The 57,459-nt window shown below is 61.4% G+C and carries 47 protein-coding genes (1 of these 47 only partly in view); 19 read left to right on the top strand and 28 right to left on the bottom strand.

What is annotated here, in order from left to right; all coding sequences use genetic code 11:
• Nucleotides 1–329 precede the first annotated feature (329 nt).
• Entirely contained in the window at nt 330–818 is a 489-nt protein-coding gene (locus ACXJKE_RS18630; protein ID WP_457282094.1) for a cyanophycin metabolism-associated DUF1854 family protein, read from the bottom strand.
• Nucleotides 819–832: 14 nt separating this feature from the next.
• Nucleotides 833–3,175 carry a cyanophycin metabolism-associated ABC transporter gene (locus ACXJKE_RS18635; protein ID WP_457282267.1) on the bottom strand — a complete coding sequence of 781 codons (2,343 nt, stop codon included), beginning with the start codon at nt 3,173–3,175 and terminating at the stop codon, nt 833–835.
• Between the two features lie 321 nt (nt 3,176–3,496).
• Here ACXJKE_RS18635 and ACXJKE_RS18640 point away from each other — a divergent pair, with 321 nt between their 5' ends.
• The 5 genes from ACXJKE_RS18640 to ACXJKE_RS18660 all read left to right on the top strand — a co-directional run bounded on the left by ACXJKE_RS18640 (nt 3,497) and on the right by ACXJKE_RS18660 (nt 10,754).
• Nucleotides 3,497–5,704, top strand: coding sequence for a cyanophycin synthetase (locus tag ACXJKE_RS18640; protein WP_457282095.1), 2,208 nt, complete (start codon nt 3,497–3,499; stop codon nt 5,702–5,704).
• Complete coding sequence (gene cphA / locus ACXJKE_RS18645; RefSeq protein WP_457282096.1) at nt 5,704–8,298, top strand: cyanophycin synthetase; 2,595 nt, start codon at nt 5,704–5,706, stop codon at nt 8,296–8,298. The genes ACXJKE_RS18640 and cphA overlap by 1 nt, the downstream gene beginning before the upstream one ends.
• Nucleotides 8,299–8,530: 232 nt before the next feature.
• Nucleotides 8,531–9,361: an urease accessory protein UreD gene (locus tag ACXJKE_RS18650; protein WP_457282097.1), complete on the top strand. Its 831-nt coding sequence runs from the start codon at nt 8,531–8,533 to the stop codon at nt 9,359–9,361.
• Nucleotides 9,362–9,618: 257 nt separating this feature from the next.
• Nucleotides 9,619–10,104 (top strand): hypothetical protein, encoded by a 486-nt coding sequence (locus tag ACXJKE_RS18655; protein ID WP_457282098.1) that lies wholly within the window; start codon nt 9,619–9,621, stop codon nt 10,102–10,104.
• Nucleotides 10,105–10,406: 302 nt separating this feature from the next.
• Complete coding sequence (locus ACXJKE_RS18660; protein WP_457282099.1) at nt 10,407–10,754, top strand: hypothetical protein; 348 nt, start codon at nt 10,407–10,409, stop codon at nt 10,752–10,754.
• A gap of 73 nt (nt 10,755–10,827) precedes the next feature.
• Here ACXJKE_RS18660 and alaC read toward each other — a convergent pair whose 3' ends face one another.
• On the bottom strand, nt 10,828–12,063 hold the full coding sequence (gene alaC, locus ACXJKE_RS18665; protein ID WP_457282100.1) for an alanine transaminase: 1,236 nt from the start codon (nt 12,061–12,063) through the stop codon (nt 10,828–10,830).
• 187 nt (nt 12,064–12,250) lie between these two features.
• Here alaC and ACXJKE_RS18670 point away from each other — a divergent pair, with 187 nt between their 5' ends.
• Nucleotides 12,251–13,450 (top strand): cation:proton antiporter, encoded by a 1,200-nt coding sequence (locus tag ACXJKE_RS18670; RefSeq protein WP_457282101.1) that lies wholly within the window; start codon nt 12,251–12,253, stop codon nt 13,448–13,450.
• Here the strand turns inward: ACXJKE_RS18670 and ACXJKE_RS18675 are convergent.
• The 7 genes from ACXJKE_RS18675 to urtA all read right to left on the bottom strand — a co-directional run bounded on the left by ACXJKE_RS18675 (nt 13,431) and on the right by urtA (nt 21,407).
• Nucleotides 13,431–13,880, bottom strand: a complete 450-nt coding sequence (locus ACXJKE_RS18675; protein ID WP_457282102.1) for a ribosomal maturation YjgA family protein — start codon at nt 13,878–13,880, stop codon at nt 13,431–13,433. The genes ACXJKE_RS18670 and ACXJKE_RS18675 overlap by 20 nt on opposite strands.
• Entirely contained in the window at nt 13,867–14,712 is an 846-nt protein-coding gene (locus ACXJKE_RS18680) for a DUF817 domain-containing protein (protein ID WP_457282268.1), read from the bottom strand. The genes ACXJKE_RS18675 and ACXJKE_RS18680 overlap by 14 nt, the downstream gene beginning before the upstream one ends.
• 156 nt (nt 14,713–14,868) lie before the next feature.
• Entirely contained in the window at nt 14,869–15,561 is a 693-nt protein-coding gene (gene urtE, locus ACXJKE_RS18685) for an urea ABC transporter ATP-binding subunit UrtE (RefSeq protein WP_457282103.1), read from the bottom strand.
• 705 nt (nt 15,562–16,266) lie between these two features.
• Nucleotides 16,267–17,151 carry an urea ABC transporter ATP-binding protein UrtD gene (gene urtD, locus ACXJKE_RS18690; RefSeq protein WP_457282104.1) on the bottom strand — a complete coding sequence of 295 codons (885 nt, stop codon included), beginning with the start codon at nt 17,149–17,151 and terminating at the stop codon, nt 16,267–16,269.
• Nucleotides 17,148–18,266: an urea ABC transporter permease subunit UrtC gene (gene urtC / locus ACXJKE_RS18695; RefSeq protein ID WP_457282105.1), complete on the bottom strand. Its 1,119-nt coding sequence runs from the start codon at nt 18,264–18,266 to the stop codon at nt 17,148–17,150. Before urtC ends, urtD begins: the two co-directional genes overlap by 4 nt.
• Before the next feature lie 13 nt (nt 18,267–18,279).
• Nucleotides 18,280–19,863, bottom strand: a complete 1,584-nt coding sequence (urtB, locus tag ACXJKE_RS18700; RefSeq protein ID WP_457282106.1) for an urea ABC transporter permease subunit UrtB — start codon at nt 19,861–19,863, stop codon at nt 18,280–18,282.
• A gap of 272 nt (nt 19,864–20,135) precedes the next feature.
• The gene (gene urtA, locus ACXJKE_RS18705; RefSeq protein WP_457282107.1) at nt 20,136–21,407 is read right to left on the bottom strand and encodes an urea ABC transporter substrate-binding protein; all 1,272 of its coding nucleotides are present in this window, start codon (nt 21,405–21,407) and stop codon (nt 20,136–20,138) included.
• A gap of 248 nt (nt 21,408–21,655) precedes the next feature.
• Here urtA and ACXJKE_RS18710 point away from each other — a divergent pair, with 248 nt between their 5' ends.
• Nucleotides 21,656–22,159, top strand: coding sequence for a hypothetical protein (locus ACXJKE_RS18710; protein WP_457282108.1), 504 nt, complete (start codon nt 21,656–21,658; stop codon nt 22,157–22,159).
• A gap of 87 nt (nt 22,160–22,246) precedes the next feature.
• Here the strand turns inward: ACXJKE_RS18710 and ACXJKE_RS18715 are convergent, their stop codons facing one another.
• Together ACXJKE_RS18715 and ACXJKE_RS18720 are read right to left on the bottom strand one after the other, a co-directional pair.
• A complete protein-coding gene (locus tag ACXJKE_RS18715; protein WP_457282109.1) occupies nt 22,247–27,436 on the bottom strand; it encodes a phosphorylase family protein in 5,190 nt (1,729 codons plus the stop codon).
• Nucleotides 27,437–27,724: 288 nt separating this feature from the next.
• Entirely contained in the window at nt 27,725–27,955 is a 231-nt protein-coding gene (locus tag ACXJKE_RS18720; RefSeq protein ID WP_457282269.1) for a hypothetical protein, read from the bottom strand.
• A gap of 462 nt (nt 27,956–28,417) precedes the next feature.
• Between ACXJKE_RS18720 and ACXJKE_RS18725 the strand changes: the two genes are divergently transcribed.
• Complete coding sequence (locus ACXJKE_RS18725; protein WP_457282110.1) at nt 28,418–29,866, top strand: sensor histidine kinase; 1,449 nt, start codon at nt 28,418–28,420, stop codon at nt 29,864–29,866.
• Here ACXJKE_RS18725 and ACXJKE_RS18730 read toward each other — a convergent pair.
• Nucleotides 29,790–30,938: a GlxA family transcriptional regulator gene (locus ACXJKE_RS18730; RefSeq protein ID WP_457282111.1), complete on the bottom strand. Its 1,149-nt coding sequence runs from the start codon at nt 30,936–30,938 to the stop codon at nt 29,790–29,792. The genes ACXJKE_RS18725 and ACXJKE_RS18730 overlap by 77 nt on opposite strands.
• A gap of 102 nt (nt 30,939–31,040) precedes the next feature.
• Between ACXJKE_RS18730 and ACXJKE_RS18735 the strand changes: the two genes are divergently transcribed.
• The 6 genes from ACXJKE_RS18735 to ACXJKE_RS18760 all read left to right on the top strand — a co-directional run bounded on the left by ACXJKE_RS18735 (nt 31,041) and on the right by ACXJKE_RS18760 (nt 36,630).
• Nucleotides 31,041–31,907: a substrate-binding periplasmic protein gene (locus ACXJKE_RS18735; protein ID WP_457282112.1), complete on the top strand. Its 867-nt coding sequence runs from the start codon at nt 31,041–31,043 to the stop codon at nt 31,905–31,907.
• 73 nt (nt 31,908–31,980) lie between these two features.
• On the top strand, nt 31,981–32,769 hold the full coding sequence (locus ACXJKE_RS18740) for an amino acid ABC transporter ATP-binding protein (RefSeq protein ID WP_457282113.1): 789 nt from the start codon (nt 31,981–31,983) through the stop codon (nt 32,767–32,769).
• Complete coding sequence (locus ACXJKE_RS18745) at nt 32,769–33,425, top strand: amino acid ABC transporter permease (RefSeq protein WP_457282114.1); 657 nt, start codon at nt 32,769–32,771, stop codon at nt 33,423–33,425. The genes ACXJKE_RS18740 and ACXJKE_RS18745 overlap by 1 nt, the downstream gene beginning before the upstream one ends.
• On the top strand, nt 33,422–34,108 hold the full coding sequence (locus ACXJKE_RS18750; protein WP_457282115.1) for an amino acid ABC transporter permease: 687 nt from the start codon (nt 33,422–33,424) through the stop codon (nt 34,106–34,108). Before ACXJKE_RS18745 ends, ACXJKE_RS18750 begins: the two co-directional genes overlap by 4 nt.
• Nucleotides 34,105–35,538: an amidase gene (locus ACXJKE_RS18755; protein ID WP_457282116.1), complete on the top strand. Its 1,434-nt coding sequence runs from the start codon at nt 34,105–34,107 to the stop codon at nt 35,536–35,538. Before ACXJKE_RS18750 ends, ACXJKE_RS18755 begins: the two co-directional genes overlap by 4 nt.
• A gap of 105 nt (nt 35,539–35,643) precedes the next feature.
• Entirely contained in the window at nt 35,644–36,630 is a 987-nt protein-coding gene (locus ACXJKE_RS18760; protein WP_457282117.1) for a lysylphosphatidylglycerol synthase domain-containing protein, read from the top strand.
• A gap of 116 nt (nt 36,631–36,746) precedes the next feature.
• Here the strand turns inward: ACXJKE_RS18760 and ACXJKE_RS18765 are convergent, their stop codons facing one another.
• Complete coding sequence (locus ACXJKE_RS18765) at nt 36,747–39,494, bottom strand: hypothetical protein (protein WP_457282118.1); 2,748 nt, start codon at nt 39,492–39,494, stop codon at nt 36,747–36,749.
• Between the two features lie 362 nt (nt 39,495–39,856).
• On the opposite strand from ACXJKE_RS18765, the gene ACXJKE_RS18770 reads away from it, so the two are divergent.
• Complete coding sequence (locus ACXJKE_RS18770; RefSeq protein WP_457282270.1) at nt 39,857–40,087, top strand: SlyX family protein; 231 nt, start codon at nt 39,857–39,859, stop codon at nt 40,085–40,087.
• A 12-nt stretch (nt 40,088–40,099) separates the two neighbouring features.
• Here ACXJKE_RS18770 and ACXJKE_RS18775 read toward each other — a convergent pair whose 3' ends face one another.
• The 5 genes from ACXJKE_RS18775 to ACXJKE_RS18795 form a co-directional block, all read right to left on the bottom strand.
• On the bottom strand, nt 40,100–40,612 hold the full coding sequence (locus ACXJKE_RS18775) for an SRPBCC family protein (protein ID WP_457282119.1): 513 nt from the start codon (nt 40,610–40,612) through the stop codon (nt 40,100–40,102).
• Nucleotides 40,599–40,982, bottom strand: a complete 384-nt coding sequence (locus tag ACXJKE_RS18780; RefSeq protein WP_457282120.1) for an ArsR/SmtB family transcription factor — start codon at nt 40,980–40,982, stop codon at nt 40,599–40,601. The genes ACXJKE_RS18775 and ACXJKE_RS18780 overlap by 14 nt, the downstream gene beginning before the upstream one ends.
• A gap of 82 nt (nt 40,983–41,064) precedes the next feature.
• A complete protein-coding gene (locus ACXJKE_RS18785) occupies nt 41,065–41,439 on the bottom strand; it encodes a GFA family protein (RefSeq protein WP_457282121.1) in 375 nt (124 codons plus the stop codon).
• A complete protein-coding gene (locus ACXJKE_RS18790) occupies nt 41,436–41,882 on the bottom strand; it encodes a hypothetical protein (protein ID WP_457282122.1) in 447 nt (148 codons plus the stop codon). The genes ACXJKE_RS18785 and ACXJKE_RS18790 overlap by 4 nt, the downstream gene beginning before the upstream one ends.
• An 86-nt stretch (nt 41,883–41,968) precedes the next feature.
• Nucleotides 41,969–42,145: a DUF3606 domain-containing protein gene (locus tag ACXJKE_RS18795; RefSeq protein ID WP_457282123.1), complete on the bottom strand. Its 177-nt coding sequence runs from the start codon at nt 42,143–42,145 to the stop codon at nt 41,969–41,971.
• Nucleotides 42,146–42,272: 127 nt separating this feature from the next.
• Here ACXJKE_RS18795 and ACXJKE_RS18800 point away from each other — a divergent pair, with 127 nt between their 5' ends.
• Nucleotides 42,273–42,515, top strand: coding sequence for a hypothetical protein (locus ACXJKE_RS18800; RefSeq protein WP_457282124.1), 243 nt, complete (start codon nt 42,273–42,275; stop codon nt 42,513–42,515).
• Between the two features lie 139 nt (nt 42,516–42,654).
• Here the strand turns inward: ACXJKE_RS18800 and ACXJKE_RS18805 are convergent, their stop codons facing one another.
• Nucleotides 42,655–44,100 carry a DHA2 family efflux MFS transporter permease subunit gene (locus ACXJKE_RS18805; protein WP_457282125.1) on the bottom strand — a complete coding sequence of 482 codons (1,446 nt, stop codon included), beginning with the start codon at nt 44,098–44,100 and terminating at the stop codon, nt 42,655–42,657.
• Nucleotides 44,101–44,422: 322 nt separating this feature from the next.
• Here ACXJKE_RS18805 and ACXJKE_RS18810 point away from each other — a divergent pair, with 322 nt between their 5' ends.
• On the top strand, nt 44,423–45,250 hold the full coding sequence (locus ACXJKE_RS18810) for a hypothetical protein (protein ID WP_457282126.1): 828 nt from the start codon (nt 44,423–44,425) through the stop codon (nt 45,248–45,250).
• Nucleotides 45,251–45,281: 31 nt separating this feature from the next.
• On the opposite strand, the gene ACXJKE_RS18815 is transcribed toward ACXJKE_RS18810, so the two are convergent.
• The 5 genes from ACXJKE_RS18815 to ACXJKE_RS18835 are packed head-to-tail and all read right to left on the bottom strand — an operon-like array spanning nt 45,282 to nt 48,933.
• The gene (locus ACXJKE_RS18815; protein ID WP_457282271.1) at nt 45,282–46,802 is read right to left on the bottom strand and encodes an MFS transporter; all 1,521 of its coding nucleotides are present in this window, start codon (nt 46,800–46,802) and stop codon (nt 45,282–45,284) included.
• Nucleotides 46,799–47,617 (bottom strand): DUF899 domain-containing protein, encoded by an 819-nt coding sequence (locus ACXJKE_RS18820; RefSeq protein WP_457282127.1) that lies wholly within the window; start codon nt 47,615–47,617, stop codon nt 46,799–46,801. The genes ACXJKE_RS18815 and ACXJKE_RS18820 overlap by 4 nt, the downstream gene beginning before the upstream one ends.
• A gap of 57 nt (nt 47,618–47,674) precedes the next feature.
• Entirely contained in the window at nt 47,675–48,052 is a 378-nt protein-coding gene (locus ACXJKE_RS18825; protein WP_457282128.1) for a VOC family protein, read from the bottom strand.
• Between the two features lie 54 nt (nt 48,053–48,106).
• On the bottom strand, nt 48,107–48,580 hold the full coding sequence (locus ACXJKE_RS18830; RefSeq protein WP_457282129.1) for an SRPBCC family protein: 474 nt from the start codon (nt 48,578–48,580) through the stop codon (nt 48,107–48,109).
• Complete coding sequence (locus ACXJKE_RS18835) at nt 48,463–48,933, bottom strand: ArsR/SmtB family transcription factor (RefSeq protein ID WP_457282130.1); 471 nt, start codon at nt 48,931–48,933, stop codon at nt 48,463–48,465. The genes ACXJKE_RS18830 and ACXJKE_RS18835 overlap by 118 nt, the downstream gene beginning before the upstream one ends.
• Nucleotides 48,934–49,198: 265 nt before the next feature.
• Between ACXJKE_RS18835 and ACXJKE_RS18840 the strand changes: the two genes are divergently transcribed.
• Nucleotides 49,199–49,600 carry an EF-hand domain-containing protein gene (locus ACXJKE_RS18840; protein ID WP_457282131.1) on the top strand — a complete coding sequence of 134 codons (402 nt, stop codon included), beginning with the start codon at nt 49,199–49,201 and terminating at the stop codon, nt 49,598–49,600.
• 50 nt (nt 49,601–49,650) lie between these two features.
• Here ACXJKE_RS18840 and ACXJKE_RS18845 read toward each other — a convergent pair whose 3' ends face one another.
• Entirely contained in the window at nt 49,651–50,652 is a 1,002-nt protein-coding gene (locus tag ACXJKE_RS18845) for a transporter (protein WP_457282132.1), read from the bottom strand.
• A gap of 287 nt (nt 50,653–50,939) precedes the next feature.
• Between ACXJKE_RS18845 and ACXJKE_RS18850 the strand changes: the two genes are divergently transcribed.
• Nucleotides 50,940–51,389 (top strand): VOC family protein, encoded by a 450-nt coding sequence (locus tag ACXJKE_RS18850; protein ID WP_457282133.1) that lies wholly within the window; start codon nt 50,940–50,942, stop codon nt 51,387–51,389.
• Nucleotides 51,390–51,498: 109 nt separating this feature from the next.
• Here ACXJKE_RS18850 and ACXJKE_RS18855 read toward each other — a convergent pair whose 3' ends face one another.
• Complete coding sequence (locus ACXJKE_RS18855) at nt 51,499–57,054, bottom strand: PAS domain S-box protein (RefSeq protein ID WP_457282134.1); 5,556 nt, start codon at nt 57,052–57,054, stop codon at nt 51,499–51,501.
• Nucleotides 57,055–57,420: 366 nt separating this feature from the next.
• Nucleotides 57,421–57,459: the final stretch of a DedA family protein/thiosulfate sulfurtransferase GlpE gene (locus tag ACXJKE_RS18860; protein ID WP_457282135.1), read on the bottom strand. 900 nt of this gene lie beyond the right edge of the window; the window shows 39 of its 939 coding nt (coding positions 901–939); its start codon lies beyond the right edge, outside the window — the gene reads right to left on this strand; the stop codon is at nt 57,421–57,423.

The following is a 57,459-nucleotide window of genomic DNA, read 5'->3' on the forward strand; positions in this document are numbered from 1 at the left end:
GGCGAGTCCTGGTTTCTTCTGGTATTCCGGGTTTTGTCTTCGGTTGTTTGGTATTCCTGCCTCCACCCCCTTCTGTCTGCGCCGAGGAGCGCAGGTTCAGGCGGATCAGGGATCGCGATTGTCTGAGCCGAAGGCGAGTTCGAGCGAGACCCCGCCTGGACCGAGCACCACAGGTTGCCCGTAGCGAAGCGCAGGGACGCAGACAGCAGGGTCGCCTTTTCTTTTGCTTACTTTTCTTTTGGCGAAGCAAAAGAAAAGTGAGTAGCTGCCGGGCTACCCCCGGCCAACAGCCCTCAGCAAAACGCACAAAGGCCGGAGCAAGACCCGGCCTAAAGAAACCGCTCCAACAACCGCCGCGACCCCCGGTCCAGCGCCGTCATATCCCGCACGCTGTACTGCACCCCCTGGCTGCCTGCAATCAGCAGCCCCGTGCGCCCCAAACGGCGAATATCTTCTTCGCCCTTGAGCACAAAAGACGTCTCACCCCGGTCGGTCTCCACCGTCCACACACTGGGGGTGGCAAAGGTCGAAACGCTTTTCAGCCGCGTCACCTCGGGCACAAAGTCGCGCAGCGCCAGCTCTTCTTCCAGCAAGGTGCGTGCATCCGCCGGCAATGCCTGCAGGTTTTCCACCCAGGCAACCTCGTGCCCTTCGGTGTTGACCAGTGAAATGCCTTCATCGGGCGCGGCCAGGGGAAAGGCCCGCACCGGCACGACGCCAGCATGCTGCTGGCCACCGGCATCGACGAACACCAGCCGGCCCGACGCCGTGCGTTCCAGGGAAAATGAAGTGGAAGAGAAATGAGAAGAAGTTGTCATGTGCAATCCTTGGCTCACCGGTTGCCGGTGTGCTGCGCGGTGTGGGCCAGTTGCGAGGTGGCCAGTGCGATGCGGCTTTGCTCGACTTCCTCGCCGCCCTCTTCGCTGTCGACCTGCCGCGCCTGGGCTTCGTACAGCCGCCAGTAAGCACCCTGCTTCGCCATCAATTCGTCGTGCGGCCCCACTTCCACCACCTGGCCGCGGTCCATCACCACCAGGCGGTCGGCCTTGCGCAGCGTTGAAAGGCGGTGGGCAATGGCAATCGTGGTGCGGCCCTGCACCAGGTTGTCGAGGGCACGCTGGATTTCTTTTTCCGTTTCGGTGTCTACCGACGAGGTCGCTTCGTCGAGGATCAGAATGCGTGGGTTGATCAGCAAGGCACGCGCAATCGAGATGCGCTGGCGCTCACCGCCCGACAGCCCCTGGCCGCGCTCACCCACCAGCGAGTCGTAGCCCTGGGCCAGCCGCAAAATGAATTCATGCGCATGGGCGGCACGCGCGGCCGCGACGATTTCAGCGCGCGTGGCGCCCGGCTTGCCGTAGGCAATGTTTTCGGCAATCGTGCCGAAGAAAAGAAACGGTTCCTGCAGCACCAGGCCGATGTTGCGGCGGTAGTCGGCCACACCGAAGCGGCGGATGTCGGTGCCGTCCACGCTGATGGAGCCGTCGCTCACGTCGTAAAACCGGCAGATCAGGTTGACCAGCGTGCTTTTGCCCGAACCGCTGTGGCCCACCAGGCCGATCATTTCGCCGGGACGGATCTGCAGGTCCAGCCCGCGAATGACCGAGCGGTTGCCGTAACGGAACCCGAGGTTCTTCATGTCGATGCGGCCTTCGAGCGCGCCAATCTTCACCGGGCTGGCCGTTTCGGGCACGTTGGAGACATGATCGAGGATGTCGAAAATGCGCTTGGCGCCGGCGGCGGCCTTTTGCGTGACGGAAACGATGCGGCTCATCGAATCGAGCCGGCCGTAAAAGCGGCCGATGTAGGCGATAAAAGCCGTCAGCACGCCGACCGTGATCTGCTGGCGCGACACCAGCCAGATGCCAAAAGCCCAGACCACCAGCAGGCCGACTTCTGTGAGCAATGAGACGGTGGGCGTGAACAGCGACCAGGTCTTGTTGAGCTTGTCGTTGACCGCCAGGTTGTGCTGGTTGACCTCACGAAAACGCTGGGCCTCACGCTTTTCCTGGGCAAAGGCCTTGACCACGCGGATGCCCGGAATCGTATCGGCCAGCACGTTGGTCACGTCCGACCAGACGCGGTCGATTTTTTCAAAACCGGTGCGCAGCTTGTCGCGCACCACATGGATCATCCAGCCGATAAACGGCAGCGGCAGCAGGGTCACCACGGCCAGCCAGGGGTTGATGGAAATGAGGATCACCGCGGTCATCACGATCATGAGCACATCGGTCGCGAAATCCAGCGCATGCAGCGACAAAAATACGCAGATGCGGTCGGTTTCCGAGCCGATGCGGGACATCAGGTCGCCGGTGCGCTTGCCGCCAAAGTAGTCCAGCGAGAGCTCCAGCAAGTGGTCGAAGGTGGCGGTGCGCAGGTCAGCGCCTATGCGCTCGGACACCAGTGCCAGCAAATAGGTACGCGCCCAGTTCAGCGCCCAGCCCAGCACGGCCGCGCCCAGCAGGCCACCCAGCAGCAATCCCACCTTCCAGGGCTCAATCTTCTGGCCGTTCTGGAACGGTATCAGGATGTCGTCCATCAACGGAATCGTGAGGTAAGGCGGCACCAGCGTGGCGGCGGTGGAGGCCAAAGTCAGCAAAAAACCGGCCAGTAGCTGGTAGCGGTACGGATCGGCAAACCGCCACAGGCGCAGCAGCACCCAGGTGGAAGGCGGCGTGTGCAACTCGCGTGCGCAGGCCGGGCACTCTTCGCTGTCAGGCGGCAGCGGCAGGTCGCACTCGGGGCACAGGGCTGTGTCCTCGGCCAGTGCCGTGGCATCGCCCGCCGCCGGGGCCTGCTGCTGGGCAAACAGGCGCACCAGGCGCAGGGCCTGCACATTGGCACCCAGGGTAAACCGCCAGCTGGCCAGCCGCCGGCCCGCTTCATGCAGCTCCAGCGTACCCACGCCGGCATGGTCGAAATGGCGCAGTGAAAGCCCTTGCAATACGGTGCCGGCGGCGTCCGCCGTGGGCCAGCTGGCCCATACGCCTTCGGGGTTGCAGGCCAGCAGCCGGCGGTCCGTCAGGGCCAGCAGGCCCCGGGCGAAATGAAGTTGGTTATCCAGGTCAACCACCAGCGTGCACAAAACGTTCTCTTGGGTTGCAAGTTGTGAGCGAAGCCCTGCCAGAACAGGGTCGGTAGGGCTGGAGTCGTCTGCCGGGTGGTTGTGTTGCATTGTGTTGTGGAAAATCTTGGCGTCCCGCATCTGGCGCGGCAGGGTATTCGCAGGTTCTTCGTAGTTGTGCGAATAGGCCCGAAACAGGGATTTTCGCCGAATGCGGCCTGAAGCGACCGGTTTGACCATATCAACCCCCTGAAAATGACGGAACCATCAAAATCGACCCCTGGCGGCCATCGCCGCGACAAAAACAACAACATAACGAGACACAGGGACCCACCGAGACCTTGACAGGCCTCACACTGAAATCCATCGGCCAGGGCCGAGGCTTGCCCCCGGGGGTACCAAGGCCTAACCCTGCCGACAATTTTGCGAAAAATGAGCCCACAGGACGACATCAAGCTGCTGCGCATCAATTACCTGCGCGGCCCCAACATCTGGACCTATCGGCCCGTGCTGGAAGTCTGGCTGGACCTCGGCAGCCTCGAAGACTTCCCCTCCAACCTGTTGCCGGGCTTCAATGACCGCCTGGTCGCCCTGCTGCCGGCCCTCGTCGAACACCACTGCGGCGTGGGCGAGCGCGGCGGCTTCATCCAGCGCCTGCTGGAAGGCACCTGGTCCGGCCATGTGCTGGAGCATGTGGTCATCGAGCTGCTGAACCTTTCCGACATGCCGACCGGCTTCGGCCAGACGCGCAGCACCTCCCAGCGCGGCGTTTACCGCATGGTGTTCCGTGCCCGCGACGAGCAGGTGGCCCGCACCGCGCTGGCCGAAGGCCACCGCCTGCTGATGGCCGCCATCAACGGCACAGACTACGGCCAGGCCGGCGTGCAGTCCGCCGTCGAGAAAATCCGGACCAAGGTGGACGACTGCTACCTCGGCCCCAGCACGGCCTCCATCGTGGCCGCGGCCACCGACCGCCGCATTCCCCATATCCGGCTGAACGACGGCAACCTGGTGCAACTGGGTTACGGCGCCAGCCAGCGCCGCATCTGGACGGCCGAAACCGACCTCACCAGCGCGATCGCCGAAGGCATCGCCCACGACAAGGACCTCACCAAAAGCCTGCTGGCTACCTGCGGCGTGCCGGTGCCTGAAGGCCAGATCGTCGGCACAGCCGAAGAAGCCTGGGAAGCCGCCGAAGACATCGGCCTGCCGGTGGTCGTCAAGCCGTCCGACGGCAACCATGGCCGTGGCGTGTCGCTGGACCTCAAAACGCGGGCCGAAGTGGAAGGTGCGTTCGAGGTTGCGGCGCGCCATGGCAGCGAAGTCATGGTCGAGCGTTTTGTGCGCGGCAACGAACACCGCCTTCTGGTGGTGGGCGGCCGTGTGGTCGCCGCCGCGCGCGGCGAGGCGGCCTGGGTCACCGGCGACGGCACCTCGACCGTCTCACAGTTGGTGGACGCACAGCTCAACACCGACCCGCGCCGCGGCGTCGGTGAAGACTTCCCGCTGGGCCGTATCAACACGGCCAGCGACGGCGCCATCATTCTTGATCTGCAGCGCCAGGGCCTGAGCCCCGAAGCCATACCCGCCGTTGGCCGCGAGGTGCTGATCCAGCGCAACGGCAATGTGGCCATCGACTGCACCGACCAGGTTCACCCTGACGTTGATCACATCGTGTCGCTGGCCGCCCGCGTGGTGGGCCTGGACATCGCCGGGGTCGATGTGGTGGCGCAAGACATCTCGCGCCCGCTGCACGAGCAAGGCGGCGCAATCGTTGAAGTGAACGCCGGCCCAGGCCTCCTCATGCACCTCAAGCCGGCCGAAGGCGCGCCGCGCCCGGTGGGCCGTGCCATCTGCGACCACCTTTTCCCTGCCACCGACTCCGACAGCCCTGACGGCCGCATTCCCATCGTCGGCATTGCCGGCTCCAGCGACAACCAGCGCGTGGCGCGTCTGGTGGCCTGGCTGCTGCACCTGTCGGGCCGGCACACCGGCCTGGCCTGCCAGGGTGGGTTGTTCCTGGACCAGCGCTGTGTGGACGCATCCAACTGCGCCAACTGGGAAGCCGGCCAGCGCCTGCTGATCAACCGCGCCGTGCAGGCGGCTGTGTTTGAAAACGGCGCCGACACCATCTTGCGCACCGGCCTGCCCTATGACAAATGCCAGGTGGGTGTTGTTACCGACCTGGGCGGCGCCGAAGGCCTGGCCGAATTCGACATCACCGAAGCCGACCAGATGTACAAGGTCATGCGCTCGCAGGTCGATGTGGTGCTGCCCGGCGGCGCCGCCGTGCTCAATGCCGCAGATCCCCGCATCGCCGAAATGCAGGAGCTCTGCGACGGCGAAGTCATTTTCTACAGCACCGACCCCAAGGCCGAGGCCATTGCGGCGCATTGCGCCAAAGGCGGCCGTGCGCTCTACCTGCGCCAGGACCAGGTCGTGCTGGCCACCGGTGCCAGCGAGGCTTTTTTGCCGGGCCTCGGCAAGCTTGCCGCCTGGCGCGAACGCCGCGGACTGTCCGAGGGTGGACTGCTGGCCGCCGTGGGCGCCGCCTGGGCGCTGGGCATCCCCCTCAATTTGATAGGCGCCGGCATGGAAGCCTTTGAAACCACCCCTAAAACCGCCGGGAGTGCCGAGTAATGGAAGTGTCCCGTATCCGGGCCCTGCGCGGGCCCAACCTCTGGAGCCGCCACACGGCGCTCGAAGCCATCGTTGCCTGCACTGCGGTGGAGTGCAATATCACCGGTCTGCCAGGCTTTGAGCCGCGCGTGCGCTCGCTGTTCCCCGAGATGGGCGCCTTCCGGCAGACCGGCCACGCAGGCCCCGTCTCACTGGCCCATGTGCTTGAAGCCGCCGCGCTGGCGCTGCAGACGGCTGCCGGTTGCCCCCTCACTTTCAGCCACACCGCCTCTACTGTTGAAGCGGGCACCTACCAGGTCGTGGTCGAGTACAGCGAAGAAACCGTCGGCCGGCTGGCCTTCGAGCTGGCGCAAGCATTGATCCACGCCGCCCTGCGCGACACCGCCTTCGACCTGGACGTCGCGATTGCCCAACTGCGCGAACTCGACGAAGACGAGCGCCTCGGCCCCAGCACCGGCGCGATTGTCGACGCCGCCGTGGCACGCGGCATTCCCTACCGGCGCCTCACCAAAGGCAGCATGGTGCAGTTCGGCTGGGGCTCCAAACAGCGGCGCATCCAGGCCGCGGAAATCGACGCCACCAGCGCCGTGGCCGAATCCATCGCGCAAGACAAAGACCTCACAAAAAAACTGCTGCGCGCGGCCGGCGTTCCCGTGCCGCTGGGCCGCCCGGTCACCGATACGGACGATGCCTGGGCCGCGGCCCTGGAAGTGGGTTTGCCGGCAGTCGTGAAACCGCTGGACGGCAACCAGGGCAAGGGCGTCACCGTCAACATCACCACGCGCGAACACCTGGACACCGCCTGGAAGGCAGCCGCCGAATATGGCGAAGTGATGGTCGAAAAATTCCTGCCCGGCAGCGACTTCCGCCTGCTGGTGGTGGGCAACAAGCTGGTGGCCGCCTCGCGGCGTGAGCCGCCACAGGTCGTGGGCGACGGCCTGCACACCGTGCGTGAGCTGGTCGACATCGTCAACCAGGACCCCAAACGCGGCGAAGGCCATTCCACCTCGCTCACCAAAATCCGCTTCGACGACATCGCCGTGGCCCGCCTGGAAGCACAGGAGCTCACGCCCGAATCCATTCCCGCCAAGGGCCGGCGCGTCATCCTGCGCAACAACGCCAACCTGAGCACCGGCGGCACGGCGACCGACGTAACCGATGACGTACACCCGGCTGTGGCCGCGCGCGCCGTGGCTGCGGCGCAAATGGTCGGCCTGCACATCTGCGGCGTCGACGTGGTGTGCGAAAGCATGCTGCGCCCGCTGGAGACACAAAACGGCGGCGTCGTGGAAGTCAATGCCGCGCCAGGCCTGCGCATGCATCTGTCGCCCTCGTACGGCAAGGGCCGCGCCGTGGGCGTCGCCATGATCGACGAGTTGTTTGCCCCCGGTGACAACGGCCGCGTGCCGGTGATTGCCGTCACGGGCACCAACGGCAAGACCACCACGACCCGCCTGATTGCCCACCTGCTGGCCGCCGACGGCCTGCGCACCGGCATGACGAATACCGACGGCGTCTACATCAACGGCCGGCAAACCGACAGCGGCGATTGCAGCGGCCCCAAGAGCGCGCGCAACGTGTTGATGCACCCTGACGTCGATGCGGCCGTGTTCGAAATCGCCCGCGGCGGCGTGCTGCGCGAAGGCCTGGGCTTTGACCGCTGCGAAGTCGCCGTTGTCACCAACATCGGCAGCGGCGACCACCTGGGCCTGAACTACATCACCACGGTGGAAGACCTGGCCGTGCTCAAGCGCGTGATCGTGCAGAATGTCTCGACCACCGGCTACGCGGTGCTCAATGCCGCCGACCCCATCGTCGCCGACATGGCGGCCACCTGCCCCGGCAAGGTGATCTTTTTCGCCGCCGACCGGCACCACCCGCTCATGGCCACGCACCGCGCACAAGGCAAGCGCACCGTGTATGTCGACGGCGCCACACTGGTGGCCGCCGAAGGCGCCTGGGTCGAACGCATCGCGCTGCAGGGCGTTCCCGTCACACGCGGCGGCACCATCAGCTTCCAGGTCGAAAATGTCATGGCCGCCGTCGCGGCCGCCTGGGGTGCCGGCATCAACTGGGACACCATCAAGCGCGGGCTTTCCAGCTTTGTGAACGACGCGCACAACGCGCCCGGCCGTTTCAACGTCATGGACTACAAAGGCGCCACGGTGATCGCCGACTACGGCCACAACCCCGACGCCATGCGCGCCCTGGTGGCCGCGGTCGACGCCATGCCGGCCACGCCAGGCCAGCGCCGCAGTGTGGTGATCAGCGGCGCAGGCGACCGCCGCGACAGCGACATCCGCGACCAGACCATCATCCTGGGCAGCGCGTTCGACGACGTCATCCTCTACCAGGACGCCGCTCAGCGCGGCCGCGCAGACGGTGAAGTTATGGGTCTGCTGCGCCAAGGCCTCGACAAAGCCCGCCGCACCAAACAGATTGACGAGATACGCGGCGAGTTTCTGGCCATCGACACCGCACTTTCGCGCCTGTCACCCGGTGACCTCTGCCTGATCCTGGTCGACCAGGTGCAGGAAGCGCTGGACCACCTGGCCGCGCGGGTGAAGGAAGCTAAAGAGAAAGTCACAAGCTGATCCCCCAGGCCAGCAGTCGGCAAAAGAGGAGCGAAAGGCGCAAGGGGCATCACCCTGCTGCCTTTCGCCGACTCCGAAGCCTTCCAAGCCTCCGAGAAGCCTGATAAACGAAAAAAACGCTTCTCGAGCCCAAAATTTAAGCAAAAAGAGGCTGCGGCGCATACAGAACCTGCGCGAGCAGCTCCTGAATTGATAGCAAAGCCAGGCTGCCTGCCCGCGTTAAACTTGCCCCATGACCTGGAACGCGACCCTCGCACTCGACTACACCCACCAGGCCGGCAAGACCCTTGCCCACTTTCGCCATAGCGGCCCCCTGCGCATCCTGCAAAGTCTTTATCCCGAAGGCGACGCGATTTGCCACAACGTCATCGTGCACCCGCCCGGCGGCCTGGTCGGCGGCGACACGCTGGACCTGGCCTTCAGCGCAGCACCCGGCACACACGGCCTCATCACCACGCCCGGCGCCACGCGCTTTTACCGCTCCGCCGGCGAGCCCGCCCTGCAGCGCACCCGCCTTGACCTGCAGGCCGGCGCCCGCATGGAATGGCTGCCGCTGGAGGCCATTTGCTACAACGGCTGCCTTGCCGAAAACCACCTGACCATGACGCTGGCGCCCGGCGCCGAACTGATCGGCTGGGACGTCACCGCCCTGGGCCTGCCCGCCGCCAGCCTGCCGTTCGAGAGCGGCAGCTTTCGCCAGCACATCGAAATGCCCGGCGTCTGGCTCGAGCGCGCGCGCATGGATGCCGCAGACACCTTGCTGATGAACAGCCCGCTCGGCATGGCCGGCAACCGCTGCCTCGCCTCACTTTTTTTTGTGGCCGGCAGCAAGCTCGAGCGCCATCGCCGCCAGCTGGCGCTGGACTGCGCACGTGAGGTGATGCAGGCCCACGCACTGAGCGCCAGCGCCGGTGCAACCAGCCCCGACGGGCAGGTCGTCGTCGTCCGTGTGCTGTCGCCAGTGGTTGAACCTGCCATGGCCTTGCTCAAGCAGGTCTGGCAAGCCTGGCGCACACAGCTCTGGCAGCTGGCGCCCTCCACCCCGCGCATCTGGTCGATGTAGTTCTGCAGCTGCTCACGCAGGCTGTACAAAAAAACATCTTCAGAAAATTCGTTACGCCGGCCCCGCAGCTCAACGGGTTTTGTAGTCTTTAGTTAGCCGCGCGAGCCCCGGCCTCAACAGCCGCTGAAAGACCTGTCCTACAGGCGAATGGGCTTAGGGCACGGCTTACCCGGACCTTTTCCTTTCATGGCCGTTTCAGGTAGCGGCCCAGACTCCATTTATCGATATCCATCGAGTTTCGAACAAGGAGTTTGACCATGACCTCATCCCTGAATTTCCGCCTTGCGCGCACTGCTGCCTGTTTCGGCGCTGCCGCCCTGCTTTCCCTGGGTGCCGCGGCCCAGATTGCTTCCGGCACCACCGGGATCGACGCCACGGGTGACGCCAGGAGCGAAATGGCCGCCTGTAACAACGGCAAGACCCAGCAAGACCGGGCAACCTGTATCACTGAAGTCAAGAACGCCAACGCCGCCAAACGCGCCGGCAAGGTCGACAACGCCAATGGACAGTTTTCCGCCAATGCCTTGAAGCGCTGCGATGTCTTCAAGGGCGAAGACCAGGTCGCCTGCCAGGCCCGTATCGTGGGCTACGGCAAGGCTGATGGCAGCGTCGCCGGCGGCGGTGTCGTGCGCCAGGTAGAAACCGTTGTAGTGCCCCCGGGCGCCACCAACGTTCGCGTGCAGCCGCAGACCTCGACAGACATTGTGGTGATCCCGGCGCCCGTCGCCTCACCGCCGCAATAACCAGTTGCCACTCGCTCCGCCGGGGTTTGATGAATTCACCGGATGAAGCAGAAGCAAAGGTGGGCCGCTTGCGGCCCACTTCTTTTTTGTGTGCGTTTTATGGGCAGGTTTTCCATATCGCCGGTTTCTCCAGGCGACGCATATTTCATTCGCCGCCAAACACAGGTAACCCTCCCGTAAAGTCCACCCGGTCAACGGATTTCGCGTGCATGATGAGGGGGACTATCGCGCGTCCACTGCGGGACGCCGTCTCCATGCTCCCCCGGCCATTACCCGCCACGTCACCCGCCACGAAAGCATCCATGCAAAAACCCCAGAACACCTCGCCCGAGAAGCCACAACTGGCGCGAGCGCTCGAAAAAAACGATGCCGTGCAGGACACAGTGGAAAGATCCGCACAAGAACTGCTGCTGATCAACAAGGTCCTCGAAAAAGAAATTCCACCCGCGGTCAAAACAGGCGACGTTGCGATGGCGCTGGTAAAAACCGCGGAACTCGAAGACAAAATCCAGAGCTCCGCGGAAGAGCTGGCACACGTCAACGACCTGCTGGAACGGGAGATTGCGGAGCGTGCCGAACTGGAGAAAAAACTGCTGGCAGCCACAGCCGGTATCGCAGAAAAAGACACGCCCAACGCCACCGGCAGTTGAAAAAAACAGCGCCGACACCTTTGGTGCCGGTCTTGAGTCATGTCAAAGTGGACCGCTTGCGGCCCACTTTTTTTTAGCCTTCCTGCTTATCGGTTTGTGCGGATTTCAGCACCCCATCCGCCTTGAACATGGCCTTGATGCCGCGCACCGCCTGGCGGATGCGGGCCTCGTTCTCGATCAAGGCAAAGCGCACATGGTCGTCACCGTGGTCGCCAAAGCCGATGCCGGGTGACACGCACACCTTTGCCTTCTCCAGCAGCTGCTTGGCAAACTCCAGCGACCCCAGCTTGCGGTAAGCCTCGGGAATGCGCGCCCAGATATACATCGACGCCTTGGGGCAGTCCACCGGCCAGCCCGCTTCGGTCAGGCCCTTGTAGAGCACGTCGCGCCGCGCCTGGTATTGCGCGGCGATGTCCTTCACGCATTGCTGGTCGCCTTCCAGCGCGGCAATCGCCGCCACCTGCAGCGGGGTGAAGGTGCCGTAGTCGTGATAGCTCTTGATGCGCGCCAGCGCCGCCACCAGGTCGGGGTTGCCCACCATGAAGCCGACGCGCCAGCCCGCCATGTTGTAGCTTTTGGAGAGCGTGAAAAACTCCACCGCGATGTCCTTGGCGCCCGGCACCTGCATGATGGACGGCGCCTTCCAGCCGTCGAACACGATGTCGGCATAGGCCAGGTCGTGCACCACAAAAATGTCGTGCTTGCGCGCCAGTGCAATCACCTTCTCGAAAAACTCCAGCTCCACGCATTGCGCGGTGGGGTTGGACGGAAACCCCAGCACCATCATCTTGGGCTTGGGGTAGCTGCCGCGAATGGCTTTTTCCAGCTCGGCAAAAAAATCCGTGTCGGGTGTCAGCGGCACCGAGCGAATGTCGGCCCCCGCGATCACCGCGCCGTAAATGTGGATGGGATAGCTCGGGTCCGGGACCAGCACGGTGTCGCCGCGGTCCAGCGTGGCCAGCATCAGGTGGGCCAAACCCTCTTTGGAGCCGATGGTGACGATGGCCTCGGTGTCAGGGTCAATCGCCACCTGGTAGCGGCTCTGGTACCAGTGCGCAATGGCGCGCCGCAGCCGCGGAATGCCCTTGCTGGCCGAATAGCCGTGCGTGTCGGGCCGCTGCGCGACCTCTGTGAGCTTGGCCACGATGTGCGCGGGCGTGGCGCCATCGGGGTTGCCCATGCTCATGTCGATGATGTCCTCGCCACGCCGGCGCGCCGCGATTCTCAGCTCGGCCGTGATGTTAAAAACGTAGGGGGGAAGCCGGTCAATGCGCGCAAAGCGGCGCTTGCCTGAAGAAGAGGCGGACATAAGAAACTTTCACGTAAGCGCCCGGAACCGTCCGAGCGACGTGGCGGGCAATGGGGCCAGCCGACGCCATGGTAACCGACAGGCAGGCCGCTTACAACCGGCGCCACCGCCATGGTCTACCATGCGGGGCTTGGCCGCCGGCACGGAGCCGGAAGGCATAAAAACAAAGGGAACCATGGACTCCGCAATGACCACCACCGAAACCTATTTGATCGCCATGGCGCTCATCTTCGCGGTGCCCTACCTGATCTGGCGGGTTCTCGGAACCGACTACTACGCGCCACTGGTGGTGGTGCAGATGATCGCCGGCATTTTGCTGGGCCCGGGCATCCTGGGCAAGGTCTACCCTGACTACTACGCCTTTGTCTTCAGCGCGCCGGTGGTGCAGTCGCTCAACGGCATTGCCTGGTGGGCCGTCATGGTGTTTGTCTGGATCGCCGGCATCGAGCTGGACCTCAAAAAGACCTGGGAACACCGGCGCGAAAGCGGCATCACCGCCGGCCTGGCGCTAAGCACACCGCTGGTGTTGGGCTGCGTCGTGGCCGCAGGCATGCTGATGTACCCAGGGTGGCTAGGCACGCAAGGCATGCCCTGGCAGTTTGTGGTGGGTGTCGGCATGGCCTGCGCCGTGACGGCGCTTCCCGTGCTGATCCTGCTGATGGACAAGCTGGCCATCCTGCGCCAACCGGTTGGCCAGCGCCTGATACGTTACGCCAGCCTGGACGACATCGCGATCTGGGGCGTTCTGGCGCTCATCCTGATGGACTGGAAACGCGTGGGCACCCAGGTCGGTTTCCTCGTGGCGTTCGGCGTCGTGAGCTGCGCCTTCCGCAAGCTCATGGTGTGGCTGCCCGAGCGTGACCGCTGGTACGTCGGCTTGATCTGGCTGATCATCTGCGCCTTCGGCGCGGAATGGGCCGGGCTGGACTACATGATCGGGGCTTTCCTGGCCGGCGCCGTCATCGACGGTGAGTGGTTCGACCAGGAACACATGGACCTGCTGCGCCATCACGTGCTGCTGGTGATGATGCCGGTGTTTTTCCTCAGTGCGGGGCTGCGCACCAACTGGTCCGTCGGCGGAGAAGCCGTTTTTATCGCCGCGGCGGTGCTGCTGGTGGCCTCGGTCGGCGGCAAGTTGATGGGCACTTACATCGCAGGCAAAGTGCTGAAATGGGCGCCCGGTGAAGGCTCCATCATCGGCTGGCTGCTGCAGACCAAGGGCCTGATCATGATCATCTTTGTCAACATCCTGCTGGGCAAGAAAATCATCTCCAATGAGACCTTCACCGCCCTGCTGCTGATGGCCATTGCCAGCACCATGCTGACGGTGCCGATGACGGCACCCCGGCTTCAGCGCATGAAAGAGATCATCTCTCGCTCGAAGTAACCGGCGTAATCGGCCTTCTGGCAGCCTTCCAGCGGGCCAGCAAAAACTCCAGCGCCAAAACCAGCAGAAATCCGCAGGCATAGGCCAGCACGTCCATCCAGTCAGCCACCGAACCCAGCAGAATCTTCAGCACCCGGTTCTGCACGTGCCAGCCGTTGACGCTGGCCACATACTGGGCCAGCTCCACCAGGCAACCCACCGCAAACGCCACCAGCGCCAGGTTGCGGGTGTTGGCCTTGATCACGGTCTTGAGCAAAAGGTACACCCACACCACAGCCAGCACGTCGCCGACAAAACCCCGCAGCCAGCGGTGGTGTGACCACACAGTCGCGATCAGCACTTCAATGATGAAAATAAAGACCGCCCAGAGTGCAGCCTCGCGGTCAAAGCGCAGCTTCACGCGGGAAGCGCCTGTCTCAGTCGGGGACATGGATGCGCGCCTTCACATGCTTCAGGTTGGCCACGATGGTGAAGGTCATGACCACCAGCAGTGACCAGGAACTCCATTTGCCCACATGAACAAGGGACCAGGCGCCCAGCTGGTTGGGGTAGTGCCACAGGCTGAAGAACGTGCTGATGTTTTCAGCCACCCAGATAAAGAAGCCGATCAGCAAAAAGCTCAGCAGCAAGGGCATGCTCCGGTCCCGGTCATAGGGCCGGAAGATCACCGTGGACCTGGCATACAAGCCGCCCAGGCAGGCGGCGATGTACCAGCGGTAGTCGCCCCAAAAGTGGTGCGTGAAAAAGTTGCCGTAAATCAGCACCGCAATCACCACGCCCATCCAGTAAGGCGGGTGATGCCGGATGCGCAGGTCAAACAATCGCCACGCCTGGATGATGTAGCTGCCCACCGCCGCATACATGAAGCCGGAAAACAGCGGCACGCCAAACACTTTCGTATAGGCAAAGTCCGGGTAGCTCCAGGACTGGATGGACCCGGAAGTCTTGAAGACCTCCAGCGCAAACCCCACCACGTGAAAGAGGCAGATGGCCTTCAGCTCATCCAGGGTTTCCAGCTTGGCCAGCACCATCCAGCCTTGAATCAGCAGCGCTATCAAAAGCAGCAGGTCGTAGCGCGGAATACCGGCCACGCCTGCCCGCGGCACAAGGAACACCGCTGCAAAGAACAGCCCGGCAAAGAGGCAGGCCCTGGCTTCCTTGAGGCCGAAGCAGCCAAACTCCACCAAAAAGCGGCGAAAGCCCGACAGGCCCGCATGAGATTTCGTCTGGATCAGCCAGTTGTCCAACGCAAGCAACGCCATCGGCATCTACCTTTTTTTGATTGTTTTTTGCCGGTTTGTTTCGGCGACCGCTGCGATTCTACGTTCGCGGAACTGATACGAATATCGGCATGCCTGCAGGCACAAAAAAGCCCGGACAAACCGGGCTTTGACGCAAGGCGACGACAGGCACCCTGCTTAAATCGCCACCAGCTGCCGCACGCCGTTGGTTTCCATGTCCTTGCCCTGGCCGCGCGCAATGAATTCGCCGCGCTCCATCACCAGGTAGTCGTCGGCCAGTTCCTGCGCGAAGTCGTAGTACTGCTCCACCAGCAAGATGGCCATGTCACCGCGATCGGCCAGCATGCGGATCACGCGGCCGATGTCCTTGATGATGCTGGGCTGAATGCCCTCGGTTGGCTCGTCAAGAATCAACAGCTTGGGCTTGGCCGCCAGTGCACGCGCAATGGCCAGCTGTTGCTGCTGCCCACCCGACAAGTCACCACCGCGCCGGTTCAGCATTTGCTTGAGCACCGGAAACAGCTCATACAGCTCGGCAGGAATCGGCGTGCTCGCGCTTTTGTAGGCCAGACCCATGCGCAGGTTTTCTTCCACCGTGAGGCGTGCGAAGATTTCACGGCCTTGCGGCACAAAGCCGATGCCTGCGCGGGCGCGCTCATACGGCGTGTTGCCCTGGACAGGTTTGCCGTCGAATTCAATCGTGCCGGTCTTGATGGGGATCAGGCCCATCAGTGATTTGAGCAACGTGGTCTTGCCCACGCCGTTGCGGCCCAGCAGCACCGTAACCTTGCCCAGGTGGGATTCGAGGCTCACGTCTCTGAGGATGTGAGAGCCACCGTAGTATTGGTTGATGTTTTTTACTTGGAGCATGAGGAGTCTCCGTAGGGAAGTGCATTTCGAGGGTTGGTTCTTGCTTCGGTCCCTGCGCTCATTGCTGTGAACTGCTGGCCGGGGGTTGCCCGGCATGCAAGTAACTTTCTTTTGCTTCGCCAAAAGAAAGTCACCAAAGAAAAGGCGACCCTGGTTCCTGCGTCCCTACGCTTCGCTTCGGGCAACCTGCGGTGCTCGGTCCAGCCGGGGTCAAAAACAACTCGCCTGCGGCTCAAACAAGTTTTTGCCCTGATCCGTCTGGCCCTGCGCTCCTCGGCGCATCCACAAGGGCCAATCGGGAGCGGGGACTGAAGGCCGAAAACAAAAGACAAATACCAACAAGGACTCGCCACGGCGAGTCCTTGTTTCTTGTGGTCTTCGGGGTTCTGTCTTTGGCAGTTTGGGTATTCGGTTTTGGTATTCCTCTCCCCACCCCCTTCTGTCTGCGCCGAGGAGCGCAGATTCAGGCGGATCAGGGATCGCGATTGTCTGAGCGAAGCGAGTTCGAGCGAGACCCCGCCTGGACCGAGCACCGCAGGTTGCCCGTAGCGCAGCGAAGGGTCGCAGACAGCAGGGTCGCCTTTTCTTTTGCTTACTTTTCTTTTGGCGAAGCAAAAGAAAAGTGAGTTGCCGCCGGGCAACCCCCGGCCAGCCGCCCTCCGCAAAGAGCACACCGCCGGAGCAAGAACAGGCGAAGATAAAACCTCAACGGCCAAGATACACCTCAATCACCCGCTCATCCGCCTGCACTTGATCAAGAGTGCCTTGAGCCAACACAGACCCATCACACAGCACGGTAACGATCTCCGAGATCGTCTTGATGAAGCTCATGTCATGCTCCACCACCATCAGCGAATGCTTGCCCTTGAGCGTCAAGAACAGTTCCGCCGTGCGCGCCGTTTCCTCATCGGTCATGCCAGCCACCGGCTCGTCGAGCAGCAGCAGCTTCGGGTCCTGCATCAACAGCATGCCGATCTCCAGCCACTGCTTTTGCCCATGGCTCAGGTTGCCGGCCATGCGGCCCACACTGTCTGCCAGGTGAATCGTCACCAGGATCTCGGCCAGCCTGTCGCTTTGTGTTGAATCGAGCTTGAAGAACATCGAATGCTTCACGCCCTTGTTGGTCTTGAGCGCGAGTTCCAGGTTTTCAAACACGGTGAGCTGCTCAAACACCGTGGGCTTCTGGAATTTGCGGCCAATGCCCAACTGGGCAATCTCGGCTTCCTTGTGGCGCAGCAGGTCAATCGTGCTGCCGAAAAACACCGTGCCTTCATCGGGCCGGGTCTTGCCGGTGATGATGTCCATCATGGTCGTCTTGCCGGCGCCATTGGGGCCGATGATGCAGCGCAGCTCTCCGGGCGCAATGTCCAGGCTCAGCTTGTTGATGGCCTTGAAGCCGTCGAAGCTGACGCTCACATCTTCCAGGTACAGGATACGGCCGTGGGTAACGTCTACCTCGCCGGTGGCATGAGCAATACGGCGGCCACTGGCGCTACGGCCACCCGATGCCGTATTGGCCTTGCCGGCGTCCAGCGCGGCCAGGCGCTCTTCAATGCGGCGTGCGCCCTGCTCAAGAAGGTCGGGGGTCATTTGCCACCCCCTTTACGAAGCTTCTTGACCAGGCCCACCACCCCATCGGGCAGGAACAGCGTGACGCTGATGAAAAGTGCCCCCAGAAAGTACAACCAGAATTCGGGATACGCCACCGTCAGCCAGCTCTTGGCGCCGTTGACGATGAAGGCCCCCACAATCGGCCCGATCAGGCTGGCGCGCCCGCCCACTGCGGCCCAGATGGCAATTTCAATCGAATTGGCCGGGCTCATTTCGCTCGGGTTGATGATGCCGACCTGCGGCACATACAGCGCACCGGCCACACCGCACATGATGGCCGAAATCACCCAGATCGTGAGCTTGTAGCCCAGCGGGCTGTAGCCCGAGAACATCACGCGCGTTTCAGCGTCACGAATGGCCTGCAGCACACGGCCAAACTTGCTGCCCACCAGCCATTTGGCAAACAAAAAGAAACCCAGCAGCGTCAGGCCGGTCATGATGAATAGCGTCATGCGCATCGACGGCGTGGCAATCGGGATGTTGAGAATGCGCTTGAAGTCGGTAAAGCCGTTGTTGCCGCCAAAACCGGTTTCATTGCGAAAGAACAGCAGCATGGCCGCAAACGTCATGGCCTGGGTGATGATGGAAAAGTAAACGCCCTTGATGCGCGAGCGGAACGCGAAGAAGCCAAACACAAATGCAATGAGGCCCGGCACCGCCACAATCAAAAACAGGGTGGCGGCAAAGCTGTCGCTGAAAGTCCAGTGCCAGGGCAGTGTCTTCCAGTCAAGGAACACCATGAAGTCGGGCAGGTCGCTTTTGTAATTGCCGTCGCGGCCAATCTGGCGCATGAGGTACATGCCCATGGCGTAGCCGCCCAGTGCAAAGAACACGCCATGCCCCAGCGAGAGGATGCCGGTGTAGCCCCAGATCAAATCCATGGCCAACGCGCAGATGGCGTAGCACATGATCTTGCCGAGCAGCGCCACGGCGTAGGTGCTCATGTGAAACACGCTGCCCTCGGGCACCCACAGGTTGAGCATGGGCGCAATGGCGCAGACGGCGATCAGTGCCATCATGAAGGCGCTCCAGCCGCCGCGCGTAAGCAGTGGGCCCTTGGCCGGAAGGTGCACGATAGTTGGCATCGGGGTCATGGTGGTCGTCATCTCAGGCTTCAGCCGAACGGCCCTTCATCGCGAAGATGCCTTGTGGCCGCTTCTGGATGAAGATGATGATGAACACCAGCACGGCAATCTTGGCCAGCACGGCGCCCGTCCAGCCCTCCAGGAATTTGTTGAGGATGCCCAGGCCCATCGCGGCATACACCGTGCCAGCCAGCTGGCCCACGCCGCCCAGCACCACCACCATGAACGAATCCACGATGTAGCCCTGGCCCAGGTCAGGCCCCACGTTGCCCACCTGGCTCAGCGCGCAGCCCGCCAGGCCGGCAATGCCCGAGCCCAGCGCGAAGGCGTAAGTATCAACGCGGGCCGTGTTCACACCCATGCAAGAGGCAATCGACCGGTTCTGCGTGACGCCGCGCACAAACAGGCCCAGCCGTGTGCGGCTGATCAGCCAGGCCACGCCCAGCAGCACCGCCACGGCAAACACAATGATGACCAGCCGGTTGTAAGGCAGCGAAAGATTGCCCAGCACCTGCACGCCACCGCTCATCCACACCGGGTTTTCAACACCCACGTTTTGCGCACCGAAGATCGAACGCACCAGCTGCTGCAGCATCAGGCTGATACCCCACGTGGCCAGCAGTGTTTCCAGCGGGCGGCCATAGAGGAAGCGAATCACGCTGCGCTCCAGCGCCGCACCCATCAGCGCCGAGGCCATGAAGGCCACCGGCACCGCGGCCAGCAAATACCAGTCAAACGCGCCGGGAAAGTATTTCTGGAACACGCCCTGCACCACGTAGGTGGCATAGGCGCCAATCATCATCAGCTCGCCGTGCGCCATATTGATGACGCCCATCAGCCCGTAAGTGATGGCCAACCCCAGCGCCACCAGCAGCAAAATGCTGCCCAGGCTGATGCCGCTAAAAATCGCGCCCAGCTTGTTGCCCCACTCCAGCGAGGCCTCCACCTTGGCCAGCGCAGCCTGCAGGGCCACCTTCACATCGGCATCGGCCTCGGTGCCCAGGCGTTCTATCAGCACCGTTTTGGTATTGGGGTTCTTGCTGCCGGCCAGCTGCGCGGCGGCCTCCAGGCGCTTGGCCTTGTCGGTGCTGCCCAGCATGATGGCGGCGCGCATCAGCTCGAGCTGGTTCTTCAGCTCGAGCACGGTTTCGGCCGCGTAGGCTTTTTCAATCAGCGGCAGCCGCGCTTCGTCGTTGTCACCGCCCAGCGTCTTGATCGCATCGCGCCGCTGCTTCTCGTCTTTGGAAAACAGCTTCAACGCGGCCAGCGCGTTGTCGATCTCGCTGCGCATCAGGTTGGGGTTGATCACGTCTTCGGCATCGGCCGGCAGCGGCACCTCGGCGCCGGTGATCGGGTCAAAGGCTTTGTCGTCTTTCACGACAAACACCTTGTCACCCTTGGTTTTCACCGCATCGTCAGACAGCGCCTGTATGAATGCGGCCGTCTTCTCGTCAGCCTTGGCAGCGGCCTTGCCCAGGGCCTCCACACGCGCCTCCGTTTCGCCAATTGACATGCCTTTTACCTCCTCAGGGCTTAAGGCATAAGCGCGAGCAGCTATCAAAAGCGTAGCAAGAAAGAGTAGACGGAGAAGTGGGTAACGGAGCATAGGGGAAAGAACCTGTAGGTTGGGCACAGCACGCAACCGCGTTGCTCCCAGACTGCAACTTCCTTGGGGGCACCGGTCTTACTCACCAAGAGCAAGAACCGGACCGTAGACGCCAAAACGGCGTCAAGACCGGAAGAACCAGAACCACTCCATTGAAGAAGTGGTCCAGAGAGCGTAGCGAGCAGCCCGAGGTGGGTTTTGCAGCGCGGAGCCGTACAGAGGTACGGCGAGCACTGCAAGGCCCAGATCGGGTTGCGCAGTAGCTCTATGGCTTACTTCTTGACGGGTTCGTCTGGCTTTTTGTCATTGCCTTCAATGTATGGGCTCCATGGCTTGGCCTTCACAGGGCCAGGCGTCTTCCACACTACATTGAACTGGCCGTCGGCCTTGATTTCGCCGATGAAGACCGACTTGTGCAGGTGATGGTTCTTCTCATCCATCTTGCTCACGATGCCGGAAGGCGCGTTGAAGGTCTGGCCAGCCATGGCGGCGATGACCTTGTCGGTGTCGGTGGACTTGGCTTTTTCAACAGCCTGCTTCCACATGTTGATACCGATGTAGGTGGCTTCCATCGGGTCATTCGTCAAAGGCTTGTCAGAGCCAGGGAGCTTCTTGGCTTTGGCATAGGCAGACCACTTCTTGATGAACTCGGTGTTGGCCGGGCTCTTGATCGACTGGAAGTAGTTCCAGGCAGCCAGGTGGCCAACCAGGGGTTTCGTGTCCACACCGCGCAGTTCTTCTTCACCCACAGAGAAGGCAACCACTGGCACGTCTTTGGCCTTCAGGCCGGCATTGCCCAGCTCTTTGTAGAAAGGCACGTTGGAGTCACCGTTGATGGTGGACACCACAGCCGTCTTGCCGCCTTGCGAGAATTTCTTCACGTCAGCCACGATGGTCTGGTAGTCGCTGTGGCCGAAGGGGGTGTATTTCTCGTCGATGTCGGTGTCTTTGACACCCTTGCTCTTGAGGTAGGCGCGCAGAATCTTGTTGGTGGTGCGTGGGTACACATAGTCAGTGCCCAGCAGAACCCAACGCTTGGCGCCGCCGCCGGCCTTGCTCATCAAATAATCGACCGCAGGAATAGCCTGCTGGTTAGGTGCCGCACCCGTGTAGAACACGTTCTTGGAGAGTTCTTCACCTTCGTACTGCACAGGGTAGAACAGCAGGCCGTTCATTTCTTCAACCACTGGCAGCACCGACTTGCGGGACACAGACGTCCAGCAACCGAAGATGACGGAAACTTTGTCCTGGCCGAGCAGCTGCTTGGTTTTTTCAGCAAACAGGGGCCAGTTGGAAGCCGGGTCAACCACCACGGGCTCAAGCTTCTTGCCCATCACGCCGCCCTTGGCATTGATCTCTTCGATCGCCATCAGCACGGTGTCTTTCAGGGTCGTTTCAGAAATTGCCATGGTGCCCGACAGGCTGTGCAAGATGCCAACCTTGATGGTGCCGCCCGCCTGGGCAAAAGCGGCAGGCATGGCGCCAAGGCCTGCCAGTGCGACTGCGGCGGTCATCGCCTTGAGGGTAAATCGACGTTGTTGCATGTGAATCCTCGCTCCGGTAGATAGGTGTGTGAATCGCGTTTCGCTGCGCCAAAACCAGGGGAAACCAAGGCTTTTACACAGCGATGAACCGATTCTGGGGACCGGAGGGGGATTGGGGAATACGCCGGGTGGCGTATGCGGGGTGGCCGGTATGCTGTGGGTTGCCGGTGAGGGCCGGCATTACAGGGAGGCCGCTGCGCCCGCTGACCTCTCTCCTATATCAAACTAAAAAACGAGGACTCTCTTATATGAACGCGCTGGTTTCCCGCTCTTCACACCTGGTCATCCTTGCCTTGACCGCCACCATCCTCGCAGGGTGCCAGACCACCCAGTCCGGCCCAGGCGCAAGCAACCCCGAGCCCAGGATTCTTTCCGTCACCCGCGTAGGAGGAAAAGGCATCCCCAACGGCCGATCAGATTCAACGGCGCCCTATCTGCGCGTCATCAAGTTGCAAACCGCCACCGACCCTGGCTACGGCTACTCTGCTGCAAACGCCATCAGAACAGGCCCCTACGACACCCGGCTTCATCTTCTGTACCTCAACTCATTGCGCGGGCCAAAAGGCGAACCCATCACATACGAGCGCCGGGGCGCCTGCTGCGAGTACGAAGACAAGTCGCTCCCCAGAGGTGGCGGGCTGCTGGATGTGTACGACATTCAGGTCGACGGAGGCAGCAAGACGATCACGATTTACGTGGATATGTACCGGACGGGGCCGCCGTTGTTGCCGGTTGGGTTTACGGCTCGGTAGTGATGTGGTTTTTGGACCAGCCGGCGGATAACCAGAGTATCAAAACCAAAGCGCATAACGCAGGCCTTGTTCTTATGCACGGAATAACTAGCTAGCTGTTCGCTGCTTACGACTTCTGACTCGCCTGGATATCCTACGTCGAGGGTTTATCTGATAGCGACCAAACCGTCCATCGATCTCAGCCAATGTCTCCCGCGCGCCATAAGCGTCAAGATCGATCAGGGCTTCGAACACTGTGACGCCTGTTTCACGGGAAGGCCCGCCCAATCGGTGCAGGGTAATTGCTAGATCTGTTAACTGCGGAGCATCTAGCCCGGTCGCAGTCTGGCCTCTGCGTACGTCTTTGCGCCACGACTCTACTAGTTTTATGGCAATGCTACCGATCACATCAGCCGCATACGGAAGGAGTGATTGAAGTTTTTCAATCAAGAAAGTAGAGCGGGTATCAAAAAGGTCTACTTCAGATGCAGTCAAAGCTTGCAAGAACTCGAGCGTCGTTGGCTCAGGAAGCAGATCATCACATAGCCTAAACACATCCAAAATTGCCGCCATCCGATCTTTGTCGGCGTGAGCAACCAAGCGAGTCAATAGTTTTCCCGCCGCAGGGTGGAACTGCGCGTCGGCCCACAAATTTGATCCGGCATACGCCAAGCCGGTCTTTGCCTCGGTCGTTCCCCCCTCAATCAATTGCTCACGCATTGCAATCCAGCGCGCGGAATCCTGGACGGTTGAGATCAATCCAACCAGTTCTCCTTGCCCCTGGCGCAACATTGGATTTTCAGAGTATCTCCAAGGTAGGATCAGGTCGTACACAAGCATGTCGTCCCACCGCTGGGCATAGGCCAAGAAGTAGATTGCCTCACGAGTTTCAAGCAATTGCGAATGACGCGCAAACAATGATCTTAAGAACTTCGCAACGGCTTCAGGCTCCGTGCCTCCAGCGTGCGACAACCGGATAAGCAAAGCCTGCCAGACTTTCGGATCTCGTTCCCTCGCTAAATGTTCGCTTAAAACATTTAGCAGGCGATCTCTACCAGTACCTTTTTCTCTAAGCAAGATCGACGTAAGTGCCGACAAAATCGGAAAATTCCCATTTGGAAGAATGCTGATACCACCGTGGCCCCATAAGATACTTTGCTGCCGATCATCATCACGCTGTTGTTCGTCCTTCTCCAACACCTCAGATTGGGTCACAGGCTCGTCCGCGGAACCATCCGTATCATCTACCGAACCGCTCAGCCACCCAGTCAGAATTTGAACTACGGATTCTTTAATCGCTATTGAGCGATTTGCTATTTTCTCTATGGCATGCGCGGCAGAACCTCGAAATTCCTCTTCGAAAAAACCACGTTGATGAAGGTCTAATAGGGTCTCCTGAAGTTCTTCGTCGTGACCTCCTTCTTCAGCCATTGACTCCAGAGCGTAACCCACAGCGCGCTCCTGCAGCTTGGGCTTGAACTGCTCCATGATCCGAAGTGCCCGTACCGGATCCGACTTAGAAAACTCGGCGAATGCTCTTGAAAGTTGGATATTTCCGCCGCGCATCCAATTCTTTGGATGATCCCACTGGGTACTATCTGGAATCTCCTCAAACATCTTAAGGATGTCACGATCTTTGGCCTTTATCATTGCCTCGGTGGACATCGGAGAACCAATAAATCCTCCTCCGCCACCACGAATCCCCCAGTCATCCAGATCGCCACCCTGCATGCGCTTTTCGGCGGCAACTAATTCCCGAGATTTGTCGCTCAATCGTTCAATAGGGATTGCGCTCAACAGGTGCGCTCTGATTTTTCGGGTGCTTTGTATGAAATACCTAAGTTGCCGGGCTTCAGTTAGATGCACTGGCCTTGGGGGTCGGTACTTTTGAATCTTGAGTTCAAATTCGCGCACTTGATCATTACTCCAATAGAACGAAACTGCACTGACAAGTGCAAAAGTTGTCTGCCTATAAGCGTAAGCATTGCCAAGCTGCAATCTACGAAGGTCGTCAAAAATCCAAGCGAAAGCCTGATCCGCATACTTCTCGGGGACTGCGGAAAATCCGTGCGCGATAAGTCGCTGGGAGGCCATGAACTGGAGCCTGCTACTCGCATCCACCCAAGTTGAAAAATATGCGGTACTGTTGTTAGCGACGCCCTCCACTGCAAGTGCGAGGCTTGAGAGTAACGGTAGTTCGCGTTTCAAATGCTCGGACGTATTCACTTCAAGAGATAGATTGATTGAATACAGGCCTGGAAAAACGTGATCAACCTCCTTCGAAGCCGTCCGGTGCATTAGCTCAATAAAGAGACTCGAGAACCACGGCCAAAGCACATCAAGAAACTTTTCCGGCTCTGCCTCGGCCATACCAGGCAAGCTATGCCAATCAGTATCTTCAAGAATTTCCGTGAAAGGCGTTGTCGGTTCAGTGGCGACACCTCGGGCGGGTCCATCATCATGAATTTCGTTATCTACGAATGACTTTTCAGCTGCGCTAACTCGAGCTTTTTGAAGGAGATATTCCAATTTGACGCGGATCAATCTAAAGGCGACCTCAGGTTGCTCAACAGCAACTACAGACGCCATGTAGTCAACATTCCATAAGCCTATGGGGGTTCGGAACAAAATTGTCCTGGCAATCTGCTCTACAGATTCGGACCAAGTCGTACAGACCTCCAACACCGACCAAGTGAAGCTATCCTTCGTTGATGTGATGAGCCACTGTTCGCGTAGCAGACGAATAACATCATCTACAGAAAAAGACCAAGCTCTTTGGAGAATTCCCACAGCTTGAACGATTTCTAAGTCGCTCCCAGTCATAGCTGAAGGGATGGCACTTCGTGAAAAATTGGCGAACCACCCGGGACTTCCGATGATTGCCTTCAAAGCGGCGACCCGGAGATCATCCGTGTGCATGGCCTCATCGAGCAAAACTTTCTCGAATTCAAGCGGATCATTGAGTTCACCGAGAAATTCTATGAGTAGTATGCGGAGATGTCGACGTAGATTTTTTTCTCGCCAGATCTCCAAGAACTCTCGTTCATACGACGTAGTCTCAGCATCTCTCAAATAGCGCAGCGCCGACCAAAGTTTGGGACGTACAAAGAGCGAATTTTGACGCTGGAGAACATAGGAAGAAAGCCGACCAGTGCTACGCACGAAACTGCGCGCGAGCACGTAGTCGAATACTGTCTGATGACTAAACGCGATACTCTTCCCGTTGTCAGACCGAACGATCAAACCACTCGCTTCAAGTCTTTCAAGAACTGAAGCTCGAAGGTCAAACCTGGAGCTCGCAAGCCACAAAGCCTCTTCCTCCGCCATAGTTCCAGCAATATCGGATGCCAGTAGCGCTAACGATTCGCCGTCTGATGTCATCGAAATTTTTTGCCGCCACAACTGCTCCAACATCGACTGATATTTTGAGAAAGGTTGGTCACCTTCATTTTGACCGAGGGAAAGATAAGTTTTAAGCGCTTGAGGATTGCGAATTACCTCACGCGCGCTCTCGGGCCAAGTGTCGGCGTCGACCCCTGCGACACTTAACTTTTCTTTTACTTCATGCCAAGGCGGTAACGATAGAGTAATAGGTTCTGCTTCGATCGCTTTGAGTCTTACGTCGTGATTGAATTCGAATGTTCTGGCAGATAGCACTATATGAACGTTAGGCAACTGACCTACTCTTCGGACAAGATTCAGCAGTACGTTGAGGCGATCACTCTGCAAATCCAGTTGACTTGCTAGTGCATCTAGCTGATCGATGAACAAGAAAATCGGCTGGAGTTTTGCTAAGCGCTCGATCAAATCACTTGGTAGCCCGGGCAAACGGAGATCGATTTGAAGATCTTTTTCGCTACGAACTTCGGGTGACACGAAATCAGCCTTGATGGCGAATATCGATGCGTCGGCTTTGACAAGGTCGTTCGCAATAGCAGCCAATAGGGCTGACTTACCAGAGCCGGGCTCGCCAAGTAATACTGTGGAGCTGAATTCCGAATTAAAGCGACTCTCAATACTCTGTTTCTCTGGGCGTTCCAGCCACCCCCCGCCAGGAAGAGTTCGCGACCAAGACAGCAGATCAGCCGACGCCTGCTTGAAGGCTATCTTTGCCAGTTCAGCTTCGACAAGGGCACCAACTGTGACTGCGCCAAGGAGCTCTCTACCCGAGGTCTCTGCGACGGCCTTGATTGCCTCCAGTGTCAAGGATGAAACGTCCTTTTGGCGAACGCTTACAACTACTCTGACAGATCCCCCATCGATACGTAAAAGAGCTAATGCAGGATCTCCAGTGATTTTTCGGAGTGCTTCGATAACTTCTTCAGTTTTCTCTTCCGACCAATCCGAGAGCGTACCTTTGAAATTCACCACATAGTCGACACGCTGCTCGGTCGTCGCGGCTTCCACTCTCTCCGGCTTTGGCATCTGTACAGGCAATTCGCCCAAGTTCGGACTCAATGGGCTCGCTTTACTACGGAGCGACAGCATAGCGAACGCGAATGCGGCCGCGTGTGCGGACGCAATTGGCTGATACTGTGCGTCCGCTTGGTGATCCTTTCCGTCGCACATGTCTGAAATGCCTCGGATCACAATCGCGGAAGTAGCCTCCTGATGAGCCGCCGTCATGGCACCGTACCCCTCCATTTCGACAGCACCGGCGTCATTCAAATGTTTGCGAATCGCTTGATAAGCTGGTGTGTTTGCTCCAGCTACCACCTGCTCGCCCGAAGCTATTGCCTTGACGATGGCATTTGGAGGGAACGGGCATGGATAAACGTCCGGAGCCGGCAACTTCGTGCGTCTCGGGTCTCTTATTAAATCAACCCAATTTCCGTTTAATACCAGTCTTTGAGCAGCCTTAATAAGTTCAGGCGCCGCTGGATGCGCATGCGGTCTCGAATAGAAGCCCTTTTCATCTACTTTTCCCGATTGGGAGTTGTAGACATACTCACCCGCAACGACGCTTCCAATTGGAATATCCGTTTTCAGTGAGCCAGCTACGCCCACAAACATCTGCACATCGAATTTTCCGAACTCCCAATGGGCCTTCGTTGCTACAACGGAGGTATCGCTATTGCCAGCTTGTGTAATAGCGTGGACTACGTGCCAGTCGCCGGCAGGATCCGGAAACCTACCTATGTCGTAGATAGCGCCGCTCACACCAGCTACCTCTTCTACATCGACCAAGTGGGCCAGCACCGCCAGACTCTCATGCACGACAGTCGTAATTATGAGGGCCCTCCTCGTCTTAATGCCGAACTCGAGCTTTACTTGTTCTGCTAAGCGGAAGTGATCCATGCCTCAGGGATGCTTTCTTTTTTTGGAACTACAACAACATCTTCCGCCCAGATAGGCGTCGTTCTCACTGCGTTGCACGTCATCATCTCATGTACGTACGCAGTACGACAACCCCACCGTCCCTAATGGTCCACAACTCACCTGAAATGCGCGAAGTTCGCCTTGTGAAACACTTCCGCCAATCATTCTTGCTTCGCGTGCACACCCAACATCAGCCAACACCTTCTGAAGTCGCATGCGCTCAGCCGATCAGGTATGAACTATGTAATACAGGTCATAAAAAACCTCTCAAGCCCGCAACACAGACACAAGCCATTCCTCAAACAACCGGATATTCCGCTGCTCACGCCGCTCAGGCGGATAGGTGAGGAAGTAACCGTTCCCGCTGTCGACCTCGATGTCGAAGGGCGTCACCACTTTCTGTGAGGCAATCAGGTCGGTGAACAGCGCAGCGTCCGCAATCGCAACGCCCAGGCCGCGCTCTGCGCTTTGCACGCACATGTCTACCGTGTCAAACAGCTGCTCACGCGCGCCCTACCCCGTTCCACACAGGTGGCACGCAGCATGAATAAAAAGGTACACGTTCCGCCGTTGTAACCACCCCCCAACGACAACCAAAGACGGCTCGCCCAACGCCGCCAACACTGGCAAGATCAGCACAAGGCTGGCGGGACAACAAAAACCAGACTTTCATGCCCCGGCTGCCGTGAAGCCAGTGGAATACGGCGCAACGCCAAACGGGCGCGCCGCAATCCCCGCTACCTCGCAAAGAAGGCCTCCATGAAGACCTCCCCAAGCGAAGGCAGAGTGGATGTCCATAAGCCAAATAATAGGTAGAAGCCCCACTCCCACCCTCTTCTTCCCACCCGGTACTCAAGGGAAAATCACTGATATTGTTGTTGCCCGCACCCCGCCCCGCTCACAGAAGAATCCGCTCTCAATGACGCCCACCACGCCAGCAGCCCCCGAAGGCGCCGTTCGATGACCCCACGCGAGACCTGGATCAGCGTGCAGCTGGCCCGCACGTTTATGCAAAATGCGCGGCCTACGCTGCATGCGGCCGTGCTGATCATTCTGGTGGTGGTGGCAATGCTGCATGGGCGTGTGGCGCCATGGGACTTGTGGGTATGGACCCTGGCCACCTGCTCCATGACGCTGCTGCGTTATGCCATCCTGCATGCTTACCGCCACCGCCTGGCGGAGGCCGACGGGGTGGCGCTGCGGGAGTTCATGTCGCTCCTTGGATGGGCCTGGCCCTTGAGCGCGGTGGTCTGGGGCTCGCTGATGTTTGTGGTGTACCGCCAGGCCCCCATCGAAGACCAGCTGGTGTGCATCATGATCCTGGGGGGCATCGCGGTGGTCGCGGTGGCTTCGGGCCCGCCGAGCTTGCGTACCGTCTCAGCGTACTGCAACGGCTTGAGTGCCTCGGTGCTGGCGGCCCTGGCCTGGCGAATAGACCTGACGAGGGGCGTGCCTTCGGTGCTCGACACCGGCGCCGAAATGGGGGTTGTGCTGGTCTTCCTGTGGGTGGCCCATGTGACGGGCCGGCGCATGTACCGGGCCCAGCGCATCAGCCTGGAGCGGCAGTTTGACCGCCAGGAACTGATCAAGGCCCTGGAGGAGCGCAAACAGGCCCTGGCGGAGGCAGAAGCCGTGCGGAGCAGCTTTATTGCCAGCGCCGCGCATGAGCTGCGCCACCCCGTGCATGCGCTGGGCCCGTATGCCGACTGGTTAACGGCGGAGCCGGAGTTTGCGGCGCAGATTGCGCGCAAGATTGGCGATTCGACACGCAAGATTGACGAGTTGTTTGAATCGCTGTTCAGTCTGGCGGGGCTGGAACCGGCTTCGCTGAGCGTGCACCTGCAGCCGGTAGACCTGGCCGCGCTGGTCCACACGCTGGCCGAAGAGCACACGCCGCAGGCGCGCGAAAAAGGCCTGCGCCTGCGCACCCGAACCGCCGCGGGACGGGCGGTGTCAGACCCGGTGCTGCTCACGCGGCTGGTGGGCTGCCTGCTGTCGAACGCCTTGCGCAACACGCATGGCGGCGGTGTGTTGCTGGCCGCGCGGCCGCGCCGGGGCAAGTGGCGCATAGAGCTTTGGGACACAGGCACCGGCATTGCGCATGAGCGCCAGCAGACTTTCTCTGAAGGCATCCCGCAGCAGGGCATGGCCGAGGGCTTTGGGCTGGAGCTGGCGGTCGTCTACCGCCTGAGCCAGCTGCTGGGGCACCCCGTGGGCATGACGGACCGCCGGGGGCGGGGCAGCGTCTTCTGGGTGGAGCTGCCCCGATACGAAGAGGTTGAGAAAAGCGAAAAAGCTCCCCGCGGGTCTGTACCTGGGCCTGTAATTGGGCCTACACCTCCACCGCAGGCAACGCCTTCCGCAGCCGCCCGGGCGAAACACCATACAGCTGTTGAAAGTGCCGGATGAAGTGCGAGGCATCGGCAAAGCCGCATTCATAGGCAATGGTGCTCACCGGCGAATCGGTTGAGGTCAGCAGCCACCGGCCGTATTTCAGCCGGGAGTTTCGGTAAAACCCCGAAGGGGAAGCGCCCGTTTCTGCCAGAAAGACCCTTTCAAGTTGCCGGCTGCTGGAATCCACAATTTTGGCGATGACGGAAATTTCAAGCGGCGTGGTGATGTTCTTTTCCATCAGCACAATGGCCTGGCGGAGCTTGTCGTTGTCGGCACAGGCATAACCCAGCGCGCGCCGGCGCGCGACGTGCGAGATGGCGGATTTGCGGGTTACCGTCATCTGGTGCACAACCTTGGCGGCGCGGTCCGGGCCGCAGTGCAGGCGAATCAGCTCGGTGGCCAGCTCGATGATCGAGATACCGCCCGCGCAGGTGATCCGGTCGCCATCAAAGATGTAGTCGCAGTTGGTGGTGAAGGGTAGATCGGGAAAAGCTTCCTTCCAGTCATTGACATGGAAGGGATGAACACAGGCCATGCGGCCTTGCATGAACCCATGCCGCGCGAGCGCAAAGCTGCCGGTGCAAATGCCAATCAACGGCACACCGGCTTTTGCGGCGTGGTTCAGAAACTTCACACCTCGAGGGTCGGCCGTTTTCATGAAGGGCAGCAAGCCCCCGATCACCGCCACGTAATCAAAGTTGCAGTCCGACGAAGCCGCGGGCAGCGTGGCCACTTCGACGCCACAGCTGGAGGCCACGGTCTCGCCGGCGGCGCTGAGCACCGCCCACGTGCAGCGAAGCTGCCGGCTCTGGTCGCCCAGGTCTGCAGCATGGCGCAGCGCATCGCACAGCCCCGCCAGCGACAACAGGGGGAAACGCGGGCACAGAAAAATACCGACCCGCAGTTCCACGCCGGTTTTTGGAGGCGTTTTGGCCTTGGCCGCGTCAAGCCGGTCCACCAGCTGGTTGCCCTCATCCTGTGCGCCGGCCGCCCTGTTGGCCTTCGCGGGTGCACGCTTTGCGCGCTTTGCCGCCGCAGCTTTGGGCGCAGAAGCGCCCTTCGCAGGTAATTTTCCCGAATGTCGCATACGTTCAATTTACACGCCAAAGCTTCCTATGACAAGTTGACGGCGCTTCATACCATCCACCCCGTCAGTGAGAGTTTCGTTAAACCACCATCAGGAGTTTTCATGAAAAAAACATTCGCCGCACGCCTCTTGTGCATGCTTCTCGCCGCGGGGGCGGTACTGCCGGCTGCCAACGCCCAGGCCTTGCAAACCGTTGAAAAAGACGCGTTGACGATCGCCTTCACCGGCGACATGCCGGGCACCGGCTACCAGGACGGCGCCATGATTGGCTACGACGGCGAGATCCTCCAGCGTGTGGCCGAGGCCGTCAAGCTCAAGGTGAAGCCCGCCCTTATGGAATGGTCGGGCACCATTGCTTCGGTGCAAGCCAAACGCGTCGACGTGATGGCCGGCACCATGGGCTGGACAGAGCAGCGTTCGAAGATCATGACCCTGAGCGACCCGATCCATTACTTCAAGAACGGCATCACCCAGTCAAGCAAGACCAACTGGTCGCACCTCAAGGACCTGGAAGGCAAAAAGGTCGGCACGATCACCGGTTTTTCGTTCATTCCGGAGCTTCGCAAAATCACCGGCCTGCAACTGACGATGTATGACACATCCGACGCGGCAGTGCGCGACCTGCTGGCCGGCCGTATTGACGCGGTCATCGGCGACCCGCCCGTGATGCAGTACGCCATTTCGCGCAACCCGCAATGGAAGCTCAAGTTCAACGCCTTCGTTGACAACAACCCGGACTACCCGCTCCTCACTGGACTCGGTCAGGTGGTGTTTGGCCTGAACAAGGACAACCCGGAACTCGCCAAGGCCGTGAACGCGGAGATCGCCAAGCTCTGGCAGAGCTGTGAGCTCAAGAAGATCGGCGGCAAATACGGCCTGGTGCAAGACGTCTGGTACGTGCCCGTGGGCCAGAACTTCCGTGCCGGCGTAGACCGCCCCGCCGACTGGAAATTGCCGTCCTGCAAGTAAGCCCTTCGAAGCATGGATACAGGCGAATGCGTGTTTTTCTCATGCGTTCGTCTGCGTCAAAAAACTGAATCCAATGAACAACACCCTGTTAAAAGTCGACGGGCTGAAAAAAAGCTACGGCCCGCTCGAAGTGCTCAAGGGAATTTCCTTTGACCTGAGTAAAGGCGAAACCCTGTCGTTGATCGGCCCCAGCGGCTCCGGAAAATCGACCTGCCTGCGCTGCCTGAATTTTCTGGAACAACCAGGCGAAGGCTCGGTCGTGCTTGACGGTGAACGGATAGGCCAGGTGCCAACCCGGCACGGCGGGTTCCGCTTTATGAATGACCGCGAACTCGCGCCCCAGCGCCGTGAGATCGGCATGGTGTTCCAGTTGTTTTATTTGTGGCCGCACCTGAACGTTCGCGACAACGTGGCCCTGGGCTCCATCAAGGCCGGCGGCATGTCGAAACCCGAAGCCTATGAGCTCGCCGACGCCATGCTGGAGAAGGTTCACCTGTCCAACAAGGCAGATGAATACCCGGAGCGATTGTCCGGAGGGCAACAGCAGCGCGTGGCCATTGCCAGGGCCCTGGCCCAGCAGCCCAAGCTCATTCTTTTTGATGAGCCGACTTCTGCGCTTGACCCGGAGCTGGTCGGCGAGGTGCTCACCGTGATTCGTGAGCTGGCCGAAGAGGGCCGCTCGATGATTCTGGTCACACACGAAATCCGCTTTGCCAGGGACGTGGCCGACCGCGTGATCTTCATGGACGGCGGCCACATTGTTGAGCAGGGCCCCGCTGTCGATGTCATCAACAACCCGCAGCTGGAACGCACACGCAGCTTTCTGGGCCAGGTGGCTGACAACCCGGGGCTGGCCAGGTGATGGAACAGCTTGGAATTTTCGGGGGCATCCTCGCCGTGCTGATGGGTGGCGCGGTTACCGCCGCGGTGGTAGCCCTGGGTGCTTTCGTCATTGCGCTGGCGGGCGGAATGCTGCTGGCGGTGACAGTCACTTTCGCGCGCTTTCGTTTGCTGAAGCTGGCGATTGCCGCCTACATCGAATGGATGCGCAACGTTCCGGCATTGGCACACCTCTTCGTGATCTATTTCGGGCTGGCGGCTGTGGGCATACGACTCTCGCCGCTGGTGGCGGCGATTTTGGGCCTGGGGCTGGTTGGCGCAGCGGTGTTGTGCGATGTATTTGTCGCCGGGCTCAAGTGCCTGCACGCCGGGCAGCGCGAGGCCGCCCTTTCCGTCGGAATGACACCGCGGCAGGCGCTGATTCACATTCTTCTTCCACAAATGCTGCGGGTGACGTGGCCATCCCTCGGCAACTACACCAGCCAGCTGCTCAAAGATACGTCCATTGCGTCGGCAATTGCCGCGCCGGAAATCATGTTTTTTGCCAGGAACCTGGTGACCTCTACCTTTGAAACCACTTTGATCTATCTTGCCGCCATGCTGTTGTATGCGGCCATGGTGCTGCCGGTCAGTTGGGGATTTGCCAAGGCCGAAAGCCGCATGGAGAACAAGCGATGAACAGTTTTTTTGCAGTCTTCCTGCAATACTGGCCCGAGTGGGCTCCCCGCCTTGCCGAGGCGGCCAAGGTAACGGCAAAGCTGTCATCTGCGGGCTTTGTGATGGCCCTGCTTCTGGGTGCGGCCCTGGCGGCCATGATCCGCAGCGGCCGGCCGGTCCTGCGCTTTGCCGCCAACTTTTTCATCCAGTTCGTGCGCACCGTGCCCTTGCTCGCGCTGCTGCTGGCGCTCTACTTTGCGCTGCCGCCGCTCGGGCTTACGCTGCCGGGCTTCTGGGCCGGGGTGATCGGGCTGGGCCTGCACGGTGCCGCGTATGTTGCCGAGATTTTGCGCGGAGGCCTGCAGTCGATTCACCGCGGGCAGCGCGAAGCAGCCCTGGCCGTTGGCCTGGCGCCGCACCAGGTGTTCATGCATGTGGTGTTTCCCCAGGCGCTGCGCGTCATGCTGCCTCCGCTGCTGAACACCTATGTGGCGCTGTTAAAAGACAGCTCGCTGTGCGCATTGATCGCCACGGACGAGCTGATGCTGACGGCGCGGGCCATGTCCAGCGAGTTCTTCCTGCCCCTGCACATCTTCCTGCTGGTGGGCGCCTTCTACTTTGCCATTGCTTTCCCCTTGTCAATGCTTTCGCGCGCGCTTGAAAAGCGCCTCTCGCGCGGCCGGCGGGTCATGGGTGCTGCATGACCTCTATCGCCAATTTCTCTCTCAACACATCGCTTGCCTACGCCTCCATGGAGCAGACGCTCGAGGCTCTTGCCAGCGGAGAAACCACCAGCGAAACACTGGTCGAAACCCAGCTCTCGCGCATAGACGCCTTTGACGCCAAGCTGCACGCCTATGTAGACCTCTATGCAGATGAAGCCTTGCAGGCCGCCCGCGGCCTGGACAAGCTCAGGCAGGCCGGCTTCACGGTCGGCCCGCTGCATGGTGTGACCATTGCCGTCAAAGACCTGTTTGAAATTAAAGGCCATGCCATCACCGCGGGCTCCAGATCGCTCCCGCCGCGGACCTCCACCATCACGGCGACGGTGGTCGACCGATTGAGGGCAGCCGGCGCCATCGTGCTGGGGAAAACACACACGGTGGAATTTGCCTTTGGCGGCTGGGGAACCAATACTTCCATGGGCACACCCTGGAACCCCTGGGACCTTGAAACCCACCGTGTGCCCGGCGGCTCCAGCAGCGGCTCGGCCGTGGCGGTTTCGGCGGGCATGGCCAGCGCAGCGCTGGGCACGGACACCGGCGGCTCCGTTCGCATTCCGGCCGGGCTCTGCGGGCTGGTGGGGCTGAAAACGACACATGGTCTGATCAGCCGCTACGGCCTGATTGACCTGTGCCCCACGCATGACACAGTGGGGCCCATCACGCGGACCGTGAAGGATTGCGCAACGCTGCTGGACGTGCTGGCGGGGCCCGACCCGCAGGACGCGGCATCCCGCTTTTCGCCCTCGCGTTCGGTTTCAAAAGAGATTGAAAAAGATGTCAGGGGAATGCGGGTCTGGACCCTGCCAAAAGCTGAACGCGAAGACGTGGACCCGGAAGTGCTTAAGGCTTACGACAGGTCTCTTTCCGTGTTCACCGGGCTTGGCATGACCCTGGTGGACAAGCCGCTTCCGCAAAGCCTGGCGCAATCCATGCGCATTGCAGGCAGCCTGATGAGCGCCGAAGGCTATGCCAATCTCGGCACGCTTTTCGAGCGCAATGAGCTGGAGTTTGACCCGAACATCAAGCGGCGGATCATGCTGGGCCGGGACATCGGGGCCGCCCAGTACATCAGCCTGCTGCGCGACCGCGAGTCTGCGAAAGCCGCGATGCTGGACGCCATGGACGGCGTGGATGTTTGTGTATTTCCGACCAACGCCATTACCGCCATTCCCGTCAGCGAGGTCGATGAACTGGCCACGCCGCTGTCAAGGTTCGGCCGTTTTGTAAACCTGCTTGATTTGTGCTCGGTGGCCGTTCCTGCAGGGCTTTCGGCCAACGGCCTGCCGGTTTCCATTCAGGTGATCGGGCGCCCGTTCGCCGAGCCCACGATATTGCGCGCAGCGTTTGCGTTTGAGAAGGCAACGCCGTGGAACCGCCTGTATCCCGCAGGCCTTGAGCTGGAGCGCTGAAGGGGCGGCGCTGCAGCGTGGTGGGCCGCCGTCGGTTTTCGCCTACAAAAATCAGCGCCAGCCTCGCTGGAGTTCGCTTTGTGCCTTGCTGAAAATGCATTGATCATGCCCAGCACTGCGGCTCACCTTCCCGACAGCACGTCCCCGGCAGCCGCAACGTCGCTGTGGCCGCGCATCCGCCGCTGGGTGTTTCCTGCGCTGGGCATCGTCGTCCTGGGTTTGCTGATTTCCCATGCCCACAAGGTGGACTGGGAAGGCGCCTGGCAGACGCTGCGGCGCTACTCGCCTCTTTTGCTGCTTGCCGTGCTGGGCCTGGCCACGGCCAGCCATGCGCTGTATGGCTGCTTTGACCTGATAGGCCGGCAGCACACGCGCCACAAGCTGCCGCGCCTGCAGACCTGGGCCATTGCGGTCACCAGCTATGCCTTTAACCTGAACCTGGGCTCGCTGGTCGGCGGCGTGGCGCTGCGGGCGCGGCTGTATGCGCGGGCCGGGCTGGACGAAGCCGCCATTGCGCAGATCGTGGGCTTGAGCCTTGCGACCAACTGGCTGGGCTATGGGCTGGTGGCGGGCAGCCTCTTTGCCGCCGGCGCCATTGCGCCGCCCAGCCAGGCACACATTGGCGCCGCGGCGCTGCGCCTGCTGGGCGTGGTGATGGTGCTGATTGCACTGGGCTACGTGGTGGCGTGTGCGTTGGCGCGCGGGCACGTGTGGCGGGTGCGCGGGCGGCGGCTGAAGCTGCCTTCTGCGCAGCTGGCCCTGGTGCAGCTGGGTATTTCAGCCAGCAACTGGGCACTGATGGGAGCGGCCATGTATTTGCTGCTGGGCCAGCAAGTGCCCTACACCACTGTGCTGGGCGTGCTGATGGCGGCGTCCATCGTGGGGGTGATCATGCCGATCCCCGGCGGGCTGGGTGTGCTGGAGGCGGTCTACCTGGCGCTGCTGTCAGGCAGCGTACGGCAGGGTGCGCTGATGGGTGCGGTGCTGGCCTACCGCGCGCTTTACTACCTGTTGCCGCTGGCGGGCGGGCTGGTGCTGTATGCGCTGCTGGAGCGTTATGCGTCAACCCATGCGGATGCCCATTCGCCATGAGTTGCTATCAATAACGTAGCTGCTCGCGCAATACCAGAAAGGGCTGGAGGCAAAATTTATGCCAAATCAACCCGGCAAGGCCACCGTGCGGCAGACCCGGCCAGGCACCACACGCACTACCTGAATATGCGCGAGCCAATCAGCACGCCCAGCTTTCGGTAGCTTTCCCACTGCGCTTCGTCAAAGAACTGGTCAAACGTGGTTTGCTGCGGGAACGATGGTTTTTTGGTCTGGTATTCAAACAGGTCAAGGGGCGCGCCCTTGATCAAACGCGGCTTGAGCACCAGCAAAATACTTTCAGAGGGTTTGCCCGGCTGGCTGCTGGCATAGCGCACGCGGTAGAGCAGTGCGCATTTTTCGTCGAGTGGCGCCAGCGGGTCGGTTGCCGGGCGCAGTTCAGATTCGTCGCGGGCGAAATAGGGCGCGAGTGTGGCGGCATTGGGTGCAAGCCGTGGCACCGCGCTCGGCCCGACACATTCAAACTCGGCGCCAAAATCGATGCGTGCCAGGCGCATGAGATTGGCAAGGTCTTCAAAGCTGTAGTTCGGGTCTGCGCCGCAATCGCAGCAGACGATGAATTCCACCCGCCTGCGCAGCAGCTCGAAGACACCGGTGTTCTCAAAGTGCCCGCCGTCGCTCAGGTACCAGTGCGAGCCGTCCGTGCCCAGGAAGCGGGCCCGCAATTCGCACTGCAGATAGCTCTGGTTGCGCCATAGAAAAAAAGGTGTTTTGGTGTCCTTTTTGCCGGAGTCCCACCACCAGCCCAGGCGTATGTTGGTGATGGTGAAAAGCATGGCCTGCCCCAGCGAGGTGCCGCGGCCCAGCCCTGTCGAAAATGCCGCGCCCGACACGCCCACCCATTGGCCGATGGACAGCTCGGGCGGCACCCGCCTGGCGGCTTTGGCCTGCGTGCCTGCAAAATTGCCGGTCTTTGCATTCCAGAGCCTGCCGTCCACGGTAATGCCCGCAGGCGTGACCGCCAGCGGCAAGCCCTGCCTGTCCCGCTGCGTCAGCTGGTCGCCGGTGCCCGTGGTGGCATTGATGGTCACGTTGATGAGGTGGGCCGGACCCAGGTGGTCGTTCCGGTAGTAGGCCTCGCGCGTGAAGTCGTCGCTTGCATCGGCCTCGGTCACGTCCATCTTGGGCCGTTCCGATTCAAACCGTGCCTTGTTGGACGCCCCCAGGTAGGCACGCGTGAGGCGCGCACCGTACATCACCTGCAGGCTCGACAAATTGATGAACCCCAGAAAGTAGCCCGCCACCGCCACAGCCGTCAGGCAAAACACAATGGAGATGACGGGGTAGAAGTATTGCCAGACCCATGATGAGTCCGCGCCAAAACGGACCGTGGTGAACATGGATTCGATCATCAGCTGCCCGAGCCCCGGCAGCGGCGGCTGCATGCCAAACAGCAGGGCCGCGGCCGCGCAGTTCCAGGCCACGGCCAGCAGCAGGGCCAGCGCCAGCCCGACCGCGCCAAGCAGGGTGTTGAGCGGCAGCCTGCTGAGCAGGCCGTCTTTTCCGGGCTGGGCCAGCACCGGCGCAAACTGCTTCACGGCCGCCACAAGGGCCGCGACCACGCCGGCCACGCTGAAAACGGTCAGCGGCGTTGACTGGCTTGTCGCCAGCCAGAGATACAGCGTTTGCCCCGCGGTTTCAATCAGCGCCAGCACGGCAATGATGAATGAGTACGTCAACACCCTGGAGAGCCACCGTGTGATGCGGTTGCGAAACAGCCCGGGTGATTGCTGTGGAAGGTACTTCGCCACAAAGAACACGCCCAGGGAAAAAGCCAGGATGACATCGATCAGCACCAGCAGCAAAACAGGTACCGGAACAGCCTCAAGCAGTGACCCGGCGCCGGCGGCCGGCGGCGCTACCCGGCTCCAGATGACGCAGGCAGCCAGCACACCCGCGGCCAGCAAGCCGGCAGCCGCCAGCGCCGGTGCGGGGACGGCCGACAGCGGCGCTTTTTTTGTATTGCTGCCGGAAGGCGAGGTGTCCTGGTCGAGCCAATAGGCCGCGCCACACGGTATGACCGCAAGCACGAGCCAGATGCCCAGCACACCGAACCACGGGCTGAACCAGATGTCTCCACCCTTCAGCGGAGGCCTGGGCTGCATCATGGATTCCAGCGTAAGCCCCAGCGCATGAAACCCCTCCCATGGAATCTGCAGGCTGCCGTAACGCAGGGCAAACATCAAAAGGAAAATGGTCAGCAAGGTCACGCCGATCACGTAATGCACCGCACAGAGGTTGCGGATGGCAATGGCGATGTCGTAGAGAAAATCACCGGTGTTGTTCGGTGCCAGGTAACGCCCGTTTTCACGCAGCCAGCGCAAGGGGCGGTCGGGCATCTGGGTGAGCGCGGTCTGGACCTTGCTCAGCCTGCCGGGCGGGTCGGTCGCGAGTGCTTCGTAGGCTTCGGTGGCCAGCACTTCGGGTGCGGGCGGCGCAGGGGGTGTATGGGGCGCCGCAGGCGTGAGGGGATCGCGGGGGCGAAACAGGGCCGAGAAAAAACTGCCGGTATACCCGCCCCCGCTTACGGTGGAGAGGAAGTCAAAGCGGGCGAGCAGCGGCCAGGGCTTTTGCCTGTCTTTGGGGCTGCTTTCGGGCCCGCTTTCTCCCGGGAGGTTGAACCCGGCTTTTGCCAGTGCCTGCAACACGCCAAGGCAAAAGGTGGCGCTGCGGATGCCGCCGCCCGACAAGGCCAGGCCCCACAACTCCTGGGGCGCCGTGCCGCTGGCGTAAACAAAACCTCGCCGGAAATCAATGGCCTTGCGCTCTTCTTCTTGCGCCCGCTCCTGCGCTTGTTCTTGCGCCTGTTCCGGTGTGACGGGGTTTCCAGTGCCTGGCTCGGTCATATCTCGCCTCCTTGGGCAAACAACACAGCTACCGCATGGGCTTTGAAGACGGCTCCGGCGTTGTCATGAAACGCGACGCCCTGCAAAGACTCAGGCGAGCTTAGGCAGGCGGTGCGGGAAAGACAAGGCTCTTATTCCCACAAATCGTATCGAAGCAACGCGCAGGCGGTGGCGTCATCCGGCAGACGGGGTGGCAGTGGCGCCAGCGATACTTGACAGGCGCCCATGTTGCTATCAATAGCATAGCTGGTCGCGCAATACCATCAAGGGCTGCAGGCCAAAAGGATGCGTAAACTGTTGCTGTGGAGGCCGCAGGAATGCATGGGGGACCCTGCCCCGCGCACTTCATGTCCAATACAGGCATGGAACCGACGAACGACACACCCCAAACCGACCAGCGCCTGACGGCGCTGGAGATCAAGGCCAGCTTTACCGAAGACCTGCTGGACCAGCTCGACAAGGTCATCGTGCGGCAGCAGCAGCAAATTGATGCGCTGGTGCGCGAGGTGGCAGAACTGAAAGCCGGCCCGGTGCGCGACGGCGATGTGACGGTGGGCCGCAGCCTGCGCGACGAGCTGCCGCCGCACTTCTAGGCCCCGCGCCGTTCAAGCGCCCAGATGGGCGGCGAGCTGGTCGAGGGTGCCGCCGTAGCCTTGCGTGAGCGACGGCTTGAGCTCTTCAAAGTACTGGCGTTCAGCCGCAAGCTCACCAAAGGGTTGCGCGCGCAGTGCCACGATGGTGCTTCCGTTTTTCTCGGTGAAGGTCACGGTGTTTTCTATTTCCAGGGGGCAGGCTTCGCTGAACGGTGCGCGCGCAATGCCGCAGTGTTCGTTGGCAAACGAGTTGAGCCACACGATGCGTTCACCCTGGGCTATTTCACGGTAATTGAACCGGCCCCACATCGTGGGTGCGCCCGGAAACTTCATGGCGTAGTGAAAAAACCCGCCGGGCCTGAACTCGAAACGCAGCAGGTCGATGGAGCAGCCCTTGGGCCCCCACCATTGCTGGATGTTCCCGGCCTCGCTCCACGCTTTCCAGACGCGGTCACGCGGGGCCTTGAACACGCGGTCGATCAGGAACGGGGAAGCCATGGCTGCCTTGCTGTCATTTGCGGGCATGTTTCTTTCCTTTTGCAGAGGTTGATTGAGTTGACTGGGCTGATGACGTGGATGTGTCCGGCTGCAAAAACGCGTCGAGCCTGTCGAAGCTGTCTTCCCAGACATTGCGGTACAGCGCCATCCAGCTGGCGACTTCTTTCAGGGGCGCGGCCTCCAGGCGGCACGGCCTGGTTTGCGCCGCACGTCCGCGCGAAATCAGGCCTGCCCGTTCCAGCACCTTCAGGTGTTTCGAAATGGAGGGCTGCGTCATGTCGAAGGGGGCCGCGAGTTCATTGACCGTGGCTTCGCCGGAAGCAAGCCGGGCGACGATGGCGCGGCGGGTCGGGTCCGCGAGGGCGGCGAAGGCCTTGTTGAGGGTGTCTGGGGTCATTACATGGCCAATCGTTTATATAGCTGTTTGGCTATATTAAGGCAGTCAAAACGGGATGTCAACCGCCTGCCTTGGGGCTCAACTACCAGAGGTTCTTGCCGTCGATCACTGTCACGGGTGCTTCGGCCGCGTCGAACCCGTCAAAGAGGCGGGCGTTGACGCCGATGCGGCGGGTGGTGCCGTCCCAGCTGCCGTCCATCTCGAATGCCGGGCTGTCTGAATAGGTGGACACGCCGCATTCGGCGCAGAAGTGGTGGTCTACCAGCTTGGTCTGCCAGCGGTAGATGGCATCGCCATCCGTGGGGGTGGTGACATGGAACTGATCGGGCGTGTAGTACGCCAGCAGCGCACCGCGCCTGGCGCAAAACGAGCAGGTGCAGCGCGTCAGCTGCGCGGGGATTTCGCCGTCAATGCGAAAGGCGTTTTTGCCGCAGTGGCAGCTTCCTGTGATCGTCATGCGCCACCTCCACGAACTGTTGCATCGCCGTCTTCACCTTCCCCGTATTCGTCATCTTCTTCATCCGTTTCATCTTCTTCATCTTCATCGGCCAGGACGCCGGCAATTTCCTCTGCACCGCCTGCGGCCCAGGTAGCTTCACCCTCCTCTCCCCTTGCTTCCGGGTCTTCATCACCGGCGCCTTCCCCTTCTTGGAGGAAGTCGGCCTCGTCCATTGTCCGGTCGGGCAGGATGTCGGCATCAGGCCGCTCATCGCCGATGACACCGGCACGCTCGCCGGTACCCGCAGCGTCGCTGTCGCTGGCCAGTTCCTCTTCGCTGTAGGCACCTAGCGTGTCGCTGCCGGTGTCTGAACTGTCGCCCGGGCCGAGCGACTGTGTGTCTTTTCCGCGCATCCACTGTTCGGGCGGAATGCTGCCACCCGCAATGCTGCTTTTTGCCATGCTGTGCCTTCTTTCATGCTTGTACCGGCGCGAATCACGCGCAATGGTGATGGGGAAGGCGCCAACCGCTGCCCCTTGAGATGACGCTATTTTTTACCCAGGTACTGGCGCACGGCGGAGGCTGAATTGCCGACAGCCTTGACGGCCTCGCGCAGCTGTTGCTCGGTGCAACCCAGGGTTTTGGTCCAGTCGCGAACTTCATAGTCCTGCCCCAGGGCGATGAACCTGCGGTCCACGCCGGTTTTAGTTGTGTCGTCTGCCATGACGCATCTCCTAGGGAAAAAACGAATGCTAGGACGAAATGTCTGGGGTACCCTGTAGGACAAAACCCGTCACGCAGGCAGTCCACTTTCTGACACCGGCTGACATCTCCAGCTCCAGGTGCACGCCATGTCACTTCCACCGGATTTCAAGCCTTCAGACTTTTCCATCGGCTCCATCAGCGACCGCCAGCTCGTGAACCTGGCCAAGCTGGCCGGCGTCATGACGGAAGGCGACGCGCTGACGCCGGAGCTGCAGGAGTTCACCCTGCTGATCATGGAAAAGTGCGCAGACATCGGCGACAAGTACAAAAGCCAGAAACACGGTCGCACAGCCGGCGACGAGATTCGCGCCCTGTTCGGGGTTTACTGATCACCCTGCGGGTGCCTGCCTTGGCCAGCTGCGGCGGCCCGCGCTGCCAGCCCCGTCGTCAATTTGCTACCAAATTAATAGCTGCTTGCGCTTATCCCTATTGGGCTGAAGGCCAGTTTTATGCATAAACCAGCCGTGGCTAGCCGCCGGCTTCCGTCGCCGGGTGCGCGCCCGGCACTGCAGCGCCCGTGCGAAGCAGCACGGCGCCCAGCAAGGCGGCGCAGGCCGCAAACACCGCACCGATGACAAACGCCAGCTGGTAGCCGCCGTTGAGCGCCACCACGGCATCGGCACCCGCGCCGGCCAGCGAACCGGTACGCGCCGCCGCCAGGCTGGCCAGCACCGCCAGCCCCAGCGCGCCGCCCATCATGAAAGAGGTATTGACCACACCCGAGGCAATGCCCGACTCGGCCGGGTCCACGTCGCTCATGGCGGCCAGCAACACCGGGTTGAAGGCCATGCCGGCCCCCAGCCCCAGCAGCAGCATGCCGGGCAACACGTCGAGCACAAAGGCGCCGCCCACCGGCGCACGCGCGAACAGGGCCAGGCCCAGGGCGGCCAGCAGCAGGCCGGCAGACAGCGGTGCGCGTATGCCGAAGCGCATGACGATTTTGGCCGACAGACCCAGCGAGAACGCGGCCATGATCAGGTTGGCGGGCAAAAAACCCAGGCCGACCTGCAGGGCGCTGTAGTCCAGCACCAGTTGCATATACAACGCCGAAATAAAGAACCAGGCAAACATGGCCGCGGCCCACAGTACGCCGACCACGTTGGCGGTGGCGACGTTGCGCAGGCGGAAAAGGCCCAGCGGCACCAGCGGCGTCGAGACCCTGGCCTCGATGGCCAGGAAGATCGCCATCAGCACCGCGGCAACGCCCAGCAAACCGAGCGTCTGGCCTGACAGCCACCCGGCTTCGTTGCCGTTGACGATGCCGTAGACCGCCAGCATCAGCGCGGTGGTGACGGTGACGGCGCCCCACACGTCAAGCCGCGCGCCGGTGGCCTGCCCCTTGCCGCCGGGCAGCAGGAACAGGCACAGCGCAAACACGGCGCCGCCTATGGGCAGGTTGACCAGAAAGATCCAGTGCCAGTTGAGCGAATCGGTCAGCACGCCGCCCAGCAGCACACCAATGCTGCCGCCGCCGGCACAGACAAAGCCGTAGACCCCCATGGCCTTGGCGCGCTCAGCCGGTTCGGTGAAGAGGTTCATGATGAGCGACAGCGAAATCGCCGACACCACCGCGCCGCCCAGGCCCTGCACCGCGCGGGCCACCACGAGCAGCACCTGCGAATTGGCCAGGCCGCAGGCCAGCGAGGCCACGGTGAACAGCGTGAGCCCCGCCAGGAACAGCCGGCGCTGACCGTACAGATCGCCCAGCCGGCCGCCCAGCAGCAAAAAGCCGCCGAAGGTCAGCATGTAGGCGTTCACCACCCAGACGAGCGAGGTTTCGGTAAAGCCGAGGTCTGTGCGGATGGACGGCAGCGCCACATTCACGATGGTGGTGTCGAGCACGATCATCAGCACACCCAGGCAGAGCACCACCAGTGCCCACCAGCGCTTTCGGGTTTCCATGTTGTGTGTCATCTGCAGTTTCTCCTCGGTTCAATGAAGGTTGATCGGTGTGATCAGCGGAATCAATTCATGAGGCTCGTCTGGTTCGCAAACCCGGATGCTATCAAATCAATAGCTGGTCGCGCGCGTTCATATTGTTCTGGAGATCATTTTTATGATGAACACGCCGCAGGAGCGGTGCGGGGTGCCCGTGTCCTACAAACGCAGCGGGATTTGGCGGATAGAAACCGGGAATTCGGCTGGCTAATTTAGCGGTCAGGAAACGGGAGCACCGCGGCCCTCCCGGCACCCTGGCACCCCACACAGGCCGCTGACCTTTCCCATGGAACTCCTCATGCTTTTGACCCCACCCTCCGGCCGGGCAACCCGCGCCGCCAGACTTGCGGGCCTCGCCGTGCTGGGCGGCGCCAGCCTTGTTGCGTTGCCGGCGCAGGCAGACCCTTCGCCCGCACTGGACCGCGCCAGCCTTTCCATCGGCGCCTTTCATGCAGACCCGACCTTCAACGCGGCAGTGGACACCCGTTTCGGCCGGCTGGATTCCGGCGACGTGAACCGCAGCAGTGTGACCATGCCGCGCATCAAGGCCGACGTGCTGCTGTTTGACAGCCAGGGGCTGTCGCTCGACTACTACCAGTTCAAGCGCGGCTACTCGGATTCGCTGGTCAGCAACACCAATGTGGGCAGCGGCACCGTGACCACCACGGGCACCGCCAACCTGGACGTGAAGCTGGACTTTGCCAAGCTGGCCTACAAGTGGTGGCTGGGTTCGGGCAACACCGTGCTGGGCCTGGGTGCAGGCGCTGCCTACTACCGCGCCAACCTGGACTTGCGCGCCACGGCTGCGGTGGGGGCCACCACCGGCGCCATCAACGAAAGCTACAGCGACGACGCCGTGGCGCCGCTGCTCGAGATCGGCGTGCGCCACGCCATCAGCCCTGACCTGCGACTGTTTGCGGATGCCTCCGGCGTGAAGAAAACCGGCGGCAGCGTACGCGGGGAGATTTATAACGCCGCGGTGGGTGTGGAATGGTTTCCCCTGAAGAATGTGGGCGTGGTGCTGGACTATGGCCTGACCGATATCGACCTGCACCGCGACAGCAGCAACGCCCGCTTTCGCGTCAAGCTCAAGGGTCCCTCGGCTTTCCTGAAAGTGCGCTTCTGAGGTTTCCAACACGGGCTGGCTCCGAGGCTGGTCAAGCGGCTGAACCGGTGCGGGCCTGCCGCAGCATGACAGCGGCCAGGATGGCCGTGCCCAGCACCAGTGCGGCGCTGATGCCGGCGGTGACCTGAAAGGCCTGGGCGTACGCATCGCGTGAAGTGCTGAGCAAGGCCGCACCGCTGGCGCCGGGCAATTCAGCCGCCACGGCCACCGCGCCGCCCAGCGTGCTGCGGGCTGCCTCTGCGGCTACGGCCGGCACACCGCTGAGCACAGTGCCCTCCATTGCATGGCGGTAGACCCCCGTCACCACGCTGCCCAGCACAGCAATGCCGAGTGCGCCGCCAAACTCCGAGCTGGTTTCTGAAATCGCCGCAGCCGCACCGGCGCGCTCGGGCGGCGCGGAGCCGACGATGAGGTCGGTACCCAAGGTCACGACCGGGGCCAGGCCCAGCGAAAAAATCACGCTGCCGGTGACCAGCGTGGCCAGGCCCGAGGCGCCACTCACCTGCGTGAGCACGCCAAAGCCCACAAACGCCAGCGCCAGCCCGCCCGTGACGGCCAGGCCGGCGCGGATGCGCCGCGCAATGACAGGTGCCAGCATGGAGCCCACCACAAAACCCAAGGCCGACGGCACGGACCACAGGCCGGCCTCCAGCGGCGACAGGCCAATCACCAGCTGCAAATACTGTGCGATGAAAAGAAAAGCGCCAAACGCGCCGAAAAAGCAGAAGGTGTTGATGGCCAGGGCCGCGCTGAATGCCGGCACACGAAACAAGGCCAGGTCAATCAGCGGGCTGGCCAGTGTGCGCTGCCTGCGCAGAAATGCCGCGCCAATCGCCAGCCCCGCGAGGATGCAGCCCGCGGCCAGCCAGCCCGGGCCGCCTTCCGCGATGCGCTTGAGGCCGTAGATGACGGCCAGCACGGCCGCCAGTGACTGCGCCGCACTCAGCAGATCCAGCCGGCCGGCATCGGGGTCGCGGTATTCGGGCAGTAGCACCGGGCCCAGCACCAGCAGCAGGACCATCACGGGCACGCTGACCAGGAACACTGAGCCCCACCAGAAATGCTCAAGCAGGACACCGCCCACCAGCGGGCCAATCGCGCCGCCTACCGAGTAGCTGGTGATCCAGACGCCAATGGCCACGGTGCGCTCGCCGGCGTCGAGGAACATGTTGCGTATCAGCGAAAGCGTGGAAGGTGCCAGCGTCGCCCCGGCAATGCCCAGCAGTGCGCGCGTGGCGATCAGCATTTCAGCCGTGGTGGAAAACGCGGCCAGCACCGACGCAGCGCCAAACGCGGCAGCCCCCATGAGCAGCAGCCTGCGCCGGCCAATGCGGTCGCCCAGCGTGCCCATGGTGATGAGCGAGCCGGCAATCATGAAGCCGTAAATGTCGACCATCCACAGCAGTTGCGCGCCCGTGGGTTTGAGGTCGGCGCTCAGGTGCGGCACCGCCAGGTTCATCACGGTGAGATCCATCGAATACAGGAGGCACGGCAACGCGATGACGGCCAGCCCGATCCAGTCGCGCCGCGTGGCTTTGGGCGACACCGTCATGCGGCGCCGGCCTCGGCGTGACAGCACGCGGCCGCGGGCTGGCTGGCCGGTGCGCCGTGGCCCGCGTGACCAGTGCCGTATTTGTCATGGTGACGCACCCAGGCCATGGGGAAAGGCAAGCCGCCTTCATCGCGCCCTTTGGGGGTGAGGTCCATATAGCTGTAGGCGCCCACCAGCGTGTCCGCCCCGCGGGCGTAGCTGGAATAGGTGTGAAAGATGTTGCCCTGGCCATCCTGGTAAAACACACTGACCCCGTGCAGCTCCTGCATGCTGGCGCCCTCGACATCGTTCATGCGGTAGTTGTAGTCAAACTTTCCGCTGGCCAGCTCTTCGGGCGTGAAGGAGACGTGATAGTCGTGGTTGAAGTCGTTGCCGAAGGACGACACCCACTTGAAGCGCCAGCCCATGCGCCGGCGGAACGCAGCCAGGTCGGGTTGCGGCGCGTGCGACACCACAGCCAGCGTGATGTCGCGCGCTGCCAGGTGCGGCAAGGCGCCGTCGATGTGGTCCGAAAGGAAGGAGCAACTGGGGCAGCCTTCCTTCCAGCCGGGACCGAACATGAAGTGATAGACCACGAGCTGGCTGCGCCCCTCGAACAAACCAGCAAGGGTTTCCTTGCCCGCGGGGCCGTCGAACACATAGGGCTTGTCGACCTTGAGCCAGGGCAAGCGGCGCCGCTCGGCGCTCACCAGATCCCGGTGGGCGGTGAGTTCTTTTTCACGGGCCAGCAACAGCTGGCGGGCGGCAAGCCATTCGTCTTTGGATACCACGGAGTGAAAAACGGCGTTGGCAGCGTTTGCGGGGGTTGAAGTCACGGCGGGCTCCCTGGATACGGTCAGTTCAGTGAAGGGTCGAGTTGCTGGAACGGTGGCCTATTGGTTCAGGATGTGAAGGATGTTGCCGTCCGGGTCCTTGAACCAGGCGCCTTTGAAGTCGCCCGCTACGTGCGCATCGCCCTGCCGCGTCATGCCGGGCATGTCGTAGTGCTCAAACACAACGCCTTTGGCCTTCAGCGCTTTCAGGATGTTGTCGAACTCGTCGCCCACACCCCAGGTGGCGGACGTGGCCTTGTTGGTTCCGGCGAAAGACGAGACATATACCACCACAGTGGCGGTGCCGCTCTGGTAGGTGAGCACGCTCTCCTCGGCGGTCTCAAGCGGGGTGAGGCCGAGTGTGCCTCCATAAAATTTCTTCGCCGCCGCAAGGTCCTTGACGGCGATGGTGGCCATGGCGTTTCGGTTGGCAAGCATGGTGCGTCTCTCCTGGGGTTGGGGCTGAACAGCGGTGGTGGTTTGGGGTGACTTTCAGGTCACAGCCGATGAAACAAACAGTTTGTCGAGCTTGAGGAAAGCGCCGGCCCAGCCCTCGTTGTGGCTGTCGCGTGCGGCCAGGTCGTAGAAGCGCTCATGCTTGAACATCAGCTCGGTGCCGGCCCCGGAAGGTTTGAGCGAGACCGTGACCCGCGACACGCGTTCCGGTGTGCTCTTCCAGCCCCAGTCAAACACCAGCTTGCGGTGTGGTTCGACTTCGAGGTAAGTGCCGCTCACGTCGTGTGTTTCCCCGCCCGGCACGCCGAACTGGATGTGGTAGCGGCCGCCCACACGCACATCCATGTCGGCAATAGTCACCACGCCGGCCGGGTCGGGGCCGAACCACTGCGCTAGTGCTTGCGGGTCGGTCCACGCGCGCCAGACTTTTTCGGGAGCGACGGGGTAGTGGCGGGTGATGTCGACGGACGGGCCGGCGGACGGTTTGCCTTGCGCTGTGCTTCTTTCCATGGCGGGTTCAACTCCTCTTGCTGGTAAAGGTAGCGGCCCAGCGCGTCAAGGCGCTCGGACCAGAATTTCTCGTAACGGGATAGCCACATGGCGGCCTCCTGCATGGGCTCGGGTGAAATCGCCAGGTTGACGACGCGGCCATCCTTGGCGCGGCTGACCAGGCCGGCGTCTTCCAGCACCCGCAGGTGCTTCATGAAACCGGGCAGGGACATGCCGTGCGGCTGGGCCAGCTCGCCGACGGACAGGTTGCCCTGTTCCAGGGCCTGCAACACCTTGCGCCGCGTCGGGTCTGCCAGTGCGGCAAATACGGCGCTCAGGGTCTCTTCTTGCGCATCATTTTTATACTTAACCATTTAGCTTAGTATTTGATAAGTAATGGGGCTTGTCAACCCGGTTGGCCCGGGAAATCTGTTTCTTTATGTACGCACGATTTGTGGACAGGCCGCCGGAGTGAAGCGCTTTTTTTTTGAGCGTGCAAATAAATGTGTCGGCTTGCACCTACCCTGTAAAGCGGCGAAACACCCTGCAAGTTGGCTGGCACTGAAACCTGAATTGACATCCAATCAGGGTATGAACCATTCACCTCATTCACCTTTCACGACCCCGTTCACGACCCCGATGATTTTGTCCAGCCCGCAACAAACCTTCCCTACGCCCGGCCGCCGTGTGGCAGTCCGCTACGTGGGTGCAGTGGCGCTGGCCCTGGCCGCAGCAGCCATGCTTTACACCCCACGTGGGCATGCGCAGGCTACAGACCCGGCCGCCGCTGCGTCGGCGCCTGCGGCCGGTGCATCGCAACCCTCCGCTGCCGCGGCTTCCCCCACTCCCAAATACGCGGCCAGAGACCTTGAGCGCGCGTTCAGTTTCATGGACAAGGACAACAACGGCAAAGTCAGCCGCGATGAGGCGTCCAACTTTCGCGGTGTCTCCAAACACTTTGACGAAGCCGACACCAACAAGGACAACATGCTGTCGCGCGAAGAATTTGAACGTGCCATGAACGGGCCGAAACCCCAGTAAACGACGCGCCGGCTTGCGCAAATGGTGATGCGGGAAATGGCTTGTGAAAGCTATTTTTTCCGGTAAACATACCAGGCCGCGAAGGCGGTGAAAACGCCAATGATCCCCACGATCACCATGAAGCCGTGGGGATGCTCGGCCAGGGGGATGCCGCCCACATTCATCCCCAGCAGGCCGGCAACAATGTTGATGGGCAGCGCCAGTACCGTGACCATCGTCAGGATGAAGACGCTGCGGTTGGTCTCCTCGCTGACCTGCGCGGCAATTTCCTCTTGCAGGAGCTTGATGCGCTCCTTCAGCTCGGACATGTCCCGGATGGTCAATGAGAATTCTTCCGTGGCCTGCCGAAGCTCCTCGAGGTCGTGCTCGCTGACCCATGGCGGCGGCAGCCGCAGCAGGCGGAAAAGCGCACCGGGCTCCGGCGCGAGCAGCCTTTGCAGCCGCACCAGCACACGCCGCAGCTTGCCCAGGTCAGCCCGGCGGTTGTGCAGCCGGCCGATCAGGAATTTGTCTTCCACCACATCCACCTGGACAGTGGCGTCACGCACGATGCGCACCAGCACATCGCCCTGCTCGCGCAGCAGCTGGTTCAGAAATGACACCGATGACGCCAGCGGCTTGCCGTTCTTGATGGCGTCACGCATGCGGTCGATGGAACGCAGGGGATGGGAGCGCGCGCTCAGCGCCATATGGGGCGCCACGTTCAGCCACAGGCTGGACATCTCAGCCGGGTCAAACGCGAATTCATACGCCACGTCGTTGACGACAGCAATCAGTGTGTCGTGCGCATCTTCTATGCGGGTGGATCTTGAACCCGCATGCAGAGCCTCGAAAAACTCGGGTACCGCGTGCAGATGCTTGCGGATGCTCGCCTCCGCCGCGGCGTCACTCAGGTTGAAGTGCAGCCAGACGAAATCTGATTTTCCCTTGGGGCTTTCGTCCTGCAGCCAGGCGGCCGCCTCCAGGAGATCTACCGGGATGCCGGGCGCGCCGTTTTCAAACCTGTAACCGCAGAGCAAGCCGGTTCTGTCGGCGCCGTAAGTGATGTCCATTCAGAAGTGGCGTGAAGTAGTCGAGAAATGGGGTGAATCGGACACGACAGGCACCGGCAGCCGGTATCCGGCGACCTGCCCCGGGCAGTGGCGGTCATACAGTGTGTTGCCTTTGCATGACGGTTCGGTGACAGCGGCGTGACCGCGTTCTTCAGGCGCCTGGCCGGGCGGTGCATGCCCGCAGCACGCCGGGTTGTCACTGAGCTCCAATGCGCCTCATAATTTCAGGACAGGCTGGCAGCACCTCAGGCCTCGCCTGGTTCCTTCACATCACCGACGGAGACGATATGGCCACCCACGAATTGTTTGCCTACCTTCATGTCAAAAATGCTGCAAAGGCCATGGCGTTTTACATCTCGGTTTTTGGTGCCACGGAAAAATTCCGGCTCACAGAACCCGATGGCCGCATCGGCCATGCCGAACTGGACTTTGACGGCGCCACGCTGATGGTGTCGGAAGAATTCCCGGAGTACGGCACCCGGGCGCCGGATGCCGGCGCGCCGGCCACCGTCACGCTGCATCTGCATGTGGACAACTGCGATGAGGTGATTGCGCGTGCGCTGAAAGCCGGCGCCACGCTGGAAATGGCGGCGCAAGACCAGTTTTATGGTGAGCGCTCGGGCAGCTTTCGCGATCCGGCAGGCTACCGCTGGAGTGTGGGGCACAGCATTGAAACCGTGTCGCCAGAGGAAATGCAGCGCCGCTATACCGCGTTGATGACCACGCCTTCTGCGTGAATTTGCTATGAAAAATATAGCTGCTTGCGCCCGCCAGTAAAGGCTACAGCCCGGATTTATTCACTAGCGCGCCAGGAACCCCGTAGCCTGCCGCGGACCCGGTACAGGTTCAGGCTTCGTCCGTCGGCGATCCCGCAGAATTGCTTTGCCCGAGCACGCGCCGCAAGGTTTCGAGGAGCTCGGTGTTGGAGGTTTTGGCCTTGACCAGCACGGCGGCTGCCCGTGTGGCCTGAAGCCTGTCCACCTCCAGCGCCGAGAAAATCACCACCGGCGGCGGACCGTCCATGGCCTCGACGTCCTTGAGCAAATCCCAGCCGGAGCCGCCCGGCAGGCTGAGGTCCAGCAGGATCAGGTCGAAGCGCTGTTCCTTCAGCCTGTCGCGTGCTTCCTGCACCGTGTCGGCAAAGACGAAGGTCGCAAACCCCTGGGCAATGGTCGCTGCGATGCGCTGGATGTCCGGATCGTCTTCAACATGCAGGATGACGGCGCGGGCTTCGACCGAACCGGCAATGGCGCGCCGCACGCCCAGCACGAGCATGTTCTCGTCGATGGGTTTTTCCAGCCAGTCCGATACGGTCAGGGACTGCTCGTTGAACTGGATCCGCCCCTCGGCCGCCGAGGCCGACACCACCACGATCGGCACGTCGCGTGTATGCAGCTGGGCGCGCAGCGCCCTGATCAGCGCAATGCCGTCCTGGTCGGGCAGCTTCAGGTCTATCGTGACGGCGGCATACCGCCTTTTTGCCAGCTCCGCGACGGCCTGCCTGGCTGTGTACACCATTTCGGTGTCAAAACCGCCCTTGTCGAGCATCATGCTGATCAGGCGGGAGATGTCCGGGTCGTCCTCGCAAATCAGGACACGCGGCCGCTGTTCGACCAGTGCCGAGAAACCGGAAGTACGCTCCGGCGAATCCACCCATTCGGGCAGTTCAAAGAAGAAGGTGGTGCCGACGCCGGCGTCGGTATTAAAACCGATGCTGCCGCCCAGGCGCTCGATGATGGCCCGTGAAATATTGAGGCCCAGACCCGTGCCGCCCTTTTGCCGTGTATCGGAGGAGTCGGCCTGGGAGAATTTCTGGAAGATACGGTTGCGGAATTCCTCCGGAATACCGGGCCCGTGATCCCGTACCTCGACGCGTATGCCCGTCTCGCTGCGTGCCACGTGAATGTCCACCGTGCCGCCTTCGGGGGAGAACTTCATCGCGTTGGACAGCAGGTTGGTCACCACCTGCGTCAGCCGGTCGCTGTCGACCCTGACCTGCAGGTCTTCATCGGGAAATTCGAGCTGCAGATGCACATTCTTCGCCGCGCCGTAGCCTTCGTTGGCGGCCAGCGCCTGCTCCAGCAAAGGCCTGAGTTCGATGGCCTGGAAATCCAGGGTCATCTTGCCGGACTCGATCTTCTCGATGTCCAGGATGTCATTGATCAGCCGGATCAGGCGCTCACAGTTGGTCTTCGCGATGCCCACCAGCGTCTTGACGGCGTCGGGCAGCTGGCCGGCAACACCACCGGAGATCAGGCCCAGCGAGCCCCGGATCGAGGTAAGCGGCGTGCGCAGCTCATGGCTGACGGTCGACACAAACTCACTCTTCATGCGGTCAATGCGCTTGAGTTCGGTAACGTCGTTGGCCAGCGTGTAGAAGCCGATCACCTTGCCTTCGTCGTCGCCGTCGCCGTAGCGCGGGAAATAATTGACCACGTAGTCGCGCATGCCACCGCGGGCGGTTTTTTGCGATCGCTCGTAGACCACCGGGTAGCCCTGCAGCACCTCTTCCACCCGGGGCTTGATCAGGGCGTACATCTCATCGCCCACGATGTCCCGGATGGTCTTGCCTTCGAGCTGCGCTTGCGTCATGCCGAAGACTTCCTCGTAGGCCCGGTTATGAAAGCACAGGCGCTGGTCGGCGTCAGCGTAAGTAATCCAGGCCGGCACGGTGTCGGTGATTTCGCGCAGCTGCGCTTCGCTGGTGCGCAGGGCCTCGGTGACACGACGGATTTCGGTGGTTTCGCGCCCCGTGCCGCGGTAGCCGGTGAATTTTCCGTTGGCGTCGAATTTGGGCACGCCGCTGATGCTGAAGTAGTGCAGCCGACCCTTGGAGTCGCGCCGGGTACTTTCAAGGTCGCGGAAAACCTCGTGCCGGGCTATCGTGGCCTTGTACTCGGCCAACGCACCGGCTTCGATGTTGATGTAGTCGAGCTCCCAGGCAGTCTTGCCATGGGCCGCTTTCGGGATGCCCGAGGTGCTTGGGGCTTCGCCGGGAACCTCGACGAAGCGGAAGTTTTCGTCCTGCTCCCAGAACCAGTCGGAGGCCAGCGAGGTGAGCGCGCGAAAGCGCTCCTCGCTTTCACGCAGAACCTGCTCGGTCTGCTTGCGCTCGGTGATGTCCTGGATTTGCGCGATGAATTGAAGCGGCTTTCTGTCCGCATCGCGCACGAGGGAGCAGCTCATGTAGCCCCAGACAGTGCGGCCGGACTTGTGGATGTAGCGCTTTTCGACGTGGAACGATTCGATTTCACCGGCCAATGCCCTGCGGCGCTGCTCCAGGTCCCAGGCAATGTCGTCGGGATGGGTCAGGTCATGGATGGTGCGCGACAGCATTTCCGCTTCTGAATACCCCAGCATCTGGCAAAAAGCGGTATTGACCTTCAGCCGGCGCGAGTCGATGCCGATCAGCGTCATCCCGATGGCCGCATGTTCAAATGCATTGCTGAATTGCTGGTCACTGACCGTGAAGACATCGTTGTCCGTGCTGATGGGGCCGGCCCCCTTGGGATTTACTTCTCCGGCGTCCTCGAACGCGCTTGCGCCGCCATCCGTCAGCGCGACGCCTGAATCGTCAAACACGTCCCCTTCAGCTGGCATGGCCCCGGCCTGCTCGCCTCCGAGCGTGAAATAAAAGGTACTGCCCTCACCCACCGCCGACTTGGCCCAGATTTTTCCGCCGTGACGGGTAATGATGCGTTTGACCGTGGCCAGCCCGATGCCGCTGCCGGCAAACTCTTCCGGTGAATGCAGCCGCTCAAAAGTGCCGAAGAGCTTGTCGGCATACGCCATGTCGAAGCCGGCGCCGTTGTCCCGCACAAAGTACACCACCTGGTCCTCAGGCCCGGCTTCTTTTCCGACCAGGATTTCGGTGTGCGGTTTTTTCGAGGTGAACTTCCAGGCATTGGCGATCAGGTTCTCCAGCACCTGACGCAGCAAGGCAACGTCCGCCCGGCCCCACAGGTTGGGCTCGACGGTAATCCGCACCCGCCGGTCTGGATCGTTTTCCGTCCATTGCTTGATGATCTTGGCCGCCTCGGTGCTGATGTCGACAGACTCCCAGTTCAGGCTGGTCCGCGACAACTGGGCCAGGGACAGCAAACCGTCGGTCAGCTCACCCATGCGGCGCACACTGCTGCGTATGCGGCCCATGAAGTGATGCGCGCGCTCCCCCGACTCAGGTGGAACCGCTTTTTCAAGCAGCGCACAAAATCCGTCGATGGTGCTCAACGGTGTCCGCAAGTCATGCGCCACAGAATATGAGAAGGCCTCGATCTCCCGGGTGGCGACTTCCAGCTGGGCGGTCCTGCGCAGCACGCGCTTTTCCAGGTTGACGTTGAGCCGGACGATTTCCTGCTCCGCCTGCCGGCGTTTGCTGATGTCGGTAATGGTGCTGACATACCCCGACGGAGCGCCGTTCCCGTCCACCAGGGGCTGCACGTTGATCAGGGCCCAGAACTCACTGCCGTCGGGCCTGCGATGGCACACCACACGGTTCAGTTGTGGCTGGCCGGTACGCACGGCGACAACACTGGGCCACTCTTCCCTGGGCATTGGCGTGCCGTCTTCGCGGAATCTTTGCCATTCCGGCTCGACCGAAGTCTGGCCTTTGAGCTGGGCCAGGGCCAGGCCGAGGATGCGCTCTGCACTGGCATTGCAATCAACGATATGCCCTTGGGCGTCCCGCAGGATCACACCTTCGGCCAGCGCACCCACAACCGCCCGGAAGCGGGCCTCGCCGACCCGCAGCGCCATCTCCACTTCCTTGCGCGACGTGATGTCGGCGCCCACACCCCGATAACCCGCAAAGGTTCCTTCGTCGCCAAACACCGGTTCCCCGCTGACGCTGCGGTAAACGACGCTGCCATCTTCCTTGGTCAGCCGGTATTCAAAATTGCGGAACGGCAAATGCGCCTGTAACACCGCCTTGTGCTCGTCCCATGTACCGACAAGCGGCGCAGCATTGGGGAGGTCCCATCGGCATTGCCCCTCTCCAATGACCTGGGTTCCCAGGGAGAAGCGTTGCGGATCATTGGAGACAAAGACGTTGCGAAAATTTGTATCCTGTTCCCAGTACCAGTCGGACGAAAGACCGGTGAGGCTGCGAAAGCGCTCTTCGCTGCGACGCAGTTTGGCCTCGGCCTCAAGCCGCGCGGTAATGTCGGTGCCCACGCCGTGATAGCCGGTGAAGCGGCCGTTGGCATCCACCATGGGCTCCCCGCTGATACACAAGGTCACACGCCTGCCGTCTTTTTCTTCGCGTTCGTATTCAAAGTTGCGGAAGACTTCGTGGCGTTCCAGCAGGGCCCGGTGGTTGGCCCAGAGCTCCTTGTTGACCGGGCTGTGGTCGATCTCCCAGCGTGTCTTGCCAAGATGCTCATTGATCGCGCGCTTCGCTTCGTCCGTGTTGCCACCGGACAACTTGGTGAACCGGAATTTTTCATCCGTCTCCCAATACCAGTCGGACGAAAGGCTGGTCAGGCTGCGGAATTGGCGCTCGCTGCTGCGCAGGCGCGCTTCGTCGGCCAGCTGCTGGGTGATGTCTTCAGCGATGACCAGGACATGCGTCACCGCACCGCTGGAATCCTTCAGCGGGACCTTGCGCATGTGGACATGAATAGCGCCCCTGTGTCTTGTGTAGGTAAGCCGGTCAGGGAACTCCTGCTTCTCGCCTGAAGCAATCAGGCTCAGATCCGCCGCGTACATATTGTGAGCATGGGCCTTTGGCCAGAGATCATGAACCGTGCGGCCCAGCGCTTCTGCGCTGGTGACACCGTACAGCTCTTCTGCGGCCCGGTTCCAGGCCAGGAAGCGGTGGTCCGTGGCGGATTTCAGGTGAAGAGCGACCGGGAGGTTCTCAACGATGTCATCGAGCAGGCGGGCGACCTTGCGTTCTTTTTCTTCAGCACGCCTGCTCGCCGTGACATCGCGTGTGATGCCCCGGTACCCCACGAACTCCTGATGTTTGTTGAACACCGGCACACCGCTGATGGAAAAATAATGCGCGACGCCGTCGTCCAGAACGCGGATGTATTCGAAATCGCGGAAGGGCTTGCGTGCAGCCAGCACGGCGCGGTGGTCTTCCCATGACATGGTGACCGGCAGGGCGCCAGGCAGTTCCCAGCGGCATTTGCCGACGGAACTGTCGAGATCCTCATCTTGTGACTTGTTGCTGTACTCGGCAGTGAAGTCGGTAAAACGATACTCCGCGTCCTGCTCCCAGTACCAGTCCGCCGAGATGGTGGCCAGGCTGCGCAGCCCGCTGATGTCGTCCTTCAGCGCCTGGACCAGGCGCTGCTGTTCCACGATTTCAAGCTTCAGCGCATCATTGGCGGCCGCCAGCGCAAGCGCTTCGGCCTGTATGCGCTGCTGGGACTGCTCTGCCGTCTCGTCGCGTTTCATCGCGGCACCTGACCTGTAACCGTGCCGGGCCGACGCGGCAGGGGCACGGGCGCCCCCATCAGGCCAGGCTCACGGTGGACTGCGGTGAATGCGCTTGGCAAACTGGGGTTCATCCGCCGGTGGTGACTTTCTTTGCAAAGGTGCGCGGCTCCATCAAGACCCGCTTTCCGTAGCTGCCGCCCTGCAAGTGTGTAATGCTGCATTTAATTGCACTATAGGACAACACCCTGATTTCTTTTGGCCGTGCCTTCGATTAGATTGGCCTGGTTTTTGCATACTTAAGACCTCCTATGACGGCAGTTAATAGGTCCTCGGAATTACATGAATTGCCGGTTCGGTATTTGGCAATTATTACCACCACTCCACTCAGGCAGTCTGGGGGTATTCCAGCGCCAGCCCGGCCGC

The sequence above is a fragment of the Polaromonas sp. P5_D5 genome (assembly GCF_054049435.1).

Bases quoted from the DNA above. Each gene is read 5' to 3' on its own strand.
- ACXJKE_RS18840 (WP_457282131.1), top strand. From the start codon at position 49,199: ATGATTTTGTCCAGCCCGCAACAAACCTTCCCTACGCCCGGCCGCCGT.
- ACXJKE_RS18790 (WP_457282122.1), bottom strand. From the start codon at position 41,882: ATGGCAAAAAGCAGCATTGCGGGTGGCAGCATTCCGCCCGAACAGTGG.
- ACXJKE_RS18805 (WP_457282125.1), bottom strand. From the start codon at position 44,100: ATGACACACAACATGGAAACCCGAAAGCGCTGGTGGGCACTGGTGGTG.
- ACXJKE_RS18855 (WP_457282134.1), bottom strand. From the start codon at position 57,054: ATGAAACGCGACGAGACGGCAGAGCAGTCCCAGCAGCGCATACAGGCC.
- ACXJKE_RS18835 (WP_457282130.1), bottom strand. From the start codon at position 48,933: ATGGTTAAGTATAAAAATGATGCGCAAGAAGAGACCCTGAGCGCCGTA.
- ACXJKE_RS18635 (WP_457282267.1), bottom strand. From the start codon at position 3,175: ATGCAACACAACCACCCGGCAGACGACTCCAGCCCTACCGACCCTGTT.
- ACXJKE_RS18735 (WP_457282112.1), top strand. From the start codon at position 31,041: ATGAAAAAAACATTCGCCGCACGCCTCTTGTGCATGCTTCTCGCCGCG.
- ACXJKE_RS18795 (WP_457282123.1), bottom strand. From the start codon at position 42,145: ATGGCAGACGACACAACTAAAACCGGCGTGGACCGCAGGTTCATCGCC.
- ACXJKE_RS18740 (WP_457282113.1), top strand. From the start codon at position 31,981: ATGAACAACACCCTGTTAAAAGTCGACGGGCTGAAAAAAAGCTACGGC.
- ACXJKE_RS18630 (WP_457282094.1), bottom strand. From the start codon at position 818: ATGACAACTTCTTCTCATTTCTCTTCCACTTCATTTTCCCTGGAACGC.
- ACXJKE_RS18725 (WP_457282110.1), top strand. From the start codon at position 28,418: ATGACCCCACGCGAGACCTGGATCAGCGTGCAGCTGGCCCGCACGTTT.
- ACXJKE_RS18850 (WP_457282133.1), top strand. From the start codon at position 50,940: ATGGCCACCCACGAATTGTTTGCCTACCTTCATGTCAAAAATGCTGCA.
- ACXJKE_RS18730 (WP_457282111.1), bottom strand. From the start codon at position 30,938: ATGCGACATTCGGGAAAATTACCTGCGAAGGGCGCTTCTGCGCCCAAA.
- urtA (WP_457282107.1), bottom strand. From the start codon at position 21,407: ATGCAACAACGTCGATTTACCCTCAAGGCGATGACCGCCGCAGTCGCA.
- urtE (WP_457282103.1), bottom strand. From the start codon at position 15,561: ATGCTCCAAGTAAAAAACATCAACCAATACTACGGTGGCTCTCACATC.
- ACXJKE_RS18760 (WP_457282117.1), top strand. From the start codon at position 35,644: ATGCCCAGCACTGCGGCTCACCTTCCCGACAGCACGTCCCCGGCAGCC.
- ACXJKE_RS18785 (WP_457282121.1), bottom strand. From the start codon at position 41,439: ATGACGATCACAGGAAGCTGCCACTGCGGCAAAAACGCCTTTCGCATT.
- ACXJKE_RS18715 (WP_457282109.1), bottom strand. From the start codon at position 27,436: ATGGATCACTTCCGCTTAGCAGAACAAGTAAAGCTCGAGTTCGGCATT.
- ACXJKE_RS18755 (WP_457282116.1), top strand. From the start codon at position 34,105: ATGACCTCTATCGCCAATTTCTCTCTCAACACATCGCTTGCCTACGCC.
- ACXJKE_RS18780 (WP_457282120.1), bottom strand. From the start codon at position 40,982: ATGACCCCAGACACCCTCAACAAGGCCTTCGCCGCCCTCGCGGACCCG.
- ACXJKE_RS18800 (WP_457282124.1), top strand. From the start codon at position 42,273: ATGTCACTTCCACCGGATTTCAAGCCTTCAGACTTTTCCATCGGCTCC.
- cphA (WP_457282096.1), top strand. From the start codon at position 5,704: ATGGAAGTGTCCCGTATCCGGGCCCTGCGCGGGCCCAACCTCTGGAGC.
- ACXJKE_RS18675 (WP_457282102.1), bottom strand. From the start codon at position 13,880: ATGTCCCCGACTGAGACAGGCGCTTCCCGCGTGAAGCTGCGCTTTGAC.
- ACXJKE_RS18750 (WP_457282115.1), top strand. From the start codon at position 33,422: ATGAACAGTTTTTTTGCAGTCTTCCTGCAATACTGGCCCGAGTGGGCT.
- ACXJKE_RS18845 (WP_457282132.1), bottom strand. From the start codon at position 50,652: ATGGACATCACTTACGGCGCCGACAGAACCGGCTTGCTCTGCGGTTAC.
- ACXJKE_RS18745 (WP_457282114.1), top strand. From the start codon at position 32,769: ATGGAACAGCTTGGAATTTTCGGGGGCATCCTCGCCGTGCTGATGGGT.
- ACXJKE_RS18670 (WP_457282101.1), top strand. From the start codon at position 12,251: ATGACCACCACCGAAACCTATTTGATCGCCATGGCGCTCATCTTCGCG.
- ACXJKE_RS18655 (WP_457282098.1), top strand. From the start codon at position 9,619: ATGACCTCATCCCTGAATTTCCGCCTTGCGCGCACTGCTGCCTGTTTC.
- ACXJKE_RS18660 (WP_457282099.1), top strand. From the start codon at position 10,407: ATGCAAAAACCCCAGAACACCTCGCCCGAGAAGCCACAACTGGCGCGA.
- ACXJKE_RS18815 (WP_457282271.1), bottom strand. From the start codon at position 46,802: ATGACGGTGTCGCCCAAAGCCACGCGGCGCGACTGGATCGGGCTGGCC.
- ACXJKE_RS18825 (WP_457282128.1), bottom strand. From the start codon at position 48,052: ATGCTTGCCAACCGAAACGCCATGGCCACCATCGCCGTCAAGGACCTT.
- urtC (WP_457282105.1), bottom strand. From the start codon at position 18,266: ATGACCCCGATGCCAACTATCGTGCACCTTCCGGCCAAGGGCCCACTG.
- ACXJKE_RS18775 (WP_457282119.1), bottom strand. From the start codon at position 40,612: ATGCCCGCAAATGACAGCAAGGCAGCCATGGCTTCCCCGTTCCTGATC.
- ACXJKE_RS18710 (WP_457282108.1), top strand. From the start codon at position 21,656: ATGAACGCGCTGGTTTCCCGCTCTTCACACCTGGTCATCCTTGCCTTG.
- ACXJKE_RS18765 (WP_457282118.1), bottom strand. From the start codon at position 39,494: ATGACCGAGCCAGGCACTGGAAACCCCGTCACACCGGAACAGGCGCAA.
- urtB (WP_457282106.1), bottom strand. From the start codon at position 19,863: ATGCTCCGTTACCCACTTCTCCGTCTACTCTTTCTTGCTACGCTTTTG.
- ACXJKE_RS18680 (WP_457282268.1), bottom strand. From the start codon at position 14,712: ATGGCGTTGCTTGCGTTGGACAACTGGCTGATCCAGACGAAATCTCAT.
- ACXJKE_RS18770 (WP_457282270.1), top strand. From the start codon at position 39,857: ATGGAACCGACGAACGACACACCCCAAACCGACCAGCGCCTGACGGCG.
- ACXJKE_RS18830 (WP_457282129.1), bottom strand. From the start codon at position 48,580: ATGGAAAGAAGCACAGCGCAAGGCAAACCGTCCGCCGGCCCGTCCGTC.
- alaC (WP_457282100.1), bottom strand. From the start codon at position 12,063: ATGTCCGCCTCTTCTTCAGGCAAGCGCCGCTTTGCGCGCATTGACCGG.
- ACXJKE_RS18640 (WP_457282095.1), top strand. From the start codon at position 3,497: ATGAGCCCACAGGACGACATCAAGCTGCTGCGCATCAATTACCTGCGC.
- urtD (WP_457282104.1), bottom strand. From the start codon at position 17,151: ATGACCCCCGACCTTCTTGAGCAGGGCGCACGCCGCATTGAAGAGCGC.
- ACXJKE_RS18810 (WP_457282126.1), top strand. From the start codon at position 44,423: ATGCTTTTGACCCCACCCTCCGGCCGGGCAACCCGCGCCGCCAGACTT.
- ACXJKE_RS18650 (WP_457282097.1), top strand. From the start codon at position 8,531: ATGACCTGGAACGCGACCCTCGCACTCGACTACACCCACCAGGCCGGC.